The organism is Pseudomonas sp. QS1027 (genome assembly GCF_002814235.1).
Taxonomy (GTDB): domain Bacteria; phylum Pseudomonadota; class Gammaproteobacteria; order Pseudomonadales; family Pseudomonadaceae; genus Aquipseudomonas.
This window is the reverse complement of record NZ_PHSU01000021.1, coordinates 112,815-164,188: the sequence shown is the minus strand read 5'-3', so window position 1 is coordinate 164,188 and position 51,374 is coordinate 112,815. Positions and strand designations below refer to the sequence as shown.

Genomic DNA, 51,374 nt, shown 5'->3' with positions numbered 1-51,374 from the left:
TCGCCGATGGTAGTGTGGGGTTTCCCCATGTGAGAGTAGGTCATCGTCAAGATTAAATTCCAAAACCCCAATTGCGAAAGCAGTTGGGGTTTTGTTTTTGTGCCGCCGAAAATTTGCACAGTTATTTTCGAGCTGGAACACTAGAATAGTCCCCGTCTTTTACAGAACCCGAGCCCTTTTATGCCGGATCCGGTGGACACCCCAGAGGTGTCGGAACTCCCCCTGGACACCTTGGTGGCCTGCCACGAATGTGACCTGCTGATGCTCAAGCCCCAGCTCGGCCTCGGCGAAAAAGCCCAGTGCCCACGCTGCGGCTACGAGCTCTACGCCCATCGGCACAATGTCGTCGAGCGCAGCCTGGCCCTGGTGCTCGCCGCACTCTTGTTGTACATCCCGGCGAACTTTTTACCCATCATGCAGCTCAATCTTCTGGGCCGGACTTCCGACGACACGGTCTGGAGCGGCGTACTGGGCCTGTACCATACCGGCATGTCCGGTGTCGCCGTGGTGGTGTTCCTGTGCAGCATGGGGATTCCCTTGCTCAAGCTGTTCTGCCAACTGGCCGTGCTGTTGAGCATTCGTTGGAATATCGGGCGCAGCTACGGCTTGCTGCTGTACCGCATTTACCACCACCTGCGCGATTGGGGCATGCTCGAGGTCTATCTCATGGGCGTGCTGGTGGCGATTGTCAAACTCGCCGACCTGGCGGAGCTGAGCCTTGGATTGGGCCTGGGCTGTTTTGTCGGTTTGCTGCTGGTCCAAGTGCTGCTGGAGGTGGTCATGTCGCCCCACCAGATCTGGCAGGCGTTATCGGGAGAGGACGAACATGCGGGCGATTGATGCAGGCATCCTGATCTGTATGGAATGCCACGAGTTGAACCGCCAGGAAGAGGACGGCGACGAGCAGGTCTGTACCCGTTGTGGTGCGGCTGTGCACCCACGGCGGCCCAACAGCCTGATCCGCACCTGGGCCTTGCTGCTGACCTCGGCGATTCTCTATATCCCGGCCAATATGCTGCCGATCATGACGGTCAGCTCCCTGGGCAAGGGTGACCCCAGTACCATCATGTCCGGTGTCATCACCCTGGTGCAGCACGGGATGTTTCCCATTGCCGCCGTGGTTTTTGTCGCCAGTATTCTGGTACCCACGTTCAAACTGGTGGGTATCGCCCTGCTATTGTTCTCGGTGCAGCGCCGCCAGCCGCTGTCGGCCCGGCAGCGGATCATCATGTACCGCTTTATCGAGTTCATTGGCCGCTGGTCCATGCTGGATATCTTTGTGATCGCCATTCTGGTGGCGATTGTGAACTTTGGAAGAATTGCCAGCGTCGAAGCCAATCTTGGCGCGATAGCCTTTGCCAGTGTGGTGATCTTGACGATGCTTGCCGCAGTAACCTTCGATCCCCGACTCATCTGGGACAACACGGAGTCGGACGACGACCATGAGTGATTTGCCAAAAGCCAAAACCCGTCCGGCCTCGAACTGGTCGGCCGTCTGGGTCCTGCCACTGATTGCCCTGATTATCGGTGGCTGGCTCGGCTGGCGTGCGTACAGCCAAAGCGGCATCGAAATCCAGGTGCGCTTCGAAAGCGGCGAAGGCATCCAGGCCAACAAGACCGAGATCGTCTACAAAGGCATGCCCATCGGCAAGGTCAAGGCCCTGAGCCTGGATGTCGAAGGCTCCACCAAGGGGGTCCTCGCCACCATCGAGATGAACAAGGATGTCGAGTCGTCCCTGCGCACCAACACCCGCTTCTGGCTGGTCAAGCCAAGCGTGACCCTGGCGGGTATTACCGGCCTCGACACCCTGGTGTCCGGCAACTACATCGCGGTCAGTCCCGGGGATGGCGAACCGGAGCGCAAGTTCAAGGCGTTGAACCAGGAACCGCCGCTGTCGGACCTCAAGCCGGGCCTGCATATCACCATCAAGGCTGACCGCCTGGGTTCCCTGAACCGTGGCAGCCCGGTGTTCTACAAGCAGATCCAGGTCGGCCAGATCAAGAGCTATGCGCTGTCCGCGGACCAGAACATGGTCGAACTCAAGGTCTTTATCGAGCCGACCTACGCCAACCTGGTGCGCAAACACACACGCTTCTGGAATGCCAGCGGCATCAGCATCGACGCCAACCTGTCCGGTGTGAAGGTGCGCAGCGAGTCCCTGGCGAGCATCGTCGCCGGCGGTATCGCCTTCGCCACCCCGGAGAATCGCAAGGACAGCCCGCCCACCGATCCGAGCCTGCCGTTCCGCCTCTATGAGGATTTCGATGCGGCCCAGGCCGGGATTCGCGTCAAGGTGAAACTCAGCGACTTCGAAGGGTTGCAGGCCGGGCGTACGCCGGTGATGTACAAAGGCATCCAGGTCGGCAGCCTGAAAACCCTGAAGATCGACCCCGACCTGACCAGCGCCAACGCCGAGCTGACCCTCGACCCGCTGGCCGAGGATTACCTGGTGGACGGTACCCAGTTCTGGGTGGTCAAGCCGTCGATTTCCCTGGCCGGTATCACCGGGATCGAGGCCCTGGTCAAAGGTAACTACATCGCCATTCGCCCTGGCGACAAAGGTGGTCACCCGCAGCGTGAGTTCGAGGCCCGGGCCAAGGCGCCGCCTCTGGACCTGCGTTCGCCGGGGCTGCACATGGTGCTGTTCACCGATAACCTCGGTTCCCTGGACGTCGGCAGCCCGGTGCTCTACCGCCAGGTGAAGGTCGGCTCGGTACAGAGCTATCAGTTCTCCCGTACCCGCAAACAAGTGATTATCGGCGTCCATATCGAGAAGGAATATGAAAACCTGGTCAACGCCTCGAGCCGCTTCTGGAACGCCAGCGGCATTACCTTGAGCGGCGGCCTGACCGGCGGCATCCAGGTGAAAAGCGAGTCTCTGCAAAGCCTGATGGCCGGCGGTATCGCCTTCGAGACCCCGCAGGACAAAGCCCCGCTGAAGAAGCGCATTCCGCGTTTCCGTCTGTTCCCCAACCACGACGACGCGCAGCAGCAAGGCACCTTGATCACCATTCGGGTCGATCGCGCCGACGGCCTGCGCAGTGGCACGCCGATCCGTTTCAAAGGCCTGGATGTGGGCAAGATCGAAAGCGTCGACCTGAGCGATGACCTGCAATCGGTGCTGCTGTCGGCACGGATTACCGAAGTGCCGGAACGCATCGCCCGGGCCGGCACTCAGTTCTGGGTGGTGAAACCGGAGTTGGGTTTGATCAAGACCGCCAACCTGGAAACCCTGGTCACCGGGCAGTACCTGGAAGTGCAGCCGGCGGCGAAGAAGCTCGGGGTGCAGAAGGATTTTGTCGCGCTCAAGGAACCGCCGGATGCGGCGGTACCCCAAGCGGGCTTGAGCCTGACCCTGAGCGCGGCGCGACGTGGTTCGCTGAAGGAAGGCGTGCCGGTGACCTACCGCGAGGTGACGGTGGGCAAGGTCACCGGGTATGAGCTGGGAGCGACCGCCGACCGGGTGTTGATCCATATCCTGATCGAGCCCCGTTATGCATCGCTGGTGCACACCGGCAGCCGTTTCTGGAACACCAGCGGGTTTGGTGTCGACTTCGGCTTGTTCAAGGGCGCAACGGTGCGTACCGAGTCGCTGGAGACGCTGATCCAGGGCGGGATCGCCTTTGCCACGCCGGATGGCGAGCGCATGGGCGCGGCGGCGCGGCCGTTGCAGACCTTCCCGTTGTTCGACAAGTTCGAGGATGAATGGCTGACCTGGGCACCGAAGATCAGCCTCGGTAAATAACCGCTACTCGAAATGAAAAGGCCGCGATCGATAATCGCGGCCTTTTGCTTTCCAGCGCTTGAAGTCAGACCTCGTCGAGCTCCGGTTCCGCCGCTGCGCTTGGCACCGTCGCCCGGACCTCGTCGTGCCGGCGGATGTACTTCCAGTCCGCTTCGTCGATATAGATCCCGTTCGGCCCGCTGCCGCCTTCCAGGTCGATGGCCACGTGTGCCGACACCTGCGGCTTCACGCTCGCCAGGATCGGCACGAAGCCCAGTTGCAGGCTGGTCTCCAGCAACGCCGCCTGGTTGCGCTCGTCGATGTCCGCGGCCTCGTCGAGGTAGTACGGCAGACGCACGCGCCCGGCCTGGTCGCGGTCCATCAGGTGCAGCAACAGGTACATGTTGGTCAGCGCCTTGATGGTCATGGTCGTACCGTTGGACGCCGCGCCGTCGATATCGGTGTGGATCACTGGCTGGCCATTGACCTTGGTGATCTCGAACGCCAGCTCGAAGAGGTCCTTCAGGCCCAGCTGGTTGTGGTTCGCCGCCACCAGCCGCGCCAGGTATTCCTTGGCCTCTTCGTTCTTGTTGTCCTGATCGGCACTCTGGCTCAGGTCGAACACCGACAGGGTCTCGCCTTCCTCGTACTGGCCGGCACTGTGGATGATCTGGTCGATGTGCTTGAGGGCGTCCTTGTTCGGTGCCAGGACGATACGGAAGCTTTGCAGGTTGGAGACCTGGCGCTTGTTGATCTCGCGGTTGAACAACGCCAGCTGGTGTTCCAGGCTGTCGTAGTCGCTGCGGATATTGCGCAGGGTCCGGGCGATATCGGTCACTGCCGCACGGCGTGCCTTGCCCAGGGTCAGGGCTTCGTCGGTGCGGTGGTCATAGGCGTTGATCAGCAGTTGCAGACGGCGCTCGATGTCGTCCTCGCTGTCGAACTTGGCCACGCCCTTGAGGCGTACCTGGGCGTACAGCGCGTCGATCTGCCCGTCGGCCCGCTGCAAGCCCTGCCAGCTGTCCTGGTAGTCGTTGAGCAGCGGCAGCAGGTTGTCCATGGAGTCATCTATCGGGTCCATGAACGGCGTGCCGAACGGCAGGTCGGCCGGCAGCAACTGGCGACGGCGCAGGGCGTCATCGAGGGTGCGCTGCTTGGCTTCCATGTCGCCGATCTGCCGGCCCACCAGTTGCAGCTTGGCCGACAGTTGCTGGACGCGTTCGGTGAAGGCATCGCTGGAGCGCTTCAGTTCATCCTGTGCGGCTTCCAGTTGGGCGAGCTGTTCCAGCTTGTCGCCTTCCTCGGCGCTCAGGGTCTGGGCGCGACGGAAATCCTCCAGGGCTTTCTGCGCATCCAGCACCTGCTGGTACAGCGCTTCGGTCTGGGTCTTGCTCGCGGCACGGTCGGCGGCCACGGCCTGCTGGGTTTTCAGTTGCTTGAGCTCTTTCTCCAGGCGCTCCTTCTGGTCCCGCAGCGCGGCTCGATCGGCCAGGGCCTGCAACGCCGGCGGCTCGATATGGGACAGGTCGATGGACAGGCCCGGTACTTCGAAGCGTTCGCCCTTGAAGCCGTCGAGGATCAGTTCCATGGACTTGACCCACTCGCCTTCCTCGTCCAGGGCAATGCCGTGCTCGCCCAGGGGCAGGCTGAACAGGGCACTGTTGAACAGGCGCATCAGGCGCTCGACATCCTGTTGCGAGAACTCTTCGCGCAGGCGTGCATAGCTGTTGTTGTCGGCGTGATCGAGTTGCTGTTTCACCGACTTCAGGCGTTTTTCCAGGTCGCGCAGGCGCTCTTCCAGATCCTCGGCGCTGAATTGCCGGGACTGGGCCAGGGCGCCAGCGAGTTCGTCGTGGGCATCCTTGGCCGCCAGCAGTTGCTGCTCCAGCACCTTCACATCGTTGACCAGGGCGAAGCGATTCTTGAGTACCGACAACTCGCCGAGCCAGCGTTGCAGGTCGCTGATTTCCCGCTCCAGGCGCATCAGCTCCTGGGTGCTGCTGCGCTGGTCGTTCTGCAGGGCGTCCTGTTCATTGCGGTAATGCTCGGACTGGATGACCAGCTCTTCCTTGCGCGCACCGGCATAGTCCGACCAGGTGCCGAGCAGCGAGTCCAGCAGCGGCGAAATACGGTGCAGCTTGCCGCGCAGCACATCGCGCTGGCGGACCCCCGAGGCCAGCGCCTCGACCAGGGGACCGGCGGCAACCATGGCGTTGTAATCCTGCTCCATGCGCCGCACATCGCGGAAGGCTTCCTCGCAGGCGGCGATATAGTCGACGCTGCCGGAACGCAGGCTGTGCTCGAAGGCATCGAGGAACAGCTGCTTGAGTTTGGCGGCGGTGATCTCGCGCATGTGCAGCAGGTTGATGAACAGCGCGCGGAAGGTCTTCAGGCTCTGTTCGCTGGTGGAGCGCAGCGGGATCAGCGTCAGGTCCAGCGGAATCGAAGTATGACCGCCGACCAGCAGGCGGCGCAGTTCATCGGGCTTGAGCTCGTAGGCTTTCAGGCCGTTGCGCTCGAGGTTGTTGAACAGCTCCTTCTGGCGCAGGCAGGTGTCGTCTTTCTGGTAGTGGGCCAGGTCCAGGCGTCCGGCGTAGGCGAAGAACTGGTGGCCGAAACCGCCGCCCGGGCCACGCCCGACCACACCGATCACATGGGGGCCGTGGGGCAGGGCGACTTCGACGAGGATGTAGCTGGTGTCGGTGGCGAAGTAGAAGCGCCGCGACTGCTCCAGGCTGTACTTGCCGAAGCTCATGTCCGACATGCGTGCCAGGATCGGGAACTGCAAGGCGTTGATCGAGGCCGATTTACCCAGGTTGTTCGCGCCATAGACCGACAGCGGGTGTTCCAGGGGAAACAGGCCGAGGCTGTAGCCGGCGGTGTTCAGCAGGGCGAAGCGGCGAATACCGTAGCGTTCCTGGCTCATGCGTCCATCTCCTGTTGCTCGGCGGCAATGGCTCGGGCCAGCGCGTCCTCTTCACTTTCTTCGGTGGGCTCGACGAATTCGCTGAGGTCCAGCGGGTCATCGGTTTCCAGCAGTTTTTCGTCGCTGTCGTCGTCCACCAGTACCGGCGTCGGCAATGGCAGCACGCTGTGCAGGCTGGCGGCCATGTCGCGGTCCTGCTGGACCGACAGGCAGACGTCGAGGAAGCGGTGCATCGGCGGCAGGAAGCGGAACAGGCCGGGTTCTTCGAGGGCGAAGCCGAGCTGGGTCATGCGACGCATGATCTTCTCTTCCAGCTCTTCCTGGGTGGTGACTTCTGCCTGGACGAACAGGTCGCGGTATTTCTCCAGCAGCGATGGCAGTTCGTCACGGCCCAGGCTACCGCCATCGAGCACGGCCACCGGGTCGCGACCCTGGTCGGCCAGGTGTTCCACCAGGATGAAGGTGAACAGCGCCAGGCGCTGGGCGGTCTTGTTCACCTGGGCGGCGGCATTGTCCGGGACAAAGTAGTAGAAACCACGGGTGTCGCAGACCAGCTCAAAGCCCAGGGCCTTGAACAGGGTGCGGTACTGATCCTGGCAGTTGGACAGTTGGGCGTACAGCTCCGGGTCGCGGCGGCTGACGTGGTAACCCTTGAACAGCTCGCGAAAGATCGGCGCCAGCTGGGACAGTTCGGAAAGATCAAGATGCATGAGGTGTGCTCGCGGAATGCTCGCCGGCTTCTTCGACACGCGAGAGCAGGGCGAAGGAGCGCAGGCTGACCTGGTGCTCCTGGGTGTGGTAGTCGCGGCGTTCGAGGCGCTCGCGCTGGAAACGTTTTTCCCGCGACAGGCGCGAGAACCAGTAGAGCAATTCGTCGGTGGCGCCGTCCGGCTCCTGCTCCAGCAGCCAGCTCATCAGGTCCGGCATCGGCAGGGCGTCGCTGCAGCGTTCGAGCATTTCCTTGACCGTGCGCGGGGCCCGTGGCGACTCGCCGCCCTTGGACGACTTGTGCGCCTTGGGGAAACGCGATGGCTTGGCTTCGAAGCGGGCCAGGGCGTAGACATAGGCCTCGACCTGGCCGGAGCTGCCGAGAAAGGTGCTCTGCGGACGGGTGAACATCGGCATCGCCGCTTGCGGCACCGCGTCCAGGCCCTTGCGGCGGATCACCGAGAGGGCCAGGGCCGCGCCACGGGTCACGGCGTTGTGCCGGCGGGCTTCTTCACGCAGCGGCAGCAGCAGTTCGCGGGCATGGCGCAGGGTCAGCTGGGCGCTGGTCTGCATTTCGAGGATCCGCGCGTGGGTGCGCAGCAGCATGTCGTCGTCCACCAGGTGGCCGAGGCGCTGCTGTTCGCTGAGCATGCGCAACAGCACGTTCTCGACCTTGCGCACGCCCTGTTCGAAGGCGCCGTCGGCGTTCACCAGCTGGATCATCGGCTCGACGTATTCGTCCCAGGTCGCCAGGACCTCGGCGTAACGCTGGCGCAACGGGATCTGCCGGTCGCTGGTCTTGGCCCGCTCGGCGACGGCCACCAGGGCCTGTTCGTCGTTGGCGAGCTTCTTCAGTACATCGCGCACGCGCATGTCGAGCAGGCGCAACTGGCGCGCCAGGTCGTTGCCGTCGCGGATATCGAAGGCGTCCTGGATATAACCGGCCAGGCGCTCGAGGTGGCGCAGGTAGGCTTCGATCTCCAGGCACAGGCCCAAACGGTGTTCACGGCGCAGGTAGGCGAGGAAGTCGTGGATCTGGGCATTGAGCTCGAAACGGTTCGGGCTTTTTGCCACGGGCACCAGGATATCGAGGCGAATCCACACGTCCAGCAGGCTGGTGATGTCCTGGGGCGTGCTGTCCAGCTGCTGGGCAGCCAGTTGCTGGCGCAGTTCACCGAGGCTCAGGGTGCCTTGGTCGAAGTGTTCGCACAGAGGCTCCAGAAGGGCCCAGTGCTCGGCGAGGGCGCGCAAGACGCGCTTGGGTTCGATCATGGGAGAGGCCGGCTGGTTGGCAAATTAAAAGGAGCGATTGTACTGCATGCCGCGCCCGATTTATCCCCAGCTGATCAGAGGCTTGGCGTTCTTGCGATCAACTGCGGGCGATCTTCGCCGAAGGGCGGTAGAATCCCTGCTTCAACTTATCCACAGATGGCCGACCTTTGCTTATCGAGTCCCGCCGCCGCGCTTATCTGACCGCCATGCAGGTGGTCCACTGGCTGCCCCGCACCGAACTGCCGTTCGCCGCGCCGTCGCGGCCGGAGTTGTTTGTCGAGCTGGAGCCGTTGGTCGAGGTCCAGGCCCCGGTGCCTGAAGCGCGCAAAGCCGCTGAACCGGTGGCCAGCAGGCCTGTCGAGCGGCCGAAGATCGAAGTGCCACGGCCTTCGCCGACCCCGCGTGCCGAAAGCAAGCCGGCGGTCGCTGCTGAAGAGGCGCCGACCCCGGTCAAGGTGGCTCAGGTCCCGCCGCCGCGCTTCGCACTGCAATTGTTGCGCGCCGGGCGTTGCCTGGTGCTGGTGGAGTTACCCACAGGCGAAGCCTTCCAGAGCCGCGATCCGGCCTACCTGTTGCTCAAGGACATGCTTCGCGCCGCCGGGCTGCCGGACAGCCCGCAGATCGTCGGCGAGCCGGTGCGCTGGCCACTGCTGGTGCGCGGCAACCTCGACCAGGGGCCGGACGCGGCACGGGACTTTGTCCAGGGCTTCGTCCAGGCCCGCCGGGAAGAGGGCGAGTGTGCCTGCCTGTGGCTGATCGGCCTGCCAGCGGTGCGTTTTGCCGGCGAAGCCAATGCCGAATCGTACAACCGTGAACTGCAGGTCGAAGGCCTGGGATCGGCCTGGGCGCTGCCCGGTCTGGAATTATTGATGGATGAGCCACAGCGCAAGGCTGATGTCTGGCAAGCCATGCGCCGGCTGATGGCGCGATGGAAAAGTAACGATGAGTGATGCGGTAAGTTTTCGCCCGATGACCGAGGCGGACCTGGATGCGGTTCTGAAGATCGAATACGCGGCGTTCAGCCATCCCTGGACCCGCGGGATTTTCCTCGATGGCCTGGGCAAGTATCAGATCTGGCTGATGTTCGAAGGTAGCCAGCAGGTCGGGCATGGTGTGGTGCAGATCATTCTCGATGAGGCACATCTGCTCAATATCACGGTCAAGCCGGAAAGCCAGGGCCGTGGCCTGGGCTTGCGCCTGCTGGAACACCTGATGTCGCGGGCCCATGCGGCCGAGGCCCGGGAGTGTTTCCTCGAGGTGCGCGACAGCAATCGGGCGGCTTTCCGCCTGTATGAGCGTTATGGTTTCAATGAAGTCGGGCGCCGTCGCGATTACTACCCGGCGGTGGGTGGACGCGAGGATGCGGTGGTGATGGCGTGTACGCTGGTTGACTGAGGATTTCCCACGTGACCCCAAGCCGGGGTCGGGTGTCATAACTTCGGACTATCTTGAGGCAGCAGAGCATGAACGAACTACAGGATCTGATTGATAACAACGAGCGCTGGGCCGCTGCGATCAAGGAAGAAGACCCGGAGTTTTTCGCCAAGCTCGCGCGCCAGCAGACTCCGGAGTTTCTCTGGATCGGCTGCTCCGATGCGCGGGTACCGGCCAACGAGATCGTCGGCATGCTGCCGGGCGATCTTTTTGTGCACCGCAACGTGGCCAACGTGGTGCTGCACACCGACCTCAATTGCCTGTCGGTGATCCAGTACGCGGTGGATGTGCTCAAGGTCAAGCACATCCTGGTCACTGGCCATTACGGTTGCGGTGGCGTACGGGCTTCGATGCAGGATCGCCAGTTGGGCCTGATCGATGGCTGGTTGCGTTCGATTCGCGACCTGTACTACGAGAACCGTGAAGTGCTGGCGCAGTTGCCAACCGAGGAAGAGCGGGTCGACCGCTTGTGCGAGTTGAACGTGATCCAGCAGGTGGCCAACGTCGGCCATACCACCATTGTGCAGAACGCCTGGCACCGTGGGCAGAGCCTGTCGATCCATGGTTGCATCTACGGGATCAAGGATGGGCGCTGGAAGAGTCTGAACGCCACCATCAGCGGCATCGAGCAGTTGCCGCCGCAGTACCGGTTGCGGCCGGTGGATGCGCCCTGAAGTCCTGCTGACAGCGCAAGCCTTGTCGGAACGCCGATTCCTTAAGAGGTGCATCGCTTGAACTGACGCTTTCGCGGGCAAGCCCTGCTCCTGCAGTTTTTGTGTCGTATACAAAGTTAGTGAACGACGACGGACTGTAGGAGCAGGGCTTGTCGGATCGCCGCACCGCCGCGAATAGGCCCTTGAGCCTTACGCGGTCAGATAACCGGCATCGCCGTCACTGGCGCCGGCGCCGGTTTCTTCAACTCGTTGAGCTGCGTCTTGATCGCCGTGGTCGAGCATTTCTTCTCGGCATCGGCTGGCGACAGGTTGCGTATCGACTCATAGAACAGCACGCAGGTTTTTTGCGTGTTGGTCACCTGCCAGTTGTCGGTACAGCTTTTCAGCTGCGCCGCCGGATCGCCGCCCGGTTTCTGGCCCATGCCAGCCTGCCAGCAGGCGGCACTCAAGTCCTGCCCCATGACCTTCAAGCCCGCCGCGTCGGCCTTCGCCTGATCGCCGCCATAGCTGGCCGGGTCCGCTGCGTACCAGATATAGCTCGGGTGATTGGAGCCCAGCACCGGTACGATCGCCCCCGCTGTCGGGCGGATGAGGCCCAGCTGTAGCACACCGACGTCCGCGCCATATTGCTGCTTGATCCAGTTCCGCACCGGTGCACCGAAGGCCACCATCGGCAACGCCGTGCCCTTGGTGGTGATGCTGACTTCCTTGACCATGGTGGTCTGGTAGTCGGTGAAGTAGCTGTAGACGGTTTCCAGGGTGCTGCCAGCGTTGGACGGCGCGGCAATCGGGGCGATGTCGATGATGGTCTGGTAACCCGGTGTCTGATCCTTGGGGATACCGTTGTCGGTCAGGAGCTCGGCCCAGCGATCGGTGGTGGCCGACTCCAGGTAGTCCTGGGCCTGGGTCAACGAGTAATCCGGCGGGAAGTGCAGCAGTTCGACGCTCTTGCGGTTGTCCAGGGCCAGGCCCAGCGGCAGGAACAGGTACCAGTTGTAGGCCCATTTACCGTCGGCATTCAGTTTGGAGGCGCCTTTGTAGGCCAGTTCGCCAGCGTTGAGCAGTTGCTCCAGCGGTTTGTCATAACCGTTCGGCACGCCGCTGAAGTGGGCATAGAGCTGGCCGGCGTCGGCTTTCACCGTCACCTTGGCGTTGGGGTAGCCGTCACGCTTCACGCTCTGGTTCAGATAGTGCTCGGCGGTCTGTTCCAGGGTCCAGGGGCGAAAGCAGATGACATTGCAATTGTTGGGATAGGCGAAAAGCTGGGTGACGCGTTCCTTACTGCCCAGTTTCATTTCGACATCGGCGTGGGCGAGGGTGCTCAGGGTGAGTGCGGCTAATGTACTCGTCAATACGGCGATTTTTGACATGCTCAGATCCTTTTCAGCGTTGGCCCCATCAATGCGAGGGCAGCGCCATACTGGATCAGCTGCGGCCAGGAGAAAAGCCGCTGGTCGGTGTTTTTTTCGCTGTTTGGCGCAAGTGGGAAAGTGTGTCGCAATTGGCTGTCGGACCCATCCGAAAGAAGGCTCGCTCCCCGTGGGGGAGCGAGGGACAAGCGGCATTGGTCAGGCCGTGAAACGCAGTGCGTTGGTCAGATCGCCCATCGGCTTCTGGCCACGGGCAGTCATCGCGTCATCGCGCTGCTTGAGACCGTCGAGTTTTTCCAGTTGGAACACCCGGGTGATCAAACGCAGGATCGAGGCGGTGTCGTACACCGTGTGATCCACCGTGCCCTTGCGAGCGAAGGGCGAGACCACCAGGGCCGGAATCCGCGTGCCCGGGCCCCAGCGATCGCCTTGCGGTGGCGCCACGTGGTCCCACCAGCCGCCGTTTTCGTCGACAGTGACCACCACCACCATGTTTTTCCATTGCGGGCTTTCTTGCAGCACTTTCAGGATACGGTCGATATGCCGGTCGCCGGATGCCACGTCGGCGTAACCGGCGTGCATGTTCAGGTTGCCCTGGGGCTTGTAGAAGGTCACTGCTGGCAACTTGCCGGCCTGGGCATCGGCGAGGAACTTGTTGCTGCTCGGGTCTTCACCCAAACCGCCATCGCGCAGGCGCTTGGCACGCTCGGCGGGGTTTTCCGGACCCTGCTGCTTGAAGTAGTTGAACGGCTGATGGTGGTACTGGAAGTTCGGGATCTTCGGAATGCCGGCCGAGTCCTTGAACTGGTCCAGGGTGACCTGCCAGGCACCGGCGTACCAGGCCCAGTCGACGTTCTTCTTCGACAGTTTGTCGCCGATGTGTTCGTGGCCCTGGGGTACCAGCACCGTGGGCAAACCCGGCTTGGCATAGTCCGGATGATCGGTGTCGCGGATCCAGGTCGGCCAGTAGGGCGGAGCCATGGTGTTCACCGCGTAACCATCCGGGGTCAACGCGCTGGGGCCGAACTGCGGCGCGCCGGTCATGGCGCTGGCCGGGGATTTCTCCAGGGGCTTCAAGCGCGTGCCAAGCGGGTCGTCGGTTTCCAGCGTGGCGATCTGTGGCTTGGCCACCGAGTTGGCGGCGTCCGGGTAGAAGGGGACCTTCGCGCTGATCAGGTATTGGTGGTTGAGGAACGAACCGCCGAAGGCACCCTGGAAGAAGTTGTCGCAGAGCACGAATTCCTTCGCCACGTCCCACAGACGCAACGAGTAACGGTTCTGGGCGTAGTGACCCATGGTCAGGCCGCCGGAGTCGGCCCAGGCGACGAACTGGTCGTTCTTGCCGCCGTTGATCTGCATCTGGTTCTGGTAGAACACGTGCCACAGGTCACGGGTGACCAGGCTCAGGGGCAGGTCCTCGCCGTTCGGGCCCTTGAGGGCGTACGGGGCGTTGGGCAGGTTCTGCTGGAACTGGGTTTCCGCCGGATAGGTCACTCCGTCGACGCTTTGCGGGCCGATCTGCAGCACACCGCCCCAGGCCGGTGGCAGGGTCTGCAGCAGGCTGCCATCACGGTCGCGTTGCTGGTAGTCCGCCGCCGCAAGGGCCGACAAGGGTTTCTCGAGACCGGGGAAGTCGGCGAACAGGTTGTTGAAGCTGCGGTTCTCGGCGTAGATCACCACCACGGTTTTCACCTGGTCGTGCAGCGCCTTGTCCAGCTCGGCGCCCGACAGTTCGCGGGTGTCCGGTTTGCCGGGCTCGCTCGGGGAACCGCAGGCGGTCAGCGTTGCGCCAACACCCAACACGGCCACGCCACCGAGGAAGCGGCGGCGACTGGTGTCGGTGGGGTTATCGGTTTCGGGCGCTTGCGACTGGTCGAGGTCTTTCTCGTCACTCATCCTGGGTTCCTGCTGGCTGGGTTTGACGTATCAAAATATTTCGCATCGCAACTTAGCAACGCAATATGACGGAACAGCGACAGATCCATTCTGCCGCTGGGCAGTATGCCAATTGTCGAAGGAATGGGGCAGGGATTGCGTGACGGAATTTTGCCGGGATGCGAGGGTGTCCCGGGGACCTTACAGGGCCCCGGATTGAATGGCCGCAACCATCGCCGCGACCTTGTTGGTGGTGCCGGTCTTGGTGATCGCGTTGGCGATATGGAAGTTCACCGTGCGCACGTTGAGTTCAAGTAACTGGGCGATCTGCGGCGCGGTTTTACCTTCGCCCGACCACTTCAATACCTCGACTTCCCGAGGGGATAGCAGATGTGTGGGGGGCGCGGGCAGGTCGCGGGTGACCACTGAATGCAGGACATTGCACAGCCACAGAATATGCCCGGCCTTCTGGTAAAGCTCGCGACGATCGATTTCGCCCCTGGGGCGGGCGACGCACAGAATGCTCTGATGACCCTGGACATGCTGTACCGCCTGTGACCAGCCATGGAGCATGCCAAACGATTGCTTTTTGGCCCAGAACGCAGGGGCCTTGGCAAAAATCTCCGACGACCAGAGCACGGGCAGGTGCGAATGCCGGGCGCGGGTCAGCACCGGGTCGATCTCGTGGAGGCTGTGGTCCTGATAGTACTGGTTCCATTCCTCGGGATAATTGTTCTTTATCCAGGGAACGGCACCGAGGTTCAGCCTGACATAACAGTAATAGGGGTAGCCTAGTTGCTTGACCAGACCGGGCAAGAGCTCGAACAGTTCCTGTTCGTCTTGCGCCGAACCCAGAAGCCGCAGTTGCTCTTCTTTCCATTGGTCCATGGTTTATCCACCTTGAAGCACGACGGGTGGGGGCAGGGCACGCTCGGAAACACGCGATGGTACGATCGTGCCGGTTTGTCCCGACAGCCTAATACATGATGCCGATCATTGACTCGCAGAATTTGTGTTCTTGCGCACTTATTCAGCATCAATTCAGCATTGTGACGATTAGCGTCGTCGTTTTTTGAGATTGCATCTTTCTTGATACTTTTCGGGTCGCTGCAAGCCGCTGCAAGAGCGCCAATAGCAGCACTCTTGCAGCGGCTTGCAGGTTTGTCGCAACCGCTATGGCATGACGGGTGCGTTGTAGGCCAGGGTGGTCCCCAGTGCCCACAGCAGGAACAGTACCAACGGCGCATGCACCAGCAGTTGCACGAAGGAGAAGCCGATCAGGTCCCGCGCCTTCAATCCCAGCACGCCCAGCAGCGGCAGCATGTAGAAGGGGTTGATCAGGTTCGGCAGCGCTTCGGCCGCGTTGTAGATCTGCACGGCCCAGCCCAGGTGGTATTTCAGGTCATTGGCCACCTGCATCACATAGGGCGCCTCGATGATCCACTTGCCGCCACCGGAAGGAATGAAGAAGCCGAGTACCGCCGAGTACACGCCCATCAGCAAGGCGTAGGTGTCGTGCGAAGCGATCTGGGTGAAGAAGGTCGAGATGTGATGGGCCAGGGTCAGCGCGTCGCCGCCCTTGACCGTGGTCATCAGTGCCGCGATGGAACCGTACAACGGGAACTGGATCAGCACGCCGGTGGTGGTCGGTACCGCGCGGGCCACGGCGTCGAGAAAACTGCGCGGGCGCCAGTGCAGCAGGGCACCGGCCATCAGGAACAGGAAGTTGTAGGTGTTCAGGCCGGAGATGGCGCTGATCGCCGGTTTGGTCGAGAACTCATGGAACAACCAGCCGGCGGCCAGCAGGGCCAGCAGAATGGTCAGCAGCGGGCTGTATTCCAGCCATTCGCCGGGGCGGGTGCGCTGGCTCAGCGGCGGCAGGTTGAAGCTCGGATCAACGCCGCAGGCCTTGGCATCCCGGGCCGAGTCGGGCCCCGGTGCGGTGGCGTAGGCGATCACCAGCGAGACCACGATCAGCGCCAGCAACAGCACGCCGGACTGCCAGAGGAAGATGGTCTGGGTGAAGGGAATCACCCCGGTGATCGACAGGATCGACGGTGGCAGGCTGGCCGGGTTGGCCTGCAACTGGGCGGCGGACGACGACAGCCCCAGGGCCCAGACGGCACCCAGACCCAGGTAGGCGGCGGCACCGGCGGCGCGGTAGTCCATGCGCAGGTCGGTGCGGCGCGCCAGGGCGCGGACCAGCAAACCGCCGAAGACCAGGGACAGGCCCCAGTTCAGCAGCGAGGCAACCATGGAAATCAGCGCGACCCAGGCCACCGCCGAACGGCCATTCTTCGGAATACGGGCCAGGCGGTCGATCAGCTTCACCGCCGGTGGCGAACTGGCAACCACATAGCCACCGATCACCACAAAGGCCATCTGCATGGTGAAGGGGATCAGGCTCCAGAAGCCGTCGCCGAAAGCCATCGCGGCTTCGCTCGGCTTGGCGCCGATGGCCAGGGTGGCCAGGGCGACGACGATCACCGCCAGCGCGGCAAACACCCAGGAGTCGGGAAACCAGCGTTCGGCCCAGTTCGAGCAGCGCAGGGCAAAGCGGGCGTAGCGGCTGGTTTCTATAGCAGCGGCCATGGGAAGGTCCTCTTGTTCTTGGTCTTATTAGGGAGCTACAGACGAAGCGCTGGGAGCGCAATCTGTGAGCAGGTGCCCACGATAAATCAATCCGGGGAGATTTTCTGACTCTCTTTAGTAGCAGAGTGATATTGCAATCTGACGGACACCGGCGATGTCGGCCCAATGCCTTTGGCAAACTCAGGTATCCTCCGATTTTTGCAGCGGCTGGCGAACGGCCGTTGTGGTATTTGAATACGTTGCCAGGGTGTTTTCATGACTGCCGATCACATTCCGCACACCCGTCGTTTTGCCCGGTCCGACTACAAGACCCTGGGCCTGGCGGCGTTGGGCGGTGCGCTGGAAATCTACGACTTCATCATTTTCATGTTCTTCGCGCTGACCCTCAGCGAGCTGTTCTTTCCTCCGCAAATGCCCGAGTGGTTGCGGCTGTTGCAGAGCTTCGGGATTTTCGTCACCGGCTATCTGGCGCGACCGCTGGGCGGCATCCTGATGGCACACTTCGCCGACCGCCTGGGACGCAAGCGGGTCTTCAGCCTGAGCATCCTGATGATGGCCCTGCCATGCCTGCTGATCGGGATCATGCCGACGTATGCCCAGATCGGTTACTGGGCGCCCTTGCTGCTGTTGTTGCTGCGGGTGTTGCAAGGCGCGGCGGTGGGCGGCGAAGTGCCGAGTGCCTGGGTCTTTGTCGCCGAGCACGCGCCAGCCGGGCACCGCGGTTATGCCCTCGGGGTTTTGCAGGCGGGGCTGACCTTCGGTTATCTGCTGGGTGCCTTGACCGCGACCGCCCTGGCGCGGATCTACAGCCCGGGCGAAGTCCTCGATTTCGCCTGGCGCTTTCCGTTCCTGCTGGGCGGGGTGTTTGGCGTGATCGGTGTCTGGCTGCGCCGCTGGCTCAGTGAAACCCCGGTGTTCATGGCCTTGCAGGCGCGCCGGGAAGAAGGCGAGGAGGTGCCGTTGCAGGCGGTCTTGCGCACCCACCGGCGGGCGATCCTGCCGGCGATGCTGCTGACCTGCGTCCTGACCTCGGCGGTGGTGGTGCTCGTGGTGGTTACGCCGACCGTGATGCAGAAGGTCTTCGGCATGAGTGCCAGCCATACCTTCGCCTTGAGCAGCCTGGGGATCGTGTTCCTGAACATCGGCTGTGTCCTGGCCGGTCGGCTGGTGGACCGGATCGGGGCCTGGCGCGCGGTGCTGTTCTACAGCGCCTTGCTGCCACTGGGTATCGCGCTGCTCTACAGCTGCCTGATCCATGGCGGCGAATGGATTGGCCTGGCCTATGCCCTGGCGGGCCTGGCCTGTGGTGTGGTGGGGGCGGTGCCTTCGGTGATGGTGGGGTTGTTCCCGGCGCGCATCCGGGTCTCGGGCATTTCCTTTACCTACAATATCGCCTACGCCCTCTGGGCCAGCACCACACCGCTGTTGCTGATCGGCCTGATGCCCTGGAGCTCGTGGGTCTGCGTCGGTTATTGCGCGGTGATGGGCGTCGTCGGGGTGCTGATCGCCTTGTACTTCGGGCCGCGCGCCTCGGCGATGGCCGAGGCTTCGAGCGTTCGCGGCTGCTGAGCCGCGTCCGTTCCTGGCGGTTTTGCGTGGTCAGCGCGTCTCGGTCACCTTCTTGAGGAAGCGTGGCTGATCGGGATTGCGGCCACGCAGTTCGGCGAGCTTGGCCGCCATCAGGTAAAAGCCCTGGATCATGGTGAATGGCTCCAGCAACGGGTGGGCCGTCGGCATGCTGACCAGGTTCGCGCCGGGCGTTCCCCGTGGCGCCACCAGCAAGACCCGGGCGCCGCGCTGGCGCATGTCCTCGGCGAACGCCAGGGTGCCGGCCTGCTCGGGGCCGGACGGGGCGAAGAGCAGGACCGGATAACCGGCCTCGATGATTTCCATCGGTCCGTGGCGGACCTCTGCACTGGAAAAGGCTTCGGCCTGGATCCCCGAGGTTTCCTTGAGTTTCAGCGCCGCTTCCTGGGCGATGGGCAATGCCGGGCCACGTCCGATCACCACCATCTTGTCGACCGGCTGCAAGACCTCAAGGGCTAGCGACCAGTCCGCGTCGGCTGCTCGCGCCAGGGCGGCGGGCAACTCCTGCAGGGCGACGCCGAGGCCATTGTCCTGGCCCAGCCTGGCACTCAGCGCCGCCACGGTCTGCACCCCGGCCATCAACATGGCGACATAGCTTTTGGTCGCGGCCACGCTTTGTTCCAGCCCGGCCGGCAGCAGCACCTCGGCGTCACTGGCGGCGGCCAGCGGCGACTTGGCGGTATTGACGAAGGCCGCCACGCGAGCGCCCAGTCGTTTCAGGTAGTTCACGCTGGCGATCAGGTCCGGGCTCTTGCCCGATTGCGACAGGGCGGCCACCCAGCAGTGTTTCAGGCGTAGCGGCGGTTGTTGCAGGCTCACCAGTGACAGCGGGATCGACAGCCAGGGAATCCCGACCTGGCTCATCATGGCATAGCCGAAGTAGGCGGCCGCGTGATCGGAACTGCCACGGGCGACGCTGATGATCAGCTCCGGCAACGCGGCAGCCAGTTGCTCGCCGAGGGCGGCGATGGCGCGATCATCGTCGAGCATGCGTTGCACGACGGCGGGTATCGACAGGGTTTCCTGGAGCATCAGTGACATAAGGTGAATACCTGGGTGTCCGTCAGCCCCGTGGGCTGTCGGGTACGCAAAGAAGATCGCCGGGAATGAAGCTCAGGCCGGCGGCGTCCATGGCCATGCTCAAGGCGCCCCACAGCGGCGCGTCATGGGTGAAGTGGGCGGCGACAATCTCCGGGGGGAAGGGCACCACCTGGCCGATCAGTTGTTTCAGCGCCGGTGCCAGGGTCGAAGCCTGGTGAAACAGCCCGCCACCGATGGCGATACGCTCGACATCGAGGGCCACGGCCAGATTGCTGACCTGCACGGCCATGCCGGCGATGCGCCGCTCCAGGACCTGGCGAACCGTCAGGTCACGGCTGGCAAACAGGTCGAGGGCGCGGTGGCCCTGCCCGAGCATTTCCGTGGCCAGGCGGGTCAGCGCAGCGCCCGAGAAAAACTCTTCCAGTGGCGCGGCACCCTGCGCGTGGGTCCGCCACAGCCCGGGGTACATCGGGTCGAGAAAGGGCTCCATCATGTAGCCGATTTCCATGGCCGCGCCGTTCTGTCCGCGAATCAAACGGCCATTGGCGATGGCCGCCGCCGCGAGGCCGGTGCCCAGATTGAGGTAGATGGCGTTGTCGACCCCCGCCAGCGCGCCCCAACGGGCCTCGGCCAGGGCGCCGGCCTTGACATCGTTGTCGAGCAGCACGGCCTGGGTGTCCAGGCCTTCGCCCAGCAGCAACGGCAGGTCGAGGTCTTCGAAGCCCGGTGTGTTCGGTGCCATCAGCAAGCGGCGACCGCGCACCACCCCGGGGAACACCGCGGCCACGCTGGCCACCCGCGAATTGCCAAAGTCGCCGACGCAGGCGCGGGCCGCCGTGAGGATGCGCTCGAAGGCTGGCACGCCGCGGGCACCGTCGGCATGGGTGGTCAGCCTGCGGGTACTCAGGTGCTGGCTGACCGGGTCGTAGCAGGCGATCTGGGTCTTGGTGCCGCCGACGTCGATCGCCAGCAGCACACCTTGGGTGGGCGCCGTGGCGTCCGGGTTATTCAGCGGTTCGTGCGTCATGGGTATCGCTTGTCTTGTTGAACGGCCAGAGTTGTTGCACCCGCGCCCAGAACAGGTAGGCCACGCAACCGGCCGCGACCCATACCAGCGACCACTGGATCGGGTAGGCGCCGGGGGCGTTGTGGTTGGACGCCAGGTAAATGTAGACCCAGCCGAGCAGGGCGATCACCGCCGGCACCGGGTACAGCCACATGGTGTAGGGGCGGCTCAGGTGCGGCTTGGTCTTGCGCAGTACGAACAGCGAAATGATCTGCGCCACCGACTGCACCAGGATCATCACCGTGGTCAGCAACTGGATCAGGGTGGTGAGGTCGGTCAGGCGCCCGATCATGAAGCCGCCGGAGGTCAGCACGCCCATGCTCAGGATGCCGTAGACCGGGAAGTCGTGCTTGGGGTGGGTGACGCTGAACGCGTTGAAGAACACCTTGTCCTTTGCTGCCTCGAACGGCACCCGCGAACCGCCGAGCAGGCCGGCGAACACCGAGGCCACGGCAGTGATCAGGATCAGCACGGTGACCACGGCCGCGGCGGTATCGCCCCAGGTTTCACTGAGCAGCACCGAGGCCACGGAGTTATAGGCCGCCGACTTCTGGTCGAGCATGCGGTGCCAGTCCACCACGCCGAGCACACCCACCTGCATCAACAGGTAGACCACCAGCATGCCGAGCACCGACCAGATGATCGACTTGGGAATCACCCGGCCCGGTTGTTCGACTTCCCCGGCCAGGTAGGCCGAAGTGTTGTAGCCCAGGTAGTCGTAGATGCCGATGGTCAGGCCTCCGGCCATGCCGAGCCAGAAACTGCTGTCGCCGAGGTTGAAGGCCCCTTCGGGAAAGCTGAAGGCCAGCTCCGGGTGGAAGTGCGAAAAAGCCGCGGCGATCAGCGCCGCGATGCTCGCCAGCATGATCACCCAGAGCACGATGCTCAGGCGGGCGATGGATTCGATCTTGCGCCAGAGCATCACGATGATCAGCCAGATCAGCACCAGGCCGATAAGGTCGCCGGTGGTCTGGCTCATGTCCGGCCAGAACCAGGTCAGGTACTGCACGAAGCCGATGATCCCGGTGGACATGATCAGCGGGATAAACAGCATCGCGGTCCATACGAACAGGAACGGCAACAGCTTGCCGGTGCGTTTGCCAAAGGCTTCGCGCAGGTAGACGTAGGTGCCGCCGGCGCCGGGTAGCGAAGCACCGAGTTCGGCCCAGACCAGGCCGTCGCACAGGGCCAGCAGCGCGCCGAGAATCCAGCCCAGGTATGCCTGCGGGCCGCCCATGATGACGATCATGGTGGGAATGGTGATGAACGGGCCGACGCCGCACATCTGGCTCATGTTGATGGCCGTGGCGGGAAACAGGCCGATCTTGCGTTTGCTGCCGGACGAGCCCTGCCCGGGGGGAGTGGATGTGCTCATGCTGTGACGTCCTTTTGCGCGAGTGATAGACGGTGGCGGGCAGGTCGCTAAGGTGCTGCGTGCCGGCGCCGACTTGCATCGACTCGGTGTTGTTATTGTTATGGGTTCTGGGACGCCCTGAGGCACTGCGGCGACCTGGGAATAGAAAAGCACGCCATGAGTATTAATTCAACTTGATTTAATTAATTGGCAGCGCCGATCATCCGCCCATGAAAAGTCTTCAGAACACCCGCACGGTGACCACCGGCACCAACGCTGAACACGCCCGCCTGCACAATCGCCGGGTGATCCTCGAAGCCATTCGCCTGGGCGGGCGCCTGACCCGTGCCGACCTGACGCGGCTGACCTCGCTGACGGCGCAAACGGTGTCGAACATCGTCGCCGAGTTGCAGGAGGAGGGGATGCTGCTGGTGCACGCGGCCGAGAAGATCGGTCGTGGCCAGCCGCCGGTGCCGCTGTCGATCAACCCCGAGGGTGGCTTCTCCTTGGGATTTCACGTGGCGCAGCACTCGATCATCGGCGTGATGCTCGATCTGTTGGGCAATACCCGCGCCCAGGTCACCCTGGCGGTGAACTACCCCAGTTTCGATGAAGCGTTGCCGCTGATCCTCGAGACGGTAACGTCGTTTCGCGGGCATTTGCCCCACGGACGTTTCCTCGGCGTGGGCGTGGCGTTGCCGGGGCCATTCAGTGTCGAGGGCATGACCGCGGTGGGCCCGACCGCGATGTCCGGTTGGGACGAGCCCGATATTGCCTTGCGCCTGCAACAGGCGGTTGGTCTTCCGGTCCTTTTGGAAAACGATGCCACGGCGGCGACCATGGGCGAGCGCCTGCACGGCATTGCCAGCGACCTGCAGCACTTCGTCCACCTGTTTATCGGCAGCGGCCTGGGGGCCGGCCTGTACCTGGGCAACCGCTTGTATTCCGGGCACTGGCACAACGCCGGGGAAATCGGCCACATGACCGTGGTGCCGGGTGGCAAGGTCTGTCATTGCGGCAACCACGGTTGCCTGGAGCGCTACATCTCCATCGCTGCCCTGCTTGAGCATCTGGGCCAGCGTGCCGACCAGGACATCGGTGCCTGGGACATGAGCGAGCCGCGCTTTGCCGCCGGTGTCCAGGCCTGGCTCGACGAGGCGGTGCCGGCCCTGCGCCAGGCGATCAATATCCTCGAGTCGCTGCTCGATCCGCAGACCATCCTGATCAGTGGTTTCTTGCCGCCCGCGATCATGAATCGCCTGGTGGAGGGGCTGGAACCGTTGAGCCGTTCCATCAGCAGTCGTCGCGACCGCGAGTACCCACGTCTTCAACTCGGCACCGCCGGACACGACGCCGTGGCGCTGGGGGCAGCGGCCTTGATGATCCTGGCGGAAATCAGTCCGGATTATGAGGCCTTGCTCAAGCCGGAATAAGCGCGGCCAGGGCAATGAACGGCTCCCGGGCCGCTTGGTGGGAGCACCTCAGGCCTGGCGCCAGCTCACCGCGTCGATGCCGAATTTCTCGGCCATGGGTTTGCTGGTTTTCTTCACCCGTTCTCGACCGAACTTGCCGATGCGGCCCACGCCGGCATCACAACTGGCCCAGTGCCAGGCCTCGGCATTGTCCATGTGCTCCAAGCGGATCACGAAGGACTTGGGAATGCCATTAAGGGTGTAGTCGATAACGAAAAGCTTTGCGGTGCTCATAAACCTGAGAATCCTCCTTGGGATACGTCCTTGTCGTTCTAAAGTGATCCCCGGGAGCGGGAAAAATTCAGTCGAATTGTCCGCGGGCTGCTCGCCGGAAATAACCCGGGGTCCTCCTTCAGAAAAAACCACCCTAGCCGATGGCAATGACAGCTTACCCGCGCTTTCATTTGCCCATCGGTGCCCCCATGTTTAACAACCGCTTGAAGCAGGAGCTCTCGGCTCTTCGCGAAGAACTCTCCAGCGTCCAGCAAGTCAAGGATAGCCTGGAGCAGGAAATGCTCGTGCTGACCCTGGACCCCGACGGTCGCATCGAATCGGCCAACCAGAATTTCATCCAGGAAATGCTCTACCCGAGCAGCTCGCTGGTGGGACACAGCCTGGATGAGTTCGTGCCGGACTACCTCAAGCATTCGGACTTTCACCAGCGCTTCAAGAATGCCTTGAACCGGGGCGAGCATTTCAGCGGTGCGCTGCGTTTGTTGCGCGGTAATGGCCAGGAAGCCTGGCTGCGTTCGATCCTGCAACCGATTCGCGATTCCCAGGGGCGAATCCGCCATTTTTCGATTTACTCCAACGATCTGACCCGTACCATCGAATCGTCCCGCGAGCACGAAAACCTGATCGGCGCGCTGTTGCGTTCCACCGCGGTGATCGAGTTCAACCTGGCCGGTGAAGTGCTTACCGCCAACGACCGCTTCCTCAATGCCATGGGTTACAGCCTGGCGCAGATCCAGGGCAAGCATCACCGTGTCTTCTGCGAGCCGGGGGAATACAACAGTGCTGAATACCAGGCCTTCTGGAAGCGCCTGAACGCCGGGGAGTTCGTCGCCGGTCGCTTCAAGCGGGTCGACAGCCATGGCCGCGAAGTCTGGCTGGAGGCGTCCTATAACCCGGTACTCGATGCCAACGAAAAGCTCTACAAAGTGGTCAAGTTCGCCACCGTGATCACCGCCCAGGTGGACCAGGAAAAGGCCGTGGCCGAGGCCGCGAACATTGCCTACAGCACTTCGTTGCAGACCGACAGCACCGCCCAGCGCGGGACCACCGTGGTGACCCAGGCGGTGGAAGTGATGCGCGACCTGGCCGCGCACATGCAAACCGCCAGCGATGGCATCGAAGCCTTGAATGCGCAGTCCCAGGTGATCGGCACCATCGTCAAGACCATCAGCGGGATTGCCGAGCAGACCAACCTGCTGGCGCTCAACGCGGCCATCGAGGCGGCGCGCGCGGGTGAGCAGGGCCGTGGGTTCGCGGTGGTGGCCGACGAAGTGCGGCAGTTGGCTTCGCGCACCAGCCAGGCCACGGACGAGATCGTCGGCGTGGTCCGGCAGAACCAGGACATGGCGCGGGATGCGGTGTCGCTGATGAACAGCGGCAAGACCCAGGCCGAGGAAGGTCTTGCGCTGGCGGCGGAGGCGGGTACGGTGATCGTCGAGATCCAGGACGGCGCGCAGAAGGTGGTCAATGCGGTCGGGCAGTTCGCCAACCAGCTGACTAGTTGAGCGCCACTACCATATCCACCTCGACCGAGGCGTTTTTCGGCAGTTGATACACCCCGACCGAGGTGCGCGTATGCACCCCGGCCTCGCCGAATACCGAATACAGCACCTCGGACGCCCCGTCGGCGACTTCACTCTGTTGAGTGAAGTCCGCCGCGCTCTGCACATACACATTGATGCGCAGGACTTTCCGGATCCGTCCCAGGTCGCCGTCGAGCAGTTGGCGCAAAATCGCCAGGGCCCGCATGGTGCTGATCTGCGCCCCGTGCCGCGCCCGCTCCAGCGTGGTTTCGGCGCCCACTCGGCCGGTCACCATCACGGTATTATCGACGCGCGGAATCTGCCCGCTGACATACACTTCAAGATCGTTCTGCACCGCCGGTACGTAATTGCCGCCGATCTTCATTTCACCGTCGAAGCTGTAGCCGAGTTCCCGGGCGATGGCATCAAACGAGGCGTTTCTGGTGTCTGACATGGTCCAGCTCCTGATAAGTGATGTTCAGTGCATATGGGCTAAGCGCGATTCGGCCTATGCAAGGCGTTACTACGGCGTTTGCGCAGGGTTGGGGAAAATAGCGAAAAGTGCAATGTCGTCGGTTACACTTCGATAATGTCAAAAAAACATCATGCAGTTTTGACCTTTACCCGACTCTACAACAGCGTGTTGACCCGACTGCTGGTGTTGGCGCTGTGCATTGTCGTGTCTGGCGCTATCGTGCGCTATTACGTATTGACCCATTTCCTGCGCGAGGACCTGAGCGCCGTCGTGGAAGGCCAGCAACTGGCGTTGGCGACTTATGTCGCACACGATGTCGACAGCAAGATTGTTCGACGCCGGCTCTTGATCGAGCGCCTTGCGGCCAGCGTGCCCCTCGACTTGTTGGCACAACCTGAACAACTGCGCGGCTGGCTGAAGGAGCGTTCTCCCTACCAGGCGTTGATCTCGACCGATGTCTTCATCGTCGACGCCCATGGCAAGCGGGTGGCAGGCGATTCCAATCAGGAAACTTCGCCCGATAGCAACTATGCGGATCGTGATTATGTTCAAGCCGGGTTGGCCGGCAAGCCCTTTATCGGCCGGCCGATCGAGGGCCGCTCGAACGCGGAGCCGATGCTGCCGATCTCCGCGCCGATCAGGAATGCAGCGGGCGAGGTGCAGGGCGTCATCGTTGGCATGATGGCGCTCTCCGCCCCCGGTTTTCTTGATTCCTTGTTGCAGAGCCGCGGGGGAACCACAACGGGCGAGTTCCAACTGGTTTTTCCGGAAAGTCGCCTGCAGGTCGAATCTTCCGCGCAGGGGATCGGCTTCAAGCCGGTATCGCGGCCGGGCCTCAATGCCCTGCTGGACCAGGCCATGGCGGGTTTTCGCGGTACCGGGATCACGCTCAACGCCGAGGGCAAGGAAGAGGTCCGCGCCATGGTTTCCGTCCCCAGCACGGGCTGGTTCATTGTTGCCAGCCTGCCGGGCCACGAGGCCTTTTCAACCGTTGAGCGAACCCAGCGTTTCTTGATCAGGGGGGCCATCTCCTCGATTTTTCTGTTCGGCACGATCTGCTCCATCGTGTTGTATTTTGTCTTTCGTCCGCTGTTCCATGCCGCTGCCCAGGCGGACTGCATGACCCGTGACGAACTGCCGCATGCGCCCTTGCCGGTGGTGCGCAACGATGAAGTCGGTCATTTGATCTCGGCGTTCAATCGCTTGTTGTTCAAGCTCAACGAGAAGCAGGCCGAGCTCGAGAAGATCGCCCATCACGACACGCTGACGGGCTTGCCCAACCGGCATCACCTCTCTGGCCGCCTGCGCCAGGTGTTGGCCCAGGCCCAGCGCAAAGGCACGCAGGTCGGCTTGTTGTTCATGGACCTCGATGGCTTCAAACGAATCAATGACACCCTCGGGCACGACGCCGGTGACGAGGTCCTGCGTCAGGTGGCGAAGCGCTTTGGCGCGGTGGTGCGGCTGAGCGATACCCTGGCGCGCATCGGTGGTGACGAGTTCGTGATCCTGTTGAGCGATCTTGGGACCGATGCCGAAGACACCGTGAGTACCGTGGCCACCAAATGCATCGCGGCGCTGAGTACGCCCTTTCTCGTTGCCGGTACGGTTTGCCAGGTGGGGGTCTCGATCGGTATCGCCCTGGGCAATGGCGAGAGTTCCGCCGATGCGTTGCTGCTGGCCGCGGATCGGGTCATGTACCAGGCCAAGAAAACCGGGCGTGGTCGTTATATGACGCAGAAGCTCTGAGGTCGCCGTCGCTTCAGTCGCAAGCGTCGCGGGCGCAACAAAGGTAAACTCCGTGCTTTCCCAAAGGAGTTCCCATGAGTCACTACCAGCCCGGCATCCTTGCCAAGCCTGTGCCCTTGCAGGCACGCCACCTGTTCTTTGCCCTTGAATCCGCCGAAGCATTGCCGGCTGCACTCGACAATCTTGCCCGGCTGGTGGACGTAAAGCACACCGTGGTCGGTTTTGGCGAGTCGCTGGTGCAGGCGCTGGCTGGTCATGTCCAGGGGCTGCGGGCCTTTCCTGTCATCACTGGCGTGGGGGTGGATAATCCGTCGACCCAGCATGCCCTGTGGTGCTGGTTGCACGGCGACGACCGTGGCGACTTGCTGCACCGCAGCCGCGCGCTGGAGCAGGCGCTGGCGCCGGCCCTGAAGCTGGTGCAGATGACCGAGGCCTTCCGTCACAAGAGCGGCCACGACCTGACCGGTTATGAAGACGGCACCGAGAACCCGGTGGACGAGGCCGCGGTGGCGGCGGGGATCGCCGCGGACGGTGGCAGCTTTGCCGCCATCCAGCAGTGGCAGCATGACCTGGACGGTTTCGCCGCGCTGCCAGCCCATGAGCAGGACAACATCATGGGGCGGCGCAAAAGCGACAATGAAGAACTGGACGACGCACCGGAGTCCGCCCACGTCAAACGTACCGCCCAGGAGGGCTTTGCCCCGGAGGCCTTCGTGGTGCGCCGCTCGATGCCGTGGGCGAACGAGCAGGGCGCCGGCCTGATGTTCCTGGCGTTCGGCCATTCCTTCGACGCCTTCGAGGCGCAATTGCGGCGCATGAGCGGTTTGGACGATGGCATCGTCGACGGCTTGTATCGCTTCAGCCGGCCGATTACCGGCGGCTATTACTGGTGCCCGCCGTTGCGCGAAGGGCGCCTGGACCTGAGTGTGCTGAACGCCGCTTGAGTCTCTGTCCCGCCTGACCCGCGCCCGATGCCAGCCATCGGGCGTTTTCATGAGGGCGCCTGGAAGCCGGTAGTCCTATCCGATCTCGACCTGGTTTGAAATTGATCTAAGCCGATGGTCGGCCGCTACTAGACTTTAAGGCGCATGCGCTGCGAAGTGAAACCAACCCCCACTCATCCGCGCAGCTCGCTCGCCATCCAGAGATCCGCCGCTGCCTGTCGAATGAAATCAGGCGGTAGCCCCGCCTGAAGGATGAGACTCGGGCTCCAGTGGAGCCAGGGAGTGTCCATCATGATCTCCATTCGTGCTCTTTTGCTCTGTACCTTGCCGGGTCTTGTGCTGTTGGGCGTGTCGCCGACGGTTCGGGCGGCCGGTGAGAGTGAACCGATCAACCAGGAGGCGGTGCAGTTATCGCCTCAAACCCAGAACGGCGTGTCTTACCTGGTGGGAGGCATCGGCCAGGATGAGACCCAGGCCTTGCAGCAAACCCGTGGTTACAACCTGCACATTGTTGCGACGGTGGGGCCCAAGGGCGAGTACGTGCCTGATGCGGACATCACGATCAACAAGGCTGGCGGGGAGTCGGTACTGTCGCTGACCCAGGTCGGGCCGATGCTGTACGTCAAGTTGCCCGCAGGCAAATACGAGATTGTCAGCCATCGCAATGGTCGTGAGAACCGGCAGAGTATTGTCCTGAATGGCGAGGCCGGCCAGACAGTGAATGTGAACTGGCGCGACGAACAATAAGTCTCCCGCATGGGCGATGTGTTCAAAAAATCACAAATCAGGGGATGCCAAACCAGTGCCTTGCGAATAGTCTGCGCACAAAGGGAATCCCCCTGGAACACAGATTTGGACACGAGGTCGGAAGATGGGCAAGTTGCGAGTCGGGATTATTTTCGGTGGGTTGGGAGCGGAACACGAGGTGTCGTTGCAATCGGCGCGCAATGTGGTCGATGCACTGGACCGCGAGCGTTTCGAGCCGATCCTGATCGGGATCGACAAGCAGGGCCGCTGGCACCTCAACGACAGCTCCAACTACCTGATCAATGCCGAAAACCCGGCGCTTATCGCCTTGAACCAATCCAATCGCGAACTGGCCGTGGTGCCCGGCAAGTCCAGCCAGCAGTTGGTGGACACCAGCAGCCAGGCGCTGCTGGAGCAGGTCGATGTGATCTTCCCCATCGTCCACGGTACCCTCGGTGAAGACGGTTGCCTGCAAGGTTTGCTGCGCATGACCGATCTGCCCTTTGTCGGCTCCGATGTGCTCGGTTCGGCCGTGTGCATGGACAAGGACGTGAGCAAGCGTCTGTTGCGCGATGCCGGGTTGGCGGTGACACCCTTTATCACCGTGAACCGGGCCACCGCCGCGCGGCTCGGGTTTGAGGCCGCGCAGGCGAAGCTGGGCCTGCCGCTGTTCATCAAACCGGCGAACCAGGGTTCGTCGGTGGGCGTGAGCAAGGTCGAGACCGCCGAGGAGTATCAGGCCGCCTTGGCCCTGGCGCTGGGCTTTGATGAAAAGGTCCTGATCGAATCGGCGGTCAGCGGACGGGAGATCGAATGCGCGATCCTCGGCAACGACCAGCCGATTGCCAGCGGTTGCGGCGAGATCGTCGTGCGCAGCGGCTTCTATTCCTACGACAGCAAATACATTGATGAGCAGGCCGCCGAAGTGCTGGTGCCGGCGGCGATCAGCGAACTGGACAGCGAACGCATTCGCGCGCACGCCATCGAGGCCTTCCAGGTGCTGGGCTGCGCCGGGTTGGCGCGGGTCGATGTGTTTCTCACCCCTGATGGCGAGGTGCTGATCAACGAGGTCAATTCGTTGCCCGGTTTTACCCGCATCAGCATGTACCCCAAGCTCTGGCAGGCGGCGGGGATGAGCTATGGCGAGCTGGTGAGTCGCCTGATCGAACTGGCGCTGGAGCGACATGCGACGCGCAAGCGTCTGAAGAACAGTCGTTAAAAGGCCCGAAGCGGCTTCGACCGCTCCAGGCCTGGTAAACGCTGTCTGGTTTCAGGCTCAGGATCTGGAGGGGGCGAGATGGTCCAGGTCCGGCCGATGCCAGGGGTCAATGTGTGTCATCAGGTTCAGGACCCGATGACGCAGCATGACGTTTTCACGGGCGGCCACGGCAATCGCATGCCCTTCTTCAACGGATATCGAGGCCTCGACTTCGATGTGCGCATCGACCGTGAGCATGTCGCCCATCTTGCGTGTGCGTACATCGTGCACGCCCTTGATGCCAGGGGTTTCCAGGAGCGTGGTGCGAATGGATGCCACCTCTTCTTCATCGGCGGCGCTGTCCATCAGGTCATTCAGGGCGTTCCAGCCGAACGACCAACCCATCCTGGCAATCATGCCACCGACTACCAGCGCGGCAATCGGGTCAAGAATCGGGTAGCCCGCCAGGTTGCCGACAATACCGACCCCCACCACCAGCGACGAGGCCGCATCCGAGCGTGCATGCCAGGCATTGGCAACCAGCAGGCTCGACTTCACCTTCTTCGCCACCGCGAGCATGTAGCGAAACAGCAGCTCCTTGGTCACCAGCGCGGCGCCCGCCACCCACAGCGCGGTGATATGCACCTTCTGGATGGATTCCGGGGTTTGCAACTTGAGCACGGCCGAACCGATCATGCCGATGCCCACGGCCAGCAGCAGTAGCCCGAGGATCATCGAGGCGGCGGTTTCAAAGCGCAGGTGTCCATAGGGATGGCCTTCGTCGGCGTCCTGCTTGCTTTTATGACCGGCGAACAACACCACGAAGTCGGCAATCAAATCCGACAGGGAATGAATACCGTCGGCGATCAGGCCTTGGGATTTCGACAGGATACCGACGATGATCTGAATGCAGGACAACGCCAGATTGACGCCGACACTGACCCAGGTACAACGGGACGCCGCTGTCGCACGTTCGGCAGGACTGTAGCGTTCGTCCTCGTGTTCGGCGGAGAACTTTTCATCGCTCATTGGAAACTTCTTCCCTTATTTGCAAATGACTCTCAGCCCGCGACAGTCAAGGCTTTCCGGCTAACCAGGTGCGGGTTTTGAGGTGATTGGCAATCATTGGCGTTCGCCTTGAAACAGGCGTGATCAAGGAATAAAGCATACTTAAAAGTTTAAGGGATATATAGGCTATTTAAATAATCAGGGCGATTGAAAATTTGTTTCGTGTGCAGTTCGCTTATGTTCTTAAATGCGAATCTTAATGTTTAATCGTGTCGTGTTTGAAGGTACTCGCACTGACGCCAATCAGCCTGTATCCGGCTATCGGAAGATGACTGTTAAAAGAGAAGGGGGAGCGTGGCTCCCCCGGGCGATGTATGGAATCAGTTGGTGGCGACCCGATCGGTTTCACCGGTGGTCACCAAGGCTTTGAGCGAGGCATCGAACTGCTTCAGGGCGTTGACCTGCAAATCGCGTTGCTGATTGATTTGCGCGGCAATCTCCGGCGCGGCCTTGCCATGGACCCAGACCGAAGGCAGTTCCTTGCCACCGAAGCCTTCGGCCTTGCCGATGTACTGCAGGTTCGCGTCGTAGAACGTGGCGACGAAACGCGCTTCGAACTGGCTATTACGTTTGGTCACCAGGCGGCTGTAGGTGTCGAGCATCACCACCACATCAGGACGGGCCTTTACCAGCGCATCAAGGTTGTCGTAGACGGTTACCGAGGCGAACTGTTTCTGCAACGAGCCCATGAGCCAGTCGATGGCCAGCTTCGGATCGGAGCTGTTGACGAACGCGTCGCTGATGCGTGGGTCCAGGGCTGCATTCTTCGCGCCGCTCAGTGCAACGCTGTGGTAGCGCTCAAGGTACTGCAGGGTGCTGACGGTGTTTTCACTGTAAAGCACCCCCACCGATTGGGCGTGCTTCAGGCTGGCGGCGCTGTCGGCCACCGGGAGGAAATGGCAGGATTGGTCGTCGGCCGCATAGGCAGGAGCGGTGGCGAGGAAACCGCCGGTCAATACGGCGACAAGAGCCAGCAAGGTAGAAATTCTCATCGCGCGTTTTCCTTCTGAAGTCGGTTCGGCATGACGCTATCCTCCTCCTTTGACAGAAAAACAGAACTTGCATTCCTTGATGGTTACTATCAATTGAACGAATGATAGGCGGCCGTGCTTTGTAGTGTAGCCGCCAATGGGGCGACGTATTGAATGCGCCACCCCAATATTTAAAATGTCATCTCATTCGGTTGGCGCGTACTGCATCTCGCCGTTGCCGAACGACCAGTCCTCGCGTTTTACATCGATCAGGTTGATCCACACGTCCTCTTTGCGCAGCCCGGTCCTGGTGTGAATACCCTCGGCTATCGCCTTGTAGAACGCCTTCTTGACCTCAACCGTTCGTCCGGCATTCCAGGTCACCTGGATAAAGACGATGTTCGGCGTGTAGGTGATACCCAGGTAACCGGCGGCCGGGTAGATCAGTTCATCCTTGGCATGGCGGTTGATGACCTGAAACTTGTCGTGCTCAGGAACATTGGCGGTCTGGATCATGGCCTCGTAAACCACATCGCTGATGGCGGCAACGGTTTCGGGGGAGGTGTCGGCAGCTACATCGATTCTGGCTAAAGGCATGGGGGCAATCCTTTTGAGTGGGTGGTACGGCCAAACCATCAACGGCGCGTGTCACGAAGCTAAGCTGGAACTCATGATTCATCAAGCGCATAATTTTTGAAATTATGATGAGTAATAAGCATGCTATTCGAGGACCTCAAGGCCTTTGCCGCCGTGATCGAGTGCGCTTCCCTGACCCGGGCCGCCGAGACCCTTTGCCTGACGCAGTCCGCGGTGTCGCGGCGGATCCAGCATCTTGAGCAGTCCCTGGGTGCCACCTTGTTCGATCGCACGAGCAGGCCGCCTGTTCCCACGGCCATGGGCCAGCGGATTTACCAGCAGGCGACAGGCTTGTTGAGGGAGGCGGATTCGCTGTTGAGCATCGCTCGTGAAGACGCGGGGCCAAGCGGCAGGTTTCGCGTGGGATTCACCCAGATCGTCGCCGATGCGGTGGTGTTCGAGATGGTGACGGCGGTGAAACACGCCTTCCCGAACCTGGAAATGCAGCTGGTCACCGGCTGGAGCTCTGAACTCGAACAACTGATGGCTCGTGGCGAGCTCGATGCGGCGACGCTTATGCAGCCGGCTCCGAGTGGCCTGCCTCCAGGATTGAGTGGCCGGAAAATCGCCACCCTCGAGATCCTCGTGGTTCAAAGCAAGCAGCATCCCCTCGTCGACGCATCGACCCACATCGGCAGTCTGTGTGGCAAGGAATGGATCCTCAACCCGGTGGGTTGCGGTTATCGGGCAGCACTGGAGGCGGCGATGGGTGGGCAAGGACGCAGGCTGAAGCTTGGCGTGGACACCCATGGCGCGGCTATCCAGATGCGGATGATCGCGGCCGGCCTGGGGCTTGGGCTGATTCCCAGGCATCTTCTGCAGACAAGCCCGTACGTCGACGAACTCTCGGTCATCAACCTGGATGATTTCGCGCTCGACATGGATATCTGGATCGTTCACTCAAGCCAGCCCGGTAATCTGAGGCAGGCCAATGAGCTTCTGTGCCGAAGCGTGGAGGCCGGGTTTCCCCATTGAGGGGAGGGCTGGCGGCAGCGCCCTGGGTCCTGGCACTACTGCGTCGGTGGCACTGTCCGGCAAAAGGTTATTGTGTTGTATGATGACTGACGATATGGTCGGCAACGACAACCGCTCCCGCTTGACGCGCGTATCCAGGCATCCATCGTGATGCCTGGCGCCAGTGGCCCGAGGCGGTGTCAGGTCCTTTTGTCTCCCGTGCCCATAACAACAAGGAAATGCCCCATGAAAAAGATCAAATTGCTTATTGGTTTCCTGTGCCTCTTCAGTGGCTACGTAGCTGCTGCCCCTTCGGCGGGAGAGAAGGAGGTTGCCGCCGCGGTGGACCATCTGACCCAGGCCATGTTGAACAGGGACATTCCCGAGCTGAAAGCACTGACCTCCGAGAACCTGACCTACGGGCATTCCAGCGGGAAGGTGCAGGGCAAGAAAGATTTTATCGGCGATATCGAAACCGGGAAAAGTGCGTTCAAGACGCTGGAGATGCAGAACCAGACCATCACCCTGTCAGGTGACGTGGCTTTCGTCCGTCATCACTTTTCGGGACAGGCGATCAAGGGCAGCGAGCTGATTCCCACCGAGATCGAAAACTTCCAGGTCTGGCAGAAGCAGCACGGCAAATGGTTGTTGGTGGGGCGGCAGGCTTTTCATATCTGATTTTTGCGTAACAGAGGGGGCCTATGGATCTGGTGTTAAAGACAACTAACACCTCGCTTCGATGATGGCCCCCGCTATCTAGGGGAAAACAAACTGCTTCAGGGCCGCCATCATGGCGATCACCAGGGCAGCAGCCCCCACCGCAGCAGTCCATTCGGATTGTGGTGTGCCAGCGAACCACGACTCCTTTGCCGGATACTTGCCTCGTGTGACCAGTTTCACGATGGGCCAGCCGACGGGAAAGCAAATGGCGTGAAAAATCATTTCGGCCAATACATCGAACAATTTCGTACGTCCTTGTAGCCAGTAAGAGCATCAAAGCCCGAATTCTACAAGTTCACTCTTGGATGAGCACTGATTGCCGCCAATCGGGCTTCAACCAGCGCAGCCTGTTCCTGCAACGCTTCTTCAAACAGACTGACCAAGCCCGTAAGCAGATTGAACGCCACCTGGGTCATCCGGTGCGCCTGGAAATCGAGCCGGGACGCTTTCTGGTGGCGGAGGCCGGTGTGCTGGTATCGGAGGTGCGCGCCACCAAGCCGATGGGTGGTAACCATTTCACCCTGGTGGATGCCGGCTTCAATGACCTGATGCGCCCCTCGCTCTACGGCAGCTATCACGAGATCTCGCTGCTGACTCGGCGCGATCAGCCGTTGCCCATGCGGGCCACCGTTGTCGCCGGGCCTCTTTGCGAGTCAGGCGACGTTTTCACCCAGTCCGAGGGCGGGATCGTCGAGTCTCGTTTGCTGCCCGCCGCCGAGGTTGGCGATTACCTGGTTTTCCATACCACTGGCGCTTACGGCGCCTCCATGTCTTCCAACTACAATAGCCGTACCCATGGGGCGGAGGTGTTGGTGGCGGGTAGCGAGCATCGTCTGATCAGGCAGCGCCAGACGCTGAGTGCGTTGTTGCAGCTTGAAGAAAATGACTGACAAGACCGAGGAGTGGAGATGGCCCTCTTTGATCGCTATGGTTGCATTCACACAACGCAAGTTCTGATCATGGCGTGTAGATTCACTCTTCGATAACAAGGAAACCGCTCAATGAAGGTCAGTGCGCGCAACGTGTTCAAAGGTACGGTCAGCCAAGTGCAGGATGGTGCCGTCAACGCCGAGGTGGTGCTGACCCTCACGGGCGGCGAGCAACTGGTCGCGGTCGTCACCATGGCCAGCCTCAAGAGCCTGGACATTGCGGTCGGCAAGGAAGCGGTCGCCCTGATCAAGGCGCCCTGGGTGATGCTGATGACCGAGTCCAGCGATATCCGCCTGTCGGCGCGCAACTGCCTGAGCGGTACGGTGACGCGTGTCAGCGACGGCGCGGTCAATTCCGAAGTGGTCATCCGCCTGCCGGGCGGTACTGAGATCTTCTCGATCGTGACCCGTGAAGCCGTCGCGGAACTGGGGCTGGCTCCTGGCGTGAGCGCCACCGCGGTGATCAAGGCCTCTCATATCATCCTGGGTGTTCCAGCCTGATCGACGGGGCCTCGCTGTCACTCGCCCGCCGACATCACCCCAGCTGCGCTTTCAGCTCGTCAGCAACCGACTTGAGAATTTCCTGGGAGAGCTTTTCGTCGTTCACCGCACGGGCCAGCGAGACAGCGCCCACCAGCGCGGACAGTGCGGCGATGGCCTTTACCCGACGTGATGGCTGCTGGTCGCTCGCGACCAGTTGGGTGAGCAGTTTCAGGTAGGTGTCGACTTGCTGTGTGTAGGCCGAGCGGGTTCGATCATTACAGCGCGATACGTCACCGGCCAGGGTCGTCACGGCGCAACTGGTCGCCAAGCCATCGCGGTGCGCGGCACTGAGGTAACCATCCACCAGGGCGGCCAACAAGGCGGGTCTGTCCAGCGTGCTGTTGGCGATGGCGACCACCGCCTGGCTGCCGTCGTGCAACGCGTGTTCGACGGCTTCGGCCACCAGTTCTTCGCGAGAGCCAAAGTGCCGGTAAAAACCACCGTGGGTGAGCCCGGCGTCCTTCATCAGGTCAGCGACGCCGATGCCCTCGACACCGGCTTCGCGAAACCGGGCGGCAGCGACCTGCACAATGCGTGCATGACTCTGCGCTTTGTCCGCCTTTGAATTACCCATCTGGAAACATCCTCGATCTCTGCGCCTGAGAAAGAGGATTGTACTCATCATCGCTGCAAAGCTGGAGGCTCATCGTCCTTGATGAGTTTCCTGAAGCGCTGTTGTGCACGGTCACACGTTACCCAGGTGGTGACCCATGCGCAGCTCGAACTCAAGGCCCAGCCCGACGGCGCGTTCGCGAATCTTCACGCCCCGGGCCTGGGTGGACGGCCAGGTTGTCGCCTTGAGAAAGGTCTGCATGGACTCGAGCAGGTCGCTCGGTTCGGGCAGGCTATGGCGATTGACCAGGTGCTTGGCTTCGCCCAGGGCTTGACCGTCGAACGAGGCGATTCGTCTGGCAAGCTGGTCGACGAAAGCGTCCAGCTCGGCATCCGGTAACGCACGATTGATCCAGCCATAGCGCTCCGCCGTCAGTGCGTCGAAATCGTCACCGCCGAGGATGATCTCGAGTGCCCGGGCCCGACCAGCCAGCGCGGGCAGACGTTCGATCGCGCCGCCGCCCGGCAACACGCCCGCGGGCACTTCAGGCTGCCCCAGAATGGCTTTCTCGATACTGGCGAAGCGCATGTCACAGGCGAGCGAGAACTCGCTGCCGCCGCCGCGGGTGCGCCCGCGGATCAGCGCGATGCTGACGGCCGAGGCCTGGGACAGCCGCGTCGTCAGGTCGATCCACGCCGGCAACCCGGTCGGGCCTGGTGCGACAGGGGTTTCAGCGGCCCGGGCAAGGTCGTAGCGGCTGAAGAAGAAGTCCGCGTGGGCGCTGTCGAAGACTACGACGCGCAAATCCTTGTCGGATTCGATCAGGCCGACGAGTGTCTGCAACTCCAGAATGGTTTCCGGATTGATCAGGTTGATCGGTGGGTTGCTGAACGTGACACGCCAGTAGCCGGGGCCCGGCTGGGCGATCTTGAATTGAGTGAATGAGGTAGCCATGAGGTTGAATCCTTGGAAGGGGTTGGCGAGATCAGGGCGCTAGCAAGGTGACGGATCATCGCTTCGTGCAGTTCGTGAGGATGATGATCGTCATCTTCAATTAGAATCGACCGCTTCGACCCTGCTTGTCAAGCCTGTGCTCGACCCGTGCGGCCACGACCAGGGCGGGCGACCGCGCAAGTGCCATCATGGCAATATGAAGTATGGTTTTATATACATATAAAGGTGTCAAAAGTTGAGCATGGAAGCGCGGAAGCCATTCATTTGTGGGTTTATTTTCGTATTCATGAAACCGCCCGATACGGGTATTTAATTCGGTTTCAGTGTTAAGTGACGAATGGGCTACAAACTTTACCTAGTCTTTACTTTGGCGCGTTACGAATTCATCAAAAAGAACTGTCTGAAAAGTATGTCCGGAGATATTATTAAATCCGGTTCAGTGCAAAGAAGAGGACTTATCATGATTAGTCGACTCTCAAAAATGAAAGTGGCCGTCCTGCTCGTTGGCGTACTCGCCATTGCAGGGCAGGCGGACGCCCGTGGGTACGGTTATGGTTACGGCCACGGTGGAGGCTGGGGTTGGGGGGGGCCGGCCCTGCTGGGTGCCGTGGTCGGCGGTCTCGTAGTGGGCTCGGTCGTTGCCAACTCGCAGCCTGTTTACGTTCAACAACCGGTCTACGTCCAACCCCAGCCGGTCTATATCCAGCAACCGCCGCCGGTCTACTACCAGGCACCGCCTCCGGGCTACTACTACGCGCCACAACCGATTCCGGCGCCGCGTTAAGGGTTTTGGGTTCGCTGGTCATTGCCAGGTCCCTGGCGACGCAGGTCCCGCCTGAAAACGGGACCTGTTTTGTTTGCGCGGCAAATAAGGTCGGGCCTGGCTGACACCCTCGCGCCGTCGTTCTATTTGAGAGGATGCCCTACGCAGAAAAGGGCGACCGGAAAAAGAGGACGTTCAAGGCGCAAGGCTTCCTTCATCCTGAGGTCATCAAAGCCCATCACGACCACACCGCCCAGACCTGCTGCCGTGACAGCCAGATACATATTTTGAACGGCTGCCCCAGCTTCGAAATCAACGTAGCGTGCTCCCCTCAGGCCGTCGGCTTGTTGCTCCGCGAAACGATCAATGGCCACTTCCCGCTGGGCGACGATGGCGATGACGGCTGGGGCGTCTTCCAACCACTGTTCATCACCTAAAGCCGCTGAGCTCAGCGTCCCCTGATCGATCAGATCGCCGATTCGGGAGAGCTTTCCTGTCGGGGAGTCGTGCAGGTATACCCCGGGCACTAGCCCTTCGACTTGACGCACGACCACCCTCAAGGTGAGTGGATGCAGGGCGTGCGCGGAGGGTGCGGTTCGCTTCCCGTCCTTAGAAGTGCGGCCCTGTCCGGCATAAAGAAACGCGTCCAGAGCGGTCAAGCTCAGGGGCTTCTCAGTGAAGGTCCTGACACTTCGCCGCGCGGACAGAAGGTCTTTCAGCAGAGCAGTGTTCTGAGTATCCATCAATGGCCATCCATGCAGAGTTCCGCTGACAGTAGCAGACATCTGTCGGGGGGAATGAGGCGCTTTGATGACACCCTGCAGGGCATCAGCCTTGGCTCTGGCCTCGTCGCCTGCCGCTTTCCATTCCCTCGAGGCGTGGTCAAAATGATGGGCGCGAGGGTATAGGCATGCCTCCGTCACCCTGGTGCATTCGATAGGGCGTGCTGATTTTTATATCGGGTATCGATTTATATACAAGAAAAGTGGTCGGAAGTTGGCGTTGAAATGGCGTAATCAGTTCATTTATGGGGTGATTTCTGCATTCTTTGAACTGCCGGGCAGCGATGGAAAGTTTCAGGTAACAAATCGGGTACAGGATTTACCAAGTATTTACTTTGGCGCGTGACGTATTACCCGGAAAAAACGGTCTGAGAGATATTCCCGGAGAGTTTATAAAATAGCCGGTTCGGTGCAAAAAGAGGACTTATCATGATTACTCCGCTCTCAAGAGCAAAAATAGCCGTCGTGCTCCTGGGCGTACTCGCCGTTGCGGGGCAGGCTGAGGCCCGTGGTGGGTACGGTTGGGGCGCGGCCGTCCTGGGTGGCGTGGTCGGCGCCGCGGTAGTGGGGACGGTTGTCGCCAACTCCCAGCCTCCGGTCTACGTTCAACAACCGGTTTATGTTCAGCCGCAGCCGGTATACGTCCAGCAACCGCAGCCGGTTTACTACCAGGCACCGCCGCCGCCGCCGCCGGGCTACTACTACCAGCCGGTTCCAACACGTTAGGCGCCTGTGAGTCATCGCCACGTGCTTGATGACGCAGGTCCTACCGTATAACGACAAACCCCGCCGAAGCGGGGTTTGTTGTTTTGACGGACTTCAACAGCACTTATGCAGTGACGCTGATGGTCTCGCCGATGCTCTGGCCGTTGCCGCTTACAGAAGGCTTGGCCGATGCGGTTGTGCTCTCGCTGTTGCTACTGGTGCTGCTGCTTTGTTCGGCGTGGCGGTGATGGTGCTTATGGGTTGCCGTGGTGCCGCTAGCGGTGGTGCTGGCAGTCGCGGATTGCGTAGCCGACTGGCTCGCTGCGGTAGTCGCGGCTTGAGTAGTGGCGGTGGTGGGGGTTGAAATCGAAGCTGAGATTGCACCGATGGACATCGTTACCTCCGGAATACTGGGAAAGCCTGCGTGAGTCGGAACAAGAGGCGCAGGTAGTCATTTGTAGTCTCTGAATTATTTGACCATTCAGAGGGGCCGGCTGCGGGATAGTCCCGAAGACAACCTGAGGTTAACACCACCACTTTGTCTGATTTATCTGCGTCATGTCGGGTCTGTGTGGCGTTTTTTGTACACTGTTTAACTTGCTTTTGATCCTGGCGTGGAGGTGAAAGAGAACCGGCCTGTGTATGAGACTCAACATGTTGTGTCAGTGAGCGTTTAACTTTATTGAAGGTGAGTCGTGGCCGCTGTTAGAACTGTAGTTGTTTTTATGTCGGTCATCCCTGTATTTTTATAAATAAAAAATCCCTGGAACATGGCGAGTGCCTTGGGGCTTTTTATTGCTTATAAGGAGGCTTTGTCGATAGTTAAAAGAGAATAAGTGCATGACGAGCCCGAGCCTGATTTTTAGCATTCGTGGCGTACCTTCACCATTGGTCGCCTGGCGTGATGTTGCATTGAACACTGCCATCGGCTTGACCTCTACCTCTATAGACCACGAATTAGAGGCCGCAATGAGAGAAGCGCAGCGAAGACTGGCCATGACAGCCTGGCGCAAGCTATTCACTCTGGCCGTAAACGAAACACGTGTGGAGGATAAATATTTCATGCTGTTGAAGAGGGCCGACGAAATGGAGCGCGCGGATCTCATCACCAGTGAGGAATGGCGAAAGCTTGTCCAGCAGGCGGGGACGTCTCTTGCGAGTACCGCCGAGTGTATGGGCGGTGCAGGGTAGGGCGGGAACGACAAGCTTTGCTTGGATCGGGGCTTTCGTTATCCATTTTCGATCAGTCTTGTTTCGGTACGACGACAGCCATCTATACTCGCATTTCTTACATAGGGCGACGTCGGGCGGCATTATGGATGGGGAAGAGGAAAAGAAGGAGGCACCAAAAGCTCCTGCCATACTGAACGAGGAGGGGCGTATCACCTACCTTGACGCTATAGTGACCAGGAGCATATTGATTGAAAATGCTATCGCGAAAAATCAACATATAGATGTTTGGTTGGTGAGGGGTGGAGGGCAGGAGAGCTGTTTAACTGCAATCAATGCCGGCAGCGCTGGTGGAGAGCCTGAAAACGAGGCCTGTGGGAAACCCACGCTAGAGCAAGTGATTAGCCAGGTAGGTGGATCGCGACCCGGGGTTCCTCAAGAGAAACTGCCTGAGTTTACATCTGTTGCGCGAAACTCGGCCAAATGGGCGCGGCGCGGTGGATGGCTTCTGGTAAAAATCAATACCAAATACCTGGCGGCTGGAGACGCTGGTGAGAGCGGCTGGATCTGCTTGAAGTCGGCACCGCTTCTCAACGCCAAATACATCCCGCATCCCAATCCGGTTGCCGCTGTCGGGGGAGGTCGAGCGATACCAAACGGAGATTGATGAGCATCTGCCCAAGGTATTTTGCTCACCACTACCGAATTGTTTCGAGCAGAGAAATAAGAAGCCCCGGAGCATTAAAAGTGCCTGGGGCTTTTTGTGTTGCTAATAGCGATGGTTCAGGACATTTAGCCCGCATCTCCCATCGCTCTGCTCTTGTCAGTCCAACACGGCAGTTTCTTCAATCACAGAGTCCACCTGCCTCTGTGCAAGCTCAATCAGATGCACGATGCCCATTGCCACCTTACGGTTGGCGCCTGTGAGGTTGTCGGCATTTTCATAGGTGGTGGCGGCAGCGGAGTCGAGGATTGAGCTGGCGTTGACGTACCTTGAACATGAAGAATCTCCAATGTGCGCCAATCGACTTTGGGCTGCTAAACCCGGTCACTGATTTGGCGGTGACGACTCAAGGCTAGCTATTGAAATGGGTCGGTACAACAGGGTGGAGGCTTCTAGGAAATTTCAGGCAAGGGAAAGGGAGGTGTCTTGCTGATCTCGGGAAATAATCGAAACAACGAAAGCGGTTATTGAAACGCCAATCCCACCACTTTTTTCCAGGCATAAAAAAACGGCCTACCTTTCGGTAAGCCGTTTTTAGTACTTGGTGGTACACAGTCATTTGAACCAGTCGCTAAAGGTACTGTATTTAAAGGGTTTGTTTGTTTGCTATTCAGTTAGGCATACACGTAGGCATACAAGGGCGCTGCTGTTGACCTGAACCAGACTCAATGAATTGAGCCGGTGCAGGGCATTGCTGGGCAGGAGTGAGCTCCATCAAGCTCCCCCCTCTGCCGCCAGAGAGGCGAGTGCGAGAGTGATGAATCCCATGTTGTCGTCCAGCGTCTCTAATGCGGCCCTGACGTTTTTTGCAACATCAGTGGATCCCCGTTGTTCCACCCAATTGGAAAGCTCCTCGATGGCTGCCCCCAGCGCCAACTGGTTCTCATTGAAGCGTTTGAGTAGGGAGGCGAGTAGTGCCTTCTCTTCCATGGTCTTCCTCCGGCGATGTGATCGGATCTAGGTAGGCAATCTACATCCAGCTCCAGGGGGGAGCATACCAGCAGGCTCGAATATGCTTCGGGCCGCCGAATGGAGCCGGGGACCCTGGGAGACTTCCTTAAGCACGGGGTCGGAAACCCGCGTGATCGTGGTAGAGGCAGCCGCATCAGCTTACTGAAATTTCAACGTTGAAATTGAAAGGACCTTGAAGAGAAAAAGGCATCCTTACCGGATCTGTAACGGTCTTTGGTTTCGTTCAGGATTGTGAACGATTGGATCGGTCAACTCGGTCAACCAGTCAACTAACTTTTGAGCCCAGCCACTAACGAGATCCGGCGGGTTATCTGCCCCGTGTCTTTCAGATTTGCTCAGGGTCCCCGGCGACTTCTCAAGACCTTGTGCGTTTGCACTGGTGAACAGTGTGTTCACCCGGTTCACCTGTTCACTAAGCTGGGCACCTTCTCGCTAACACAGTCCCGCGGGTTTCCGACCCCGTGTCCTAATGAATACCTCAGGGGCCCGGCATACTTTGGAATCTGCTCCTAACGTCCGCTGGTGGGATTGATGCTTCAGGGGAGCGGGGATGCATGTCGCCCTCAAAGCGGTGTTACTCATGTTACTGGTGTAACTGTAGCTTCTAACATGCTGTATTTGTTGACGAATTCATGAGTAACACGGTCTCGGCGCGTCAGTCTTGAGGAGTGTTACTAGACCAACCGGTGTAACGCTTCAAAAGGGAGAATAAGGGCTTTGATGTAGGCACACCCAAGGATCAGGAAAGAAGATGCCCATGTGCAATGATTAGTGGGCAGTGGTGGCCAGTCTAGTACGGCCGTCAGCAGGCTATCATCCAGTAGCAGCCATTCGCGACGGGCAGCTATCGGCCGATTCTGTTGAAAAAGTCGGCTTCGGTTTCGACGGCAGAAAAGTACGCGTCTGAGATTGAAATCTGTGTCTTGAGCGGAGGGTTCAGGACTCAGAATTTACGTAGCAACGTGAAAAAATGGCGTTTTCACCGCTCAATACAAGGTCAGCGAGCCCGGGTCGACTTTTTCAACAGAATCGGCCATAAGCAGTCAGTCGGAAATGTCCACGAAACCATGGGCGACTCATCACAATTTTGAACGTCATCAAGATCGCCGAAGCACTAGATATAAAGCCTTCAGCCCTACTAGAAATAGCAGGGCTATAGGTCTCACAAATTCCTCTTAGAAACTAATCAATTATACAAACGAAATGGCAGGTCTTCTGCGACGGCTTGCCCAGGAGTGCAGAGCCACTGCCACACTTGTTGTTGTGTTAGGCTTCCCTCGCACAATCGCAATAGAGCCTCACCCAAATCCCCGCTTTCAACTACGCTTAACCGGCCACAGGATGCAATTTGTTGTGGCACACTCGGATCTACTCCGGGATGGCAAAGAGTCACGCAAAAACAATCTCTAAAGCTATGAATTTCGGAGGCCGCTAAAACCTCTACCGCTTTATTGTAATCGACAAGCTTATCTCCCTCTTTCGATTTTAGCTCGACCACAACCGAAGGCGAATCGAAGAATTTGACTAGATAGTCGGGCGCTCCAGTTTTTGTCTTGTCATCTAATTTCTCAAACGCTACACCTAGCTGAACAAGCACCTGTTCGAACGCCACTTCAAATGCATCACCTTTTGCCTCATAATAGTTCTCAATTAGAACCTTGCTCTCGCATCTGCTAGCTCGTTTTAGATGCCTCACAGACATTCGCTTCCGCTGGCCAACTTTCCAATCTCGACAAGCGTCTCGTACCCAATTTGCTTTAGCTTGCGCATTAGGCTTAGATTTTACAAAAGCTAAAACTCTTGCTGAATTCGCCTCAGGACTGCCAAGCATAAGCAATTGCGGCGTTGTGACTCCATGGTGCTTCAAGAGCAACATTTCATGCCTATACAGCTTTAAAGCACTACCCGCCGCAGATACGCCTGTCATCCAGAGAATGTCGTCCGGCAATCCCTCTTGGACTCTGTATGCTAATCTTCGAATGTAGCGCGTCAGCTTAGATATAGCGCGCAGCAAAGTATCATCCGCTCTTAATTGTGGCGGACGAAGAACTGGCGGCACGCGCTTATCGGCGGCGGACATAGCTATCCCAGCTAAGCCTTGTAGGACCCAGGATAGGTTTCTGTTCATTTCTTTGACAGCGCCAGCACTCAGAGATTTAACTTCACGCTCGATTGCCCTAATCTCAACACCGCTAGTCCATTTCTGGCACAACCATGCCGCATTAGTAGGTACTGGATCAACTTGCCAAATTGATTCCATTAGGTCATCTGCGAGGTGCTGCGCATCATAAATGGGATCTTTCAACTGATAAGGCAGGAACCGAGTAGGTTTAACTCCATTTCTCGGACGAAACTCAGGGCTGGATAAGCATGCGGAAAAGATAAGCATCTCTAGCCTGGACTTGAGATCCGTCGATTCAAGATGCCCAATGAGCTCTGCCAAATAAAGTGATTTCCTAGACAGAAAGTTGATTAAAAACACCCCAGTTTCAGGTAGCAAACCACTGAACCCGACCGCTCGCCCCACAGGCGTAGGGCTTAGGTCCCCACCAGATGTTTCAACGACGAAGCCAGCATCAATCAACCCGGCCAGAGCAAGACCGACTTTACTCGGCCACGTCTTAAATGCAGTTAAGTTGTTATCTTCTTCCCTTAACGCACTGAACGTTGTGCAAACAAGCTCTTCAAGCTCGGCTCTGTTGTTGCACAACCCTGAAGATATCAGTTGCAGTGAAAGCTGACCGAACCTAGCAGGCACAATCCGCGCTTTGATTTCAGGAAGCTGCTCTATTGATAGATAACTTGTAGCTAATGCGCGTTGCGGCCCGGTACCAAAATATATTACACGCCCTTCTGCATGTTCAAACCCCATACGCCCGACCCGCCCGGACATGTTATGGAACTCTGCGCTATCTATTGCGACATACTGCCTTTGCTGGCCGTCCCAACGTTCCCAATTAGCAAATACTGCTGCCCCTAGAGGGAAATTCACACCTGCTGCTAAAGTACTTGTAGCAAATACAACATCCAGCTTGTTTTCTGACAAGTAACGCTCCACTACTCCTCGCTCTTCGTCAGTCAAATCCGCATTATGACTCGCAACTCGGAGATCCAGTATCTTCGCCAGCATCGTGTTAGCTGAAGTTTCAGGCAAGGTATCGAACTCTAACGACAACTGTCCTTGCTTACCCTTGTGGTACGAAGCTACAAAAGCCTCAGCAAGATCATAAGTATCTTGCTTTTTCATGCAAAAAACTATGATTGGAAGCGGTGGATTATCTTGCTTAAGCAGATATGTTAAAGCTGAAATCGTTTCCGCTTTAACTCCAGCAGGCAGCCGCTTGTCCGATTCCATCACATCAGGTTTCGCACTGCTTACTGAATAAATCTGATCGCCAATCCAGCATTCATACCGTAAATGTTTCTCGCGCTTTTGCTCGAAAATAAGCTGAACCCGCAGCCAGTTCGCTAAGTCCTGGGCGTCCTTGCTTTTTAAAACTGCTGACAATCCTACAAACTGTTTCCAACCCGCGTTCCGCATAAGTGTTAAAAGGACTTCAACATTTTGCCCGCGGTTTTCGTCTCCCATCAGCTGAATTTCATCGCACACGACAATCGTATTTTGCATGCTTTTCGGCACCCCAGATGCCGACAGTAGCGCTAAATATTTTTCATATGTGGCAATTACCAGAGGAGCACTTAGAGGAGCCGCAGAATACTGTCCCGTGGCATCTTCGACATAGTCCCCCGTGGCAATAACTATGGAAGCACCATCGCCCTCCAAATATCTGTCCAACAACAACGTTTTGAAGTCTTCAAATTTCTGCTTGGCCAGTGCGCGATGGGTCACCAAATAAACTGTTTTATTCCCAGCGAGCAGTCCTTCAGCAATAGCCCAGAGCCCAATTTGAGTCTTTCCCGTGGAGGTAGGGGAAACCACCAGCATGCTTTGTCCATGCGCCACGCCAGACTCCAACGCGAGGTACTGAACATCAGTGAGGGAAATCGCCCCCTCGGATCGGTAGACCAACCCATCGGCCACAGATGCGGACAGACCGTGTTCTACTGGAAAGGTATCCCTCATGCCTAGCAACTCCTGTCATGCGTTGGGGTGCAAGCGCCCAGAGCAATCTGGGCGCCGAGTGTCCGAATCCGGCAGAAGCATACGTAGCATTAAATGGCCATATTGGCCATCCTACTAAGCGTCAGAGCGGCAATCTGGGAAAAACAGGGCGGTAAAATGCATAGCCATATAATCTGTAACTACATAATTTTTAATAGAATTACACTGGATCATGTAGTGGATTCGCTTTTCCCTGCCACCACTTTAAATCGCGCCTAGTTTCTCAGAGACCGAATGACTGGTTCTGGCCGATTCTGTTGAAAAAGTCGGTCTCGGCTTTCACGAAAGAAAAGTACGCGTCTGAGATTGAAATCCATATTTTGAGCAGAGGGTACAGGACTCAGATTTCACGTAGCAGCGTGCAAAAATGACGTTTTCACCGCTCAATGCATGGACCGCCAGCCCGGGTCGACTTTTTCAACAGAATCGGCCGACTTCTGCCGGTCGCGACAGGCAGAAGTCGACCCGCTCCGGTCATTGCAAACCATCCTCGGTTGACGTCTGGTTTTGAGGTACAGCGGTCCTTCTGTCATCTTTGCGATAGCTGATGAAGGAATCGACGCTATGATGGCTTTGGCGGTCGATCCGGCCAGACTTGTAGTTGGGCGACTGGCTCACGATCCCGTACAAGACGAATACGCTATTCTGAGCGCTTACCTTGTCGCCGTCCGGCCCCTACCGGTTGTGGCGCTGCCGCCTGCGAAGCTCCATCCAGAATCTCCTCGCGGGGATGGCCCCCCTGAAGAACGAGTTCACACATGAACATCGACACAACCATCGAGGATTTTCGCCTCAGTCAGTTAGACCTCGATTGCAGGCGCATAGTCCTGACCCAAAACAAGGAAGGTGGCGAGCGATACGAAGGAAAAGGCTATATCCGGCAAACCTCTGATGGGGTAATCGTCTACAAGCTGTACGTCACCGGGCACGCGAACGTGACGCCGCTTGGCAGCCTGAAGAACTACCTCAGCCATGTCGGCAAGATTCATCGCGACGAAACCTTCTTCAACCTCGAAGCTGAGGCTAAGGACGGCACCACGCTGCGCGCGTCACGCCTGGTCCCCAAACCTTCATGGGATATGTCTACCGGCCAGCCCGAATTTGTTAGCGGGGAACTGCTGGCACTGACCGCATTTCCACACATTCCGCAGGAAAACCACTGCATGGAACTGTACTTCTTTGAAGAGTACGACGTTCCCCTCGACCAATGGAGTGAGGTCGAGGCCAGCGACGGCAGACATTACGTTACGGACACTGCCGAGTTTGACTCCTGCGACGCGCATTTCACGGTGCGGGTACGAAAAGGATCGGGGCGAAGCGTGCTTGGGGCAACGGCAGGCAAGCCGTTCCCCCCGGACTTCCACTGGCGAGTTCAGGAATCGCTCCAGTTCATCACTGGCAAAACCGCAACCTATAGGGCCCTGGTGACGTGCGGGCCGGGTTCCCTGCATCTTGACCTCATTTCACCGAGACGAGTCTCGCCTCATCCGCACTTCTGCCCGCCCATCAAACATGCTTCCATGATTTACAGGCAACACGGATGGGAGCTATTCAATGCCTATCTGGTGTATGTCGTTGGAAGCAGCGCAAAGACACAATGGAACCCGCTTGCCTACCACCTGTATAACGCCCGGGAAGCGAGTGCCAACTCCATCGATGCGTGGGCGATGGGGGTTTCGGTCGCGCTTGAGGCCGTCTCAAGCCTCGTATTGCTACCGGAGGATCCGGAAGGCAACGCGAAAACTCAGGACGCAGTCAATCGGGTGAAGGAGTACGTTAAGGGCGAAGCTGCCCTTAAAGAGATGAAAGACAGACTGTTGGGACTACTAAGTACGCTGGAACGCCCCCCGGGTCCGCCCGCCAGGCTCAAGTGGCTTGCAACGCAAGGGAAGGTCGAGAAGGCCTATATCAAGATATGGAATGAACTTCGAAACACCCAGGTTCACCCCAAGCTCGCAGACCTGGCGAAGCCCGACGAGGGCGCCTACCAGGTTCAGTTTAACCGGATTCACAGCGTCCAGGTGCTGCTGTGCCAGGTCACGTACCACGTCATAGGGTACAGCGGCCACTATACCGACTATGCCGCCGAAGGTTGGCCCGACAAGTCTTATCCATTGACCGTGCCAGAGCCGGCAAAAATGGAGTGACGGGCGCGTGAAGCCTGCCTCAGGAGGCTAGTACTTCCGTGTTCCAGCCGTTATCCGATGCCGGAAAACCCGACGTGCGTCGGTCTGAAACCGCACGGCCCTGACATGGCGCACGCGTATCGCCGCGGTGTCGATTACCAGCGTGGTGGCCCTGAGATCGCTCGAGTGCAGCGGCGCATAGCCAAGTCGATTGACGAACCTCAGCCTAGGCTGATAATTGAGCGATCGTCTTCGACGATCGGGTGGCCGGTGCCGGATACGGAGCCGACACTTGAACGTCGAACCGAACACGCATGTGAATGACGGCTTGTGGCCGACTCCCGCCCGTCGTGACGGGCAGAGAGCGGCCAAAAGCAGACCTACGTCCCGGTCTAAAATTCACTAAGACCGACCTCGTTTTTGTGAAAAATGGTAATTTGCCCCCGGTTTTATTAGCTGTTCAACTGCTTGTGCACATGACCCCACCAATCCCAAAAGCAAAGCTTGTTAAGTCGTTTGAGCTTCGCGTAATACTGTGAACTGTCATGTTCGAACAATGGCCAAACGATTACCCAGTAAGCAAACATGACTGCCACACCAAGAAACTCATCATCCTCCGTCACTTCCGTCCATGCAAAGGGCATTTCATCAACTTTGTTTGTAATCAACGCTACTGTGTTCGGAGACCAATAATAGATAGACGCGTCATAGGTTGTTTGCAGCGTGTAATAGGGGTTTGGTAGTTCGTCATTGTGGAATAGATGACGGACGACCGTTTTGTTGATATTCGACCCTCGTGCGGAGCCCAAGAACGCGCTTGAGCATGCCTCGCCATTTTCCGATAGGTCGTGCAGGGCGCGCCATGCTACGGAAAGTGCAAACTTTTCGAGCTTCCATAGCTCATTAAGAGGGTAATCATAAACTCCCAAGGTTAATGGCTCGTCGAAGACATCGTTTATTTCATGCGGAAATATGGGGAGTTTTTCCCACTCTTCGTGCACGTCGACGCAATTGGGCATGAGCAATGCTGCGATTCCATTTTCCACCCTTGCCCCAAGGTCGTTGTCGCATTTCTCGCACATAAGGTTCGGCTTAGGCAGATCCTGTTTTGGTAAGTCCTTTCGATCAATCCATTTGAAGGAATATTTTTTACTTCCATCTGCCCGCACCTCGCCGGTGCGTCTTTTCCTGATGAAATTGGGTATCATATGGCTGTTAGCAAGGGCCTCCTTTTCAGTACCACATGCAATGCAAATCATTATTTTTCCTTATCCTCAGCAGGCGGTTAGCTAGCGAACAAGCTAAGCCGCCTGCCAAATGCTGGTCAGCTTGAACAACGGATTAGGATCGATTATTTTCGAAATATATATCCGCCTTAATAAAGTTGTTCTTGTTTGTTTCATCTATGGATGCTAATGCGTTCTTGATATGTTGAGTATATAAATCCCACTTATTTCTGTTGTATTTCTTTATGGAGTTTAAAACAAAATATTCCGTCATATGGAACATGGCCAAAGTATTTTTTGGGGTGAATTTCTTTAGCTCTTGATAATAGTCGTGATAATCATCCAGACTTATTGATTTTGAGAATTCAATAAGTTCGAGCAAGCTCTCAGTTTGCCTTTCTTCATAAATATTTGATGGATTGTCGGCCTCAATGATTGCTTCCTTTTTTATTTCCTCAAACCATTTTTTATGATTATATTCAGGCAGTCCTTTTTTTACGCCAGGATCCAAATATTCCAATTTGAACGATAGCATCAACCGATTTAAATTTTCTTTAGCAACTTTCAGTTCATCCCCAAAATAGTTCCCTTTTAAGAGTTTATTGATTCTTTTTTCTCTTTCGCTCTGAGGAATATCTCCATCATCTATAGCCAAAATAGAAAATTGCGGTACATTGGTGCTCTCTAATTGTTTAGAGTACATCAAGAAACCGAATAGACAGGCAGCTTGATTACCCCAAACCCCAGAAAAAATATATCTTCTAGGTAGATTGAGAAAATCGCAAGAAATTACATCTATCACTTGTTTTGCTAAAAGATCCTCCACAACCAAAAAGAAAGATCCTATATGTTTTCTTGCAAAACTACCAGTTCGAGTCTCGACGGTGTCTCCATTTTTACGTCGCTCAATACTTTTCACACCCATGATTCCAATACTTTGAAACCCAACATTTATTTGTTTTTTATCTGTCATTATTCCATTTCTCCTGAAGCCTAGGTAAAGTTAATGGCCGCTCGATCTTGCTTGTAGGTCATAATAGATATGACTCATTTTGTATTGATAATTACGCGGTAGCAAGTCGTGATTTTTAGTCGATCCAAAAACTTGAAGATTTAGGTAGGTAATGCGAAAAGAGTGTGAATGAATCAGCGACTGCTTCTGGCCGAGAGCGACCTTTGATTTTTAGCGTGAGAAGCGTTCCGGATAAAAAGCCCGCCTGCGCGGGCTCTTTCAGGTGTCGCGGCGCGTTACAACGAGAGAACGTCTCGCACGGTGTACTTGTAGGAACGCTCCGACAAATCACTGCTACTCCAGTTGCGGAAGTTTTCACCCTGTTCAGGGAGAATCAATTTCATGAGGCCGATTTGATCACGGTCAATCAGGCGATAGGCGGCCCAAAGCTTTCCTCCCATGTCCAGCAGCGCTTGAGCTCTCTCGTTCCACTGCTCCTCCAAAACCATCTGCGCCAGAAGCAGGGCTCTTTTTTCGATG

The 51,374-nt window shown here is 59.0% G+C and carries 47 protein-coding genes and 1 pseudogene (1 of these 48 only partly in view); 22 read left to right on the top strand and 26 right to left on the bottom strand.

The genetic code is table 11. From position 1 onward, the window contains the following. Nucleotides 1-180 precede the first annotated feature (180 nt). The 3 genes from CWE01_RS20450 to CWE01_RS20440 are packed head-to-tail and all read left to right on the top strand — an operon-like array spanning nt 181 to nt 3,746. Complete coding sequence (locus tag CWE01_RS20450; RefSeq protein WP_100942355.1) at nt 181-840, top strand: paraquat-inducible protein A; 660 nt, start codon at nt 181-183, stop codon at nt 838-840. Then, nucleotides 827-1,450, top strand: coding sequence for a paraquat-inducible protein A (locus CWE01_RS20445; RefSeq protein ID WP_100942354.1), 624 nt, complete (start codon nt 827-829; stop codon nt 1,448-1,450). The genes CWE01_RS20450 and CWE01_RS20445 overlap by 14 nt, the downstream gene beginning before the upstream one ends. Next, nucleotides 1,443-3,746, top strand: coding sequence for a PqiB family protein (locus CWE01_RS20440; RefSeq protein WP_100942353.1), 2,304 nt, complete (start codon nt 1,443-1,445; stop codon nt 3,744-3,746). Before CWE01_RS20445 ends, CWE01_RS20440 begins: the two co-directional genes overlap by 8 nt. 64 nt (nt 3,747-3,810) lie before the next feature. On the opposite strand, the gene mksF is transcribed toward CWE01_RS20440, so the two are convergent. The 3 genes from mksF to mksB are packed head-to-tail and all read right to left on the bottom strand — an operon-like array spanning nt 3,811 to nt 8,631. Further along, nucleotides 3,811-6,651 carry an Mks condensin complex protein MksF gene (mksF, locus tag CWE01_RS20435; RefSeq protein ID WP_100942352.1) on the bottom strand — a complete coding sequence of 947 codons (2,841 nt, stop codon included), beginning with the start codon at nt 6,649-6,651 and terminating at the stop codon, nt 3,811-3,813. Next, nucleotides 6,648-7,361: an Mks condensin complex protein MksE gene (mksE, locus tag CWE01_RS20430; RefSeq protein WP_100942351.1), complete on the bottom strand. Its 714-nt coding sequence runs from the start codon at nt 7,359-7,361 to the stop codon at nt 6,648-6,650. The genes mksF and mksE overlap by 4 nt, the downstream gene beginning before the upstream one ends. Further along, complete coding sequence (gene mksB, locus CWE01_RS20425; RefSeq protein WP_100942350.1) at nt 7,351-8,631, bottom strand: Mks condensin complex protein MksB; 1,281 nt, start codon at nt 8,629-8,631, stop codon at nt 7,351-7,353. The genes mksE and mksB overlap by 11 nt, the downstream gene beginning before the upstream one ends. Before the next feature lie 167 nt (nt 8,632-8,798). Between mksB and CWE01_RS20420 the strand changes: the two genes are divergently transcribed. The 3 genes from CWE01_RS20420 (at nt 8,799) to can (ending at nt 10,739) form a co-directional block, all read left to right on the top strand. Then, nucleotides 8,799-9,581, top strand: a complete 783-nt coding sequence (locus CWE01_RS20420) for an energy transducer TonB (protein ID WP_100942349.1) — start codon at nt 8,799-8,801, stop codon at nt 9,579-9,581. Continuing rightward, nucleotides 9,574-10,026: a ribosomal protein S18-alanine N-acetyltransferase gene (rimI, locus tag CWE01_RS20415; protein ID WP_100942348.1), complete on the top strand. Its 453-nt coding sequence runs from the start codon at nt 9,574-9,576 to the stop codon at nt 10,024-10,026. The genes CWE01_RS20420 and rimI overlap by 8 nt, the downstream gene beginning before the upstream one ends. Nucleotides 10,027-10,094: 68 nt before the next feature. Next, nucleotides 10,095-10,739, top strand: a complete 645-nt coding sequence (gene can, locus CWE01_RS20410; RefSeq protein WP_100942347.1) for a carbonate dehydratase — start codon at nt 10,095-10,097, stop codon at nt 10,737-10,739. Nucleotides 10,740-10,936: 197 nt separating this feature from the next. On the opposite strand, the gene CWE01_RS20405 is transcribed toward can, so the two are convergent. The 4 genes from CWE01_RS20405 to CWE01_RS20390 form a co-directional block, all read right to left on the bottom strand. Continuing rightward, complete coding sequence (locus CWE01_RS20405; protein ID WP_100942346.1) at nt 10,937-12,109, bottom strand: hypothetical protein; 1,173 nt, start codon at nt 12,107-12,109, stop codon at nt 10,937-10,939. A 198-nt stretch (nt 12,110-12,307) separates the two neighbouring features. Beyond that, nucleotides 12,308-14,005, bottom strand: coding sequence for an acid phosphatase (locus CWE01_RS20400; protein WP_100942345.1), 1,698 nt, complete (start codon nt 14,003-14,005; stop codon nt 12,308-12,310). A gap of 180 nt (nt 14,006-14,185) precedes the next feature. Beyond that, entirely contained in the window at nt 14,186-14,872 is a 687-nt protein-coding gene (locus CWE01_RS20395; protein ID WP_100942344.1) for an autoinducer binding domain-containing protein, read from the bottom strand. Between the two features lie 285 nt (nt 14,873-15,157). Beyond that, complete coding sequence (locus CWE01_RS20390; RefSeq protein WP_100942343.1) at nt 15,158-16,576, bottom strand: short-chain fatty acid transporter; 1,419 nt, start codon at nt 16,574-16,576, stop codon at nt 15,158-15,160. 255 nt (nt 16,577-16,831) lie between these two features. On the opposite strand from CWE01_RS20390, the gene CWE01_RS20385 reads away from it, so the two are divergent. Further along, nucleotides 16,832-18,145, top strand: coding sequence for an MFS transporter (locus CWE01_RS20385; protein WP_100942342.1), 1,314 nt, complete (start codon nt 16,832-16,834; stop codon nt 18,143-18,145). Nucleotides 18,146-18,175: 30 nt separating this feature from the next. Here CWE01_RS20385 and CWE01_RS20380 read toward each other — a convergent pair whose 3' ends face one another. The 3 genes from CWE01_RS20380 to CWE01_RS20370 are packed head-to-tail and all read right to left on the bottom strand — an operon-like array spanning nt 18,176 to nt 21,645. Continuing rightward, entirely contained in the window at nt 18,176-19,204 is a 1,029-nt protein-coding gene (locus CWE01_RS20380; RefSeq protein ID WP_100942341.1) for an SIS domain-containing protein, read from the bottom strand. A gap of 22 nt (nt 19,205-19,226) precedes the next feature. Further along, on the bottom strand, nt 19,227-20,231 hold the full coding sequence (locus CWE01_RS20375; RefSeq protein WP_100942340.1) for an ROK family protein: 1,005 nt from the start codon (nt 20,229-20,231) through the stop codon (nt 19,227-19,229). Further along, nucleotides 20,209-21,645 (bottom strand): APC family permease, encoded by a 1,437-nt coding sequence (locus CWE01_RS20370; protein ID WP_100942339.1) that lies wholly within the window; start codon nt 21,643-21,645, stop codon nt 20,209-20,211. Before CWE01_RS20370 ends, CWE01_RS20375 begins: the two co-directional genes overlap by 23 nt. A 209-nt stretch (nt 21,646-21,854) precedes the next feature. Here CWE01_RS20370 and CWE01_RS20365 point away from each other — a divergent pair, with 209 nt between their 5' ends. After that, nucleotides 21,855-23,057 carry an ROK family transcriptional regulator gene (locus CWE01_RS20365; RefSeq protein ID WP_100942338.1) on the top strand — a complete coding sequence of 401 codons (1,203 nt, stop codon included), beginning with the start codon at nt 21,855-21,857 and terminating at the stop codon, nt 23,055-23,057. 48 nt (nt 23,058-23,105) lie between these two features. Here CWE01_RS20365 and CWE01_RS20360 read toward each other — a convergent pair whose 3' ends face one another. Further along, nucleotides 23,106-23,330, bottom strand: coding sequence for a DUF6555 family protein (locus tag CWE01_RS20360; protein ID WP_100942337.1), 225 nt, complete (start codon nt 23,328-23,330; stop codon nt 23,106-23,108). 188 nt (nt 23,331-23,518) lie between these two features. Here CWE01_RS20360 and CWE01_RS34075 point away from each other — a divergent pair, with 188 nt between their 5' ends. Next, nucleotides 23,519-24,835 (top strand): PAS domain-containing methyl-accepting chemotaxis protein, encoded by a 1,317-nt coding sequence (locus CWE01_RS34075; protein ID WP_100942363.1) that lies wholly within the window; start codon nt 23,519-23,521, stop codon nt 24,833-24,835. Here the strand turns inward: CWE01_RS34075 and CWE01_RS20350 are convergent. Continuing rightward, entirely contained in the window at nt 24,828-25,307 is a 480-nt protein-coding gene (locus CWE01_RS20350) for a RidA family protein (protein ID WP_100942336.1), read from the bottom strand. The two genes, CWE01_RS34075 and CWE01_RS20350, sit on opposite strands and share 8 nt — an antisense overlap. 159 nt (nt 25,308-25,466) lie before the next feature. Here CWE01_RS20350 and CWE01_RS20345 point away from each other — a divergent pair, with 159 nt between their 5' ends. From CWE01_RS20345 to ddlA, 4 genes are all read left to right on the top strand, one after another. Continuing rightward, nucleotides 25,467-27,074, top strand: coding sequence for a diguanylate cyclase domain-containing protein (locus CWE01_RS20345; RefSeq protein WP_256579389.1), 1,608 nt, complete (start codon nt 25,467-25,469; stop codon nt 27,072-27,074). Between the two features lie 74 nt (nt 27,075-27,148). Next, nucleotides 27,149-28,018, top strand: a complete 870-nt coding sequence (locus CWE01_RS20340) for a Dyp-type peroxidase (RefSeq protein ID WP_100942334.1) — start codon at nt 27,149-27,151, stop codon at nt 28,016-28,018. A gap of 291 nt (nt 28,019-28,309) precedes the next feature. After that, on the top strand, nt 28,310-28,765 hold the full coding sequence (locus tag CWE01_RS20335; RefSeq protein ID WP_100942333.1) for a hypothetical protein: 456 nt from the start codon (nt 28,310-28,312) through the stop codon (nt 28,763-28,765). A gap of 124 nt (nt 28,766-28,889) precedes the next feature. Beyond that, a complete protein-coding gene (gene ddlA, locus CWE01_RS20330; protein ID WP_100942332.1) occupies nt 28,890-29,984 on the top strand; it encodes a D-alanine--D-alanine ligase in 1,095 nt (364 codons plus the stop codon). Nucleotides 29,985-30,041: 57 nt separating this feature from the next. Here the strand turns inward: ddlA and CWE01_RS20325 are convergent, their stop codons facing one another. The 3 genes from CWE01_RS20325 to CWE01_RS20315 form a co-directional block, all read right to left on the bottom strand. Further along, the gene (locus tag CWE01_RS20325; RefSeq protein ID WP_100942331.1) at nt 30,042-30,992 is read right to left on the bottom strand and encodes a cation diffusion facilitator family transporter; all 951 of its coding nucleotides are present in this window, start codon (nt 30,990-30,992) and stop codon (nt 30,042-30,044) included. A gap of 359 nt (nt 30,993-31,351) precedes the next feature. Continuing rightward, the gene (locus tag CWE01_RS20320) at nt 31,352-32,023 is read right to left on the bottom strand and encodes an ATPase (protein WP_100942330.1); all 672 of its coding nucleotides are present in this window, start codon (nt 32,021-32,023) and stop codon (nt 31,352-31,354) included. Between the two features lie 183 nt (nt 32,024-32,206). Continuing rightward, complete coding sequence (locus tag CWE01_RS20315; RefSeq protein WP_100942329.1) at nt 32,207-32,599, bottom strand: tautomerase family protein; 393 nt, start codon at nt 32,597-32,599, stop codon at nt 32,207-32,209. A 120-nt stretch (nt 32,600-32,719) separates the two neighbouring features. Between CWE01_RS20315 and CWE01_RS20310 the strand changes: the two genes are divergently transcribed. Next, on the top strand, nt 32,720-33,613 hold the full coding sequence (locus tag CWE01_RS20310; protein WP_100942328.1) for a LysR family transcriptional regulator: 894 nt from the start codon (nt 32,720-32,722) through the stop codon (nt 33,611-33,613). Nucleotides 33,614-33,838: 225 nt separating this feature from the next. Further along, complete coding sequence (locus CWE01_RS20305; RefSeq protein ID WP_100942327.1) at nt 33,839-34,270, top strand: nuclear transport factor 2 family protein; 432 nt, start codon at nt 33,839-33,841, stop codon at nt 34,268-34,270. 78 nt (nt 34,271-34,348) lie between these two features. On the opposite strand, the gene CWE01_RS20300 is transcribed toward CWE01_RS20305, so the two are convergent. Beyond that, a complete protein-coding gene (locus CWE01_RS20300) occupies nt 34,349-34,555 on the bottom strand; it encodes a hypothetical protein (protein ID WP_100942326.1) in 207 nt (68 codons plus the stop codon). Between the two features lie 119 nt (nt 34,556-34,674). On the opposite strand from CWE01_RS20300, the pseudogene CWE01_RS20295 reads away from it, so the two are divergent. Next, nucleotides 34,675-35,202: pseudogene (locus tag CWE01_RS20295) on the top strand (diaminopimelate decarboxylase); the annotation flags it as partial. Between the two features lie 111 nt (nt 35,203-35,313). Further along, nucleotides 35,314-35,742 carry a molybdopterin-binding protein gene (locus CWE01_RS20290; RefSeq protein ID WP_100942325.1) on the top strand — a complete coding sequence of 143 codons (429 nt, stop codon included), beginning with the start codon at nt 35,314-35,316 and terminating at the stop codon, nt 35,740-35,742. Between the two features lie 34 nt (nt 35,743-35,776). Here the strand turns inward: CWE01_RS20290 and CWE01_RS20285 are convergent, their stop codons facing one another. Together CWE01_RS20285 and CWE01_RS20280 are read right to left on the bottom strand one after the other, a co-directional pair. Then, entirely contained in the window at nt 35,777-36,358 is a 582-nt protein-coding gene (locus CWE01_RS20285) for a TetR/AcrR family transcriptional regulator (protein ID WP_100942324.1), read from the bottom strand. Between the two features lie 111 nt (nt 36,359-36,469). Then, nucleotides 36,470-37,291, bottom strand: coding sequence for an enoyl-CoA hydratase/isomerase family protein (locus tag CWE01_RS20280; protein ID WP_100942323.1), 822 nt, complete (start codon nt 37,289-37,291; stop codon nt 36,470-36,472). 460 nt (nt 37,292-37,751) lie between these two features. Here CWE01_RS20280 and CWE01_RS20275 point away from each other — a divergent pair, with 460 nt between their 5' ends. Continuing rightward, on the top strand, nt 37,752-38,075 hold the full coding sequence (locus tag CWE01_RS20275) for a hypothetical protein (protein WP_100942322.1): 324 nt from the start codon (nt 37,752-37,754) through the stop codon (nt 38,073-38,075). Between the two features lie 122 nt (nt 38,076-38,197). Here CWE01_RS20275 and CWE01_RS20270 read toward each other — a convergent pair whose 3' ends face one another. Next, nucleotides 38,198-38,797: a SagB/ThcOx family dehydrogenase gene (locus CWE01_RS20270; protein ID WP_100942321.1), complete on the bottom strand. Its 600-nt coding sequence runs from the start codon at nt 38,795-38,797 to the stop codon at nt 38,198-38,200. Nucleotides 38,798-39,265: 468 nt separating this feature from the next. On the opposite strand from CWE01_RS20270, the gene CWE01_RS20265 reads away from it, so the two are divergent. Then, the gene (locus CWE01_RS20265; RefSeq protein ID WP_100942320.1) at nt 39,266-39,562 is read left to right on the top strand and encodes a hypothetical protein; all 297 of its coding nucleotides are present in this window, start codon (nt 39,266-39,268) and stop codon (nt 39,560-39,562) included. A gap of 103 nt (nt 39,563-39,665) precedes the next feature. Here CWE01_RS20265 and CWE01_RS33330 read toward each other — a convergent pair whose 3' ends face one another. Continuing rightward, the gene (locus CWE01_RS33330; RefSeq protein WP_157815248.1) at nt 39,666-39,935 is read right to left on the bottom strand and encodes a hypothetical protein; all 270 of its coding nucleotides are present in this window, start codon (nt 39,933-39,935) and stop codon (nt 39,666-39,668) included. Between the two features lie 446 nt (nt 39,936-40,381). On the opposite strand from CWE01_RS33330, the gene CWE01_RS33925 reads away from it, so the two are divergent. Together CWE01_RS33925 and CWE01_RS20255 are read left to right on the top strand one after the other, a co-directional pair. After that, nucleotides 40,382-40,732, top strand: a complete 351-nt coding sequence (locus tag CWE01_RS33925; RefSeq protein ID WP_256346923.1) for a hypothetical protein — start codon at nt 40,382-40,384, stop codon at nt 40,730-40,732. A gap of 124 nt (nt 40,733-40,856) precedes the next feature. Further along, nucleotides 40,857-41,378, top strand: coding sequence for a hypothetical protein (locus tag CWE01_RS20255; protein WP_157815247.1), 522 nt, complete (start codon nt 40,857-40,859; stop codon nt 41,376-41,378). Between the two features lie 156 nt (nt 41,379-41,534). Here the strand turns inward: CWE01_RS20255 and CWE01_RS34345 are convergent, their stop codons facing one another. From CWE01_RS34345 to CWE01_RS20235, 3 genes are all read right to left on the bottom strand, one after another. Continuing rightward, a complete protein-coding gene (locus tag CWE01_RS34345) occupies nt 41,535-41,735 on the bottom strand; it encodes a DUF6124 family protein (RefSeq protein ID WP_371315584.1) in 201 nt (66 codons plus the stop codon). A gap of 414 nt (nt 41,736-42,149) precedes the next feature. Continuing rightward, nucleotides 42,150-42,365 carry a hypothetical protein gene (locus CWE01_RS20245; RefSeq protein ID WP_100942318.1) on the bottom strand — a complete coding sequence of 72 codons (216 nt, stop codon included), beginning with the start codon at nt 42,363-42,365 and terminating at the stop codon, nt 42,150-42,152. A 1,228-nt stretch (nt 42,366-43,593) separates the two neighbouring features. Beyond that, a complete protein-coding gene (locus tag CWE01_RS20235) occupies nt 43,594-46,491 on the bottom strand; it encodes a DEAD/DEAH box helicase (RefSeq protein ID WP_100942316.1) in 2,898 nt (965 codons plus the stop codon). 797 nt (nt 46,492-47,288) lie between these two features. Between CWE01_RS20235 and CWE01_RS20230 the strand changes: the two genes are divergently transcribed. Then, nucleotides 47,289-48,677, top strand: a complete 1,389-nt coding sequence (locus CWE01_RS20230; RefSeq protein WP_100942315.1) for a hypothetical protein — start codon at nt 47,289-47,291, stop codon at nt 48,675-48,677. A gap of 431 nt (nt 48,678-49,108) precedes the next feature. Here CWE01_RS20230 and CWE01_RS20225 read toward each other — a convergent pair whose 3' ends face one another. The 3 genes from CWE01_RS20225 to CWE01_RS20215 form a co-directional block, all read right to left on the bottom strand. Then, complete coding sequence (locus CWE01_RS20225) at nt 49,109-49,915, bottom strand: hypothetical protein (RefSeq protein WP_100942314.1); 807 nt, start codon at nt 49,913-49,915, stop codon at nt 49,109-49,111. Nucleotides 49,916-49,997: 82 nt separating this feature from the next. Beyond that, a complete protein-coding gene (locus CWE01_RS20220) occupies nt 49,998-50,855 on the bottom strand; it encodes a hypothetical protein (protein ID WP_100942313.1) in 858 nt (285 codons plus the stop codon). A 275-nt stretch (nt 50,856-51,130) separates the two neighbouring features. Further along, a protein-coding gene (locus CWE01_RS20215) for a chromosome segregation protein SMC (protein WP_100942360.1) crosses the window boundary here: on the bottom strand, nt 51,131-51,374 show its final stretch. It continues 599 nt past the right edge of the window; only the last 244 of its 843 coding nucleotides appear in the window; the start codon falls outside the window, past its right edge; it ends in the stop codon at nt 51,131-51,133.

Coding starts and splice junctions, on each gene's coding strand:
- CWE01_RS20320 (WP_100942330.1), bottom strand. CDS start 32,023: ATGAGAATTTCTACCTTGCTGGCTCTTGTCGCCGTATTGACCGGCGGT.
- CWE01_RS34075 (WP_100942363.1), top strand. CDS start 23,519: ATGTTTAACAACCGCTTGAAGCAGGAGCTCTCGGCTCTTCGCGAAGAA.
- CWE01_RS33925 (WP_256346923.1), top strand. CDS start 40,382: ATGACGAGCCCGAGCCTGATTTTTAGCATTCGTGGCGTACCTTCACCA.
- mksB (WP_100942350.1), bottom strand. CDS start 8,631: ATGATCGAACCCAAGCGCGTCTTGCGCGCCCTCGCCGAGCACTGGGCC.
- CWE01_RS20305 (WP_100942327.1), top strand. CDS start 33,839: ATGAAAAAGATCAAATTGCTTATTGGTTTCCTGTGCCTCTTCAGTGGC.
- CWE01_RS20285 (WP_100942324.1), bottom strand. CDS start 36,358: ATGGGTAATTCAAAGGCGGACAAAGCGCAGAGTCATGCACGCATTGTG.
- ddlA (WP_100942332.1), top strand. CDS start 28,890: ATGGGCAAGTTGCGAGTCGGGATTATTTTCGGTGGGTTGGGAGCGGAA.
- CWE01_RS20230 (WP_100942315.1), top strand. CDS start 47,289: ATGAACATCGACACAACCATCGAGGATTTTCGCCTCAGTCAGTTAGAC.
- CWE01_RS20350 (WP_100942336.1), bottom strand. CDS start 25,307: ATGTCAGACACCAGAAACGCCTCGTTTGATGCCATCGCCCGGGAACTC.
- CWE01_RS20335 (WP_100942333.1), top strand. CDS start 28,310: ATGATCTCCATTCGTGCTCTTTTGCTCTGTACCTTGCCGGGTCTTGTG.
- CWE01_RS33330 (WP_157815248.1), bottom strand. CDS start 39,935: ATGTCCATCGGTGCAATCTCAGCTTCGATTTCAACCCCCACCACCGCC.
- CWE01_RS20390 (WP_100942343.1), bottom strand. CDS start 16,576: ATGGCCGCTGCTATAGAAACCAGCCGCTACGCCCGCTTTGCCCTGCGC.
- CWE01_RS20380 (WP_100942341.1), bottom strand. CDS start 19,204: ATGTCACTGATGCTCCAGGAAACCCTGTCGATACCCGCCGTCGTGCAA.
- CWE01_RS20280 (WP_100942323.1), bottom strand. CDS start 37,291: ATGGCTACCTCATTCACTCAATTCAAGATCGCCCAGCCGGGCCCCGGC.
- CWE01_RS20220 (WP_100942313.1), bottom strand. CDS start 50,855: ATGACAGATAAAAAACAAATAAATGTTGGGTTTCAAAGTATTGGAATC.
- CWE01_RS20360 (WP_100942337.1), bottom strand. CDS start 23,330: ATGAGCACCGCAAAGCTTTTCGTTATCGACTACACCCTTAATGGCATT.
- CWE01_RS20270 (WP_100942321.1), bottom strand. CDS start 38,797: ATGGATACTCAGAACACTGCTCTGCTGAAAGACCTTCTGTCCGCGCGG.
- CWE01_RS20315 (WP_100942329.1), bottom strand. CDS start 32,599: ATGCCTTTAGCCAGAATCGATGTAGCTGCCGACACCTCCCCCGAAACC.
- CWE01_RS20340 (WP_100942334.1), top strand. CDS start 27,149: ATGAGTCACTACCAGCCCGGCATCCTTGCCAAGCCTGTGCCCTTGCAG.
- CWE01_RS20440 (WP_100942353.1), top strand. CDS start 1,443: ATGAGTGATTTGCCAAAAGCCAAAACCCGTCCGGCCTCGAACTGGTCG.
- CWE01_RS20255 (WP_157815247.1), top strand. CDS start 40,857: ATGGATGGGGAAGAGGAAAAGAAGGAGGCACCAAAAGCTCCTGCCATA.
- can (WP_100942347.1), top strand. CDS start 10,095: ATGAACGAACTACAGGATCTGATTGATAACAACGAGCGCTGGGCCGCT.
- CWE01_RS20370 (WP_100942339.1), bottom strand. CDS start 21,645: ATGAGCACATCCACTCCCCCCGGGCAGGGCTCGTCCGGCAGCAAACGC.
- CWE01_RS20450 (WP_100942355.1), top strand. CDS start 181: ATGCCGGATCCGGTGGACACCCCAGAGGTGTCGGAACTCCCCCTGGAC.
- CWE01_RS20375 (WP_100942340.1), bottom strand. CDS start 20,231: ATGACGCACGAACCGCTGAATAACCCGGACGCCACGGCGCCCACCCAA.
- CWE01_RS20310 (WP_100942328.1), top strand. CDS start 32,720: ATGCTATTCGAGGACCTCAAGGCCTTTGCCGCCGTGATCGAGTGCGCT.
- CWE01_RS20275 (WP_100942322.1), top strand. CDS start 37,752: ATGATTAGTCGACTCTCAAAAATGAAAGTGGCCGTCCTGCTCGTTGGC.
- mksF (WP_100942352.1), bottom strand. CDS start 6,651: ATGAGCCAGGAACGCTACGGTATTCGCCGCTTCGCCCTGCTGAACACC.
- CWE01_RS20245 (WP_100942318.1), bottom strand. CDS start 42,365: ATGGAAGAGAAGGCACTACTCGCCTCCCTACTCAAACGCTTCAATGAG.
- CWE01_RS20385 (WP_100942342.1), top strand. CDS start 16,832: ATGACTGCCGATCACATTCCGCACACCCGTCGTTTTGCCCGGTCCGAC.
- CWE01_RS20225 (WP_100942314.1), bottom strand. CDS start 49,915: ATGATTTGCATTGCATGTGGTACTGAAAAGGAGGCCCTTGCTAACAGC.
- CWE01_RS20365 (WP_100942338.1), top strand. CDS start 21,855: ATGAAAAGTCTTCAGAACACCCGCACGGTGACCACCGGCACCAACGCT.
- CWE01_RS20400 (WP_100942345.1), bottom strand. CDS start 14,005: ATGAGTGACGAGAAAGACCTCGACCAGTCGCAAGCGCCCGAAACCGAT.
- rimI (WP_100942348.1), top strand. CDS start 9,574: ATGAGTGATGCGGTAAGTTTTCGCCCGATGACCGAGGCGGACCTGGAT.
- CWE01_RS20235 (WP_100942316.1), bottom strand. CDS start 46,491: ATGAGGGATACCTTTCCAGTAGAACACGGTCTGTCCGCATCTGTGGCC.
- CWE01_RS20290 (WP_100942325.1), top strand. CDS start 35,314: ATGAAGGTCAGTGCGCGCAACGTGTTCAAAGGTACGGTCAGCCAAGTG.
- CWE01_RS20445 (WP_100942354.1), top strand. CDS start 827: ATGCGGGCGATTGATGCAGGCATCCTGATCTGTATGGAATGCCACGAG.
- CWE01_RS20265 (WP_100942320.1), top strand. CDS start 39,266: ATGATTACTCCGCTCTCAAGAGCAAAAATAGCCGTCGTGCTCCTGGGC.
- CWE01_RS20395 (WP_100942344.1), bottom strand. CDS start 14,872: ATGGACCAATGGAAAGAAGAGCAACTGCGGCTTCTGGGTTCGGCGCAA.
- CWE01_RS20325 (WP_100942331.1), bottom strand. CDS start 30,992: ATGAGCGATGAAAAGTTCTCCGCCGAACACGAGGACGAACGCTACAGT.
- CWE01_RS20405 (WP_100942346.1), bottom strand. CDS start 12,109: ATGTCAAAAATCGCCGTATTGACGAGTACATTAGCCGCACTCACCCTG.
- mksE (WP_100942351.1), bottom strand. CDS start 7,361: ATGCATCTTGATCTTTCCGAACTGTCCCAGCTGGCGCCGATCTTTCGC.